Raw genomic sequence first — 54,947 nt, 5'->3', positions numbered from 1 at the left:
AACCACGAATTCAACTACGGTCTTGAGTTCCTAGAAGAATCTATCAACGACGCTGATTTCCCGTACATCAGTGCTAACGTTTACGACGCAGAAACCAAAGAACACTACTTCACGCCTTATATCATCAAGACGCACACGTTCGAAGATACTGCTGGTGTAGAGCACGAAGTAAAAGTGGGTTACATCGGTTTTGTTCCACCACAAATCATGACGTGGGATAAAAAGAACCTTGAAGGCAAAGTGATCGCTCGTGACATCATTGAGACGGCTAACGAGTTAGTGCCTCAAATGAAAGCGGAAGGCGCTGAAGTTATCGTTGCTATCCCTCACTCAGGCGTATCAACTGACCCATACAAAAATGGCGAAGAGAACTCAACGTTCTACCTATCTGAAGTAGATGGCATTGATGCGATCGCATTCGGCCACTCTCACGCAGTGTTCCCAGGTAAAGGTTTTGATGACATTCAAGGCATCGACAACGAAACGGGCACAATGAACGGCGTTGCGGCAGTAATGCCAGGTCGTTGGGGTAGCCACGTTGGTGTTATGGACCTAACACTGGCACAAAAAGACGGTAAGTGGGAAGTCGTTAAAGGCCAATCAGAAGCACGCCCTATCTACGACAAGATCGAGAAGAAATCTCTTGCTGCGGCTGATGAAGGCATCGTAACAGCACTAGAAAAAGACCACGCTGGTACTCGTGAGTTTGTTAACCAACCGATTGGTAAAGCAGACGATGTGATGTACAGCTTCTTGTCTCTAGTACAAGACGATCCAACAGTTCAAATCGTTAACCTTGCACAGAAAGATTACGTTGAACAGTTCATCCAAGGTGACCCTGACCTAGATGGTACGCCAGTACTTTCAGCGGCTGCACCATTCAAAGCCGGTGGCCGTAAGAATGATCCAGCGAACTTCACTGAAGTTGAATCTGGTCAACTGACATTCCGTAACGCAGCTGACTTGTACCTTTACCCGAACACGCTAGTTGCGATGAAGGTAACAGGTCACGAAGTAAAAGAGTGGCTTGAGTGTTCTGCAGGTCAATTCAACCAAGTTGATGTTAACTCAACAGCACCACAACAGTTGATCGAGTGGGATAACTTCCGCACTTACAACTTCGATGTTATCGACGGTGTTGATTACCAAATCGACGTAACTCAACCTGCGAAATACGATGCAAACTGTAAAGTCGTTAACCCTGACTCACAGCGTATTGTTGGCCTAACTTACCAAGGTAAGCCAATCGACATGAAGCAAGACTTCCTGATCGCAACCAACAACTACCGAGCATACAGCGCTAAGTTCCCAGGCACAGGTGAAGACTTCATCGCATTTGATGCACCAGATGAGAACCGTACTGTTCTTGCAAACTACATCTCTCGCGTAAGCAAAGAACAAGGTCAAGTGAGCCCAAGCGCAGATAACAATTGGTCATTTGCACCAATCAAAACGGATAACAAGCTAGATATCCGCTTTGAAACATCTCCAAGCGACAAAGCAGCAGAGTTCATTAAAGAGAAGGGTCAATACCCGATGAAACGTGTTGCGACTGACGATGTTGGTTTTGCTGTTTACCAGATTGACCTAACTAAATAGATTGCTCAAGTAATCCATAGTTAACGTTCTGAAAGGCTGAGTTTAACGATTCAGCCTTTTTCTTTTCTTATAAATGTTCAGTCCAAAGCCTTAGGTTTCTAACCCTTTAACACCCTCTAGTTCTGCACCGAAACCACATACCTCAAACCACTCATTTCATTCAATCAACACAAAAAAGCGGTAATTGTCTGTAAGTTTTTCTCTGCTCCTCCTGTCTATTTAATTTACTACACTCAATGAATGGTCATTAAGCCATTCATCTATAGGATAGATAAGGACATTTGATGAGCACCGTCGAGAGCATTCAAGCATGGTTACATTCAGGAGAGGAGTCGCTGCTATGGCTGATGCTTGGCATCATCGCGCTTTCTTACCTGCTTGAAGATCTTGCGATTGTTACGGCGGCTGGTATCGCGACTCAAGGTCTAATACTTCCTCAATATGCGCTGCTTGCTATTTTCATCGGTATTGCCACGGGTGATCTCGGTCTTTATTACTTAGGGAAGTCAGGACGTTACTTCCGAGGTGTTCGATATAAAGCCCTCACGAATAAATACTTTCGTTCGCTTCGTACCAAATTACGTCAGAACGCATTCAGCAGCCTTTTTGTTATCCGCTTTATTCCAGGGCTTCGCACCGTCGGGTTTACCTTAAGTGGCTTTTTCGCCATCCCACTGTCTACTTTCTTGCTTGCTGTCATCAGCGCCACCGCGATCTGGACTGGCATTGTCTTCTCTGCCATCTACTATTTAGGGACATCAGCGTGGCTGCAAGCCTCTGAATATCAATGGATCGTTATCCCGTGTGCCATCGCTTTACTGTTTATCGGTAATCGATTAATGAATAAAACCTACTCTAGAGGATTATCATGAGTTCACCGCAAGATATTCGCATCATTCCCGCACATCAAATCAATGCAGGCATGCCTTCGCTTGAAAAAGATACCGTGCGCAGTGTCTCTCCTTATGAGTTTCTTCCGACTTGGTTCTTCTACACGCCAGTGGTGATTCAAAGCCTGATGCAAGGGTTACGGCACTTTGACTGGGCACTGCCGCTCATCGCCAACCCAAGCATCAAGTTAAGCGGTATGGTAGGCGAATCAAAACACGAGATATTAAGCCTTGCCGGATCTTCAAGTCAGCGTTGGATCTCTCCGTTTATCACCCTCACCAAAACGGATCTCAGCGGTAAGAAACAAGCTGAAGATGCACGCAGCGCACTCATACAATCCGATCTTGATTTCCCGATTGTCGCTAAACCGGATCTTGGCTGTCGAGGCGTTGGCGTCAAGCTGATCAACACACAAGATCAACTTGAGCAATATGTTGAATCTTTCCCAAATAACGCTCGCTTTCTACTGCAAGAAAAGGCGCCTTATCAGGCAGAAGCTGGCGTTTTCTATGTTCGTTACCCAAACAAAAAGCAAGGCGAGATCATCTCGATCACACTCAAATATGCGCCAATGGTGATGGGTGATGGCAAGTCGACACTCAAGCAGTTAATTGAAAATAGCCCGCGTGCTGGGCAGCTCAGTCACCTGTATCTACCAAGGCATGAAGATAAATTGGATCACGTGCTCGCAGAGGGCGAAGAGTTCCAACTCGCGTTCGCAGGTAGCCATAGCCGTGGCTGCATCTTCCGCGATGGCAATCAATACATCACTCGGGCTTTAACTGAACGTTTAGACGAGATATTCGATGACTTCGATGGTTTTCATTTTGGCCGACTCGACGTCAAGTTTAAGGACATGCACAGCCTAATGAACGGCGAGGATTTCACGATCCTTGAGGTCAATGGCGCAAGCAGTGAGGCTGGGCATATCTGGGATCGCAACACACCGCTGCGAGAGATATTTTCTACGCTACTTCTGCAATACCGCATTCTTTTTGACATTGGCGCTCAGCAAAAAAAACGAGGCCATAAGACTCCTTCTTTCAAGAGCTTATTCGCTGCGTGGCAAGAAGAGCGACGTCTTGTTCAACAATATCCGACCACTGACTAACTTTGTACGAGGACCATGAATGAACCCCATAGCCCAACCGAGCGCCCTCACTTCTTTCTCTCCTAGTATCAAAGGAGCGGTAGAGATATTGAATCAGGGTCTAGAGTTTTTGTTAGCGATATCTGACAGCGACTATCTGACACGAGCAAAGCCGCACGTCACAAGCTCTATTGGTGAGCATACTCGTCACACGCTCGATCTTTTTCACGCTTTAATTTTAAAAGAGAATGCGACCGTTGATTACAACACTCGCCGTCGTGGTCATCCCGTCGAATACGACCGCTCAATTGCAGTAAAAGAGATCCATTATGTGATCAACTGGCTTGAACGACTAGACCGCAGAGATCTCGAAGCGCCTATCATGATCCAAACCGAAGTTTCAATGGATACACAAGTATTCGCCAGCCTGCCTTCTACGTTAGAAAGAGAGGTCACCTTTGCTGCTCTGCATGCCAATCATCACTATGCGATGATCAAGGTGATCACGACCTTTCTTGATGTCGAAACATGCAATACCTTTGGTTATGCCCCAACCACCAGCAGCTATCTGAGGGAGCAATAATCATGTGTTCAGTCTCTTGGCTGCTTGAAGAAAATGGTTATCAGGTCTTTTTTAACCGTGACGAACAAAAGACGCGAGCACTAGCAATGCCGCCTAAACAGTATCGAGTCAACGCTGTCGATATCATCATGCCACTCGACCCAACTGGCGGTGGTAGCTGGATCAGTATCAATGAGTTCGGGCTTTCGTTATGCCTACTCAATAACTATCAAGGCATAGTCCCTGTTGGACCTTTAGTCAGCCGTGGTTTGTTACTCAAGAATCTATCATCGAGTCGTAACATCAGTCAGCTCTCTGAAGCATTTCATCAGCTCGACCTGCACACTTTTGCTCCATTTACCTTGTTGGCTTTCGCGCCGAATTTAACTCAGAACAATGGTTTGGTTATCGCCTACATGTGGGATGGTATTCAACAGCACATCATCGACACCGATTCTCCGCTGTTCTCATCCGGTGTTGATTTAGAGCGAGTGCAAGCCTATCGACAAGCAAAATACGATCAGCTTATGACAACAGGTAAGAATCAACAGAACTTACTTCAGTTTCACTCTCACCATCATAGCGAACAACCTCATTTAGCGACCTGTATGCATCGTGAAGACGCACATACGGTGAGCTTTACACACTTACGTAATCTACATGGCCAAGCCTCGATGTTTTATGCACCCGGCTCGCCTTATGAACCCATTAAGCCATGTCAGATAAATCAACAGCGCTTTACCTTCGATTTATCACCCGTAATCAATCTATAGGAGTCCATCATGAGAAAACTATTAACCATGGTCATGCTACTTGTTAGCCCATACGTATTTGCCGCCGATGAGATCTACACAGGATTCTTTAGCAGCAAGGCGCTCGATGGCTACGATACCGTCGCTTATTTCACTTCAAGTAAGCCTATTGAAGGCAGTAAAAAATTCAGCACAGAGTACAAAGGTGCGGACTGGTATTTCTCTTCTGAAAAGAATCTGACTTTATTTGTTAATAATCCTGAAAAATATGCCCCTCAATATGGGGGTTATTGCGCTTGGGCTGTTTCAGCAAAAAGTGACTTTGCACCCGGTGACCCGAACCAATGGACGATTGTTGATAACAAGCTTTACCTCAACTATGACCAAGAGATTAAGCAACGTTGGGAACAAGATCGAGCACAGCATATTCAAAAAGCCGACACCGTTTGGCCGCAACTGATCAAATAAGGGAATAACCATGACATTCACTCCAGCTAAACATATTCCTGCGGCATTTATCGCTTTCGTATTTGTTCAGTCGCTGTTTTTTAAGTTCACAGGCTCATACGAGACTGAGCATATCTTTGGCACCTTGGCGACATGGTCTGGCTTAAGTTGGTTCGGTTCATTTGGCGGCTACTTGATTGGGTTCGCTGAATTGATTGCGGCCATTTTGTTGTTTACTCATTGGCACGGTCTGGGTGCCATCATGAGTGTGGGGATTATGAGTGGCGCGATATTTTTCCATCTGTTTACGCCGCTCGCTATTCAAATGCCTGAGTTTAATGCAGCGGGTGAAATTGTCGGTTATGACGGCGGATTACTGTTTGGTATGGCATGCCTAATATGGCTTTGCGGTGCATTTTTAAGTGTAAAAGATTTCAAGAATCAAGACGGTTTCCTAAACAACTTTAGTCAATAAGGTAGCTTCATTATGATTGATAGTCCTTTTCGTTTACCACGTTACACGCCTTTTGGTTTAGGTGAGTCTGTTGTCGAGTGGGCAACTGGGCTATCTAAGCTAGATAAACTCTATCAAGATAGACCTGATGAGTTATCTAGCTTTGAATTCATGCATCACACCCTGTCGGCATTGAATATCGACTATTCTGTTTCAGCTGGTGCCACTGATAATATCCCTGAAGAAGGACCTGTAGTCATTGTGGCTAACCACCCACTTGGCGCAATTGAAGGTGTGATCCTTGCAGATCTCGTAGGATCGGTAAGGAAAGATGTGAAGGTGTTAGCGAATGAGTTGCTCAAGCGACTGCCTGAACTGGATGATCTTTTCATTGGGGTCGATGTCTTTAACAGTAAAGAATCGAAACGCACCAATGCTAAAGCTATTCGAGATGCCAATCGTCATTTAGCAGACGGTGGACTCTTGATAGTGTTCCCAGCAGGTGAAGTATCGAGTTACCGTAAAGGGGCAAAAACACTGACAGACATAGAATGGAGCAAGTCGGTTGCCAAGTTTGTTAAGCGTCATCAAGCCACTACGGTTCCTATCTTCATCAATGGTAAAAACAGTGAGCTTTTCTATCAAGCTGGCCGTGTCCATCCGCTATTAAGAACGGCTCTACTCGGGCGTGAACTTCTTAATAAGCAAGCGACTACCATCTCTATCTCTATTGGCTCATCGATTCCGTATTCGGAGATAAAATCGTTCGAACAAGAGATGGATATCGTCAACTATCTACGACTCAATACCTATCTAATGAGTCAACAAGATAGCCCTAGCACAGCAGTCCATGCCCCCTCTTTTGACACTCAAGTGATAGCACCAATCTCACCAGAAGTATTGTCCATCGAGATTAGCTCGCTCCCTGAAGAGATGAAACTGCTCGAGCAAGGTGACTTCGAAGTCTACTGCACACCAAGCCAGTCGATCCCCAATTTAATGCGTGAGATTGGTCGAGTCAGAGAAGAGAGCTTTCGAGAAGTGGGAGAAGGCAGCGGGCTTGCCTGTGATTTGGATGAGTATGACCTTTACTACCATCAACTCTTTGTGTGGAACAAAGCCAAGGCTGAACTGGTCGGGGCGTACCGACTTGGTATGGTCGACAAGTTAATCGCAGAACATGGGCTTGACCAGCTCTACTCTCGAAGTTTGTTTAACTACAATCAAGAATTCATCGACACCCTAGATAACAGCATTGAACTTGGGCGTTCTGTAGTGAGCAAACCTTATCAAAAGAGCCTTAACTCACTGTTACTATTATGGAAAGGCATCGCAGCCTTCGTGTATCGTCACCCTCAATACACTCATCTATTCGGTCCAGTCAGTATCAGTAATGATTACAGTCACAATGCTCGCCTGTTGATCGCGACGACCTTATCGATTCACCACTACGATGAGGAAAAGGCGAATTTGGTTTCTCCTTCGTCACCACTCAATACCAGTAATCATGTGTTCTGGCAGAATCACCTGTTATCGTCATTGGCGAGTGTTCCTCTGCTCTCTAAAGTGTTAGCACGTATGGAGCAAGGAAAAGGCCTGCCAGTACTACTGCGCCAGTATCTAGGGATGAATGGGAAATTGGTGTGCTTTAACGTCGACCCATCTTTTAATGATGCCTTGGATGGCTTGATTGTGGTTAATCTTAAGAAAGTACCGTTGAAAACCCTAGGAAAATACATGGGAAGAGACCTCGCTCAAGATTATCTAGAACAACACAGTCGACGCTGATTTAGCCTGCTCTGTACCTCTCCCCAAATAAGTGCGATGATTTCGCCACTTATTTGGGTTAGGTTATTTTCATGCACACCTCTTTTATCAAACAACTACAAAGCTTTGACTTCTCTGAGAGTCAGGTTGAATCTCTATTAGCTGTCGCGAAGCCGCTTGAGCTGCCAACCCGACACATCCTGATCAATCAAGGTGAGATGGCGAGTTCAATCTACTTTGTACTTGAAGGCTTATGCCACGCTTGTTATCTCACTAATGACGGTAAGCAATACAGCAAAGAATTCTACTGGGAACAAGACTGGATCATCGGCTTTGAGAGTTTGATAAAGAACCAAGCGTCCCCTTACCTACTAGAAACGCTCACACCCATCACAATGTTAGAACTGCCAATGAATGCGGTTATTGAGTGGCGAGCATCAAATAACCCTTTGTATTTAAAGCTGTTAGAAACTCAGCTCATGCATAAGGAAAACAAAGAACGCTTTATGCTGCTCTATACTCCAGAGCAACGCTATCAGCTTTTCTGCGAACATTACCCCGACCTTGAGCAGCGCTTGAACGACAATCAAATTGCGGCTTACCTCGGTATAACCGCGATCAGCCTGAGCAGAATCAAAGGTCGAATTAACAATAGTTAATGCCAACAATCATCGCACATAGTACATTCAGAGCATCGATAATCTCTGGATGTAAACATGATCACTTGGCACTCAATTCCCTTCTCTGAACTTTCAACACAACAACTTTATCAACTACTTAAATTACGAGTCGATGTATTTGTGGTTGAGCAAAATTGCCCTTATCCAGAGCTCGATGGTAAAGATACACTCGCAGGTGTTGAACACTTGCTTGGCTATGCTGATGCAGAGCTAGTGGCGTGTGCACGTTTGTTACCCCCCGGCACCTCTTACGACAACACGAGCATCGGCCGAGTGGCGACCAAGCAATCGGCAAGAGGTGATGGCTTGGGTCATCAATTGATCAAAGAAGCGTTAACACGCTGTGAGGCTCTTTGGCCGAACAAGACCATCGATATTGGCGCGCAACAACACCTAGAAAACTTCTATGCGAGCCACGGGTTCGAAACTATCTCTGAGATGTATCTGGAAGACGATATTCCGCATGTAGACATGAGATTAGAAAAGTAATGACGAATATCACTGTCGGTATTCTATTGTTGGTTGCAGGTAACTTGTTTGCCTCGCTTTCCGACGTAGCGGTAAAACTATTGAATGGCGAAGTACCGCCCTTACAGTATATTTTTTTCCGACAGTTGATATCTCTGCTCATCATCACCCCTTTGTGGCTACAGCAGAAAAAAGAACAACGGCGCTTACAACAAGCTAAAGTGACCTTTATTCGAGGACAACTGATCCTAATCGGCAGCGGATGTATGGTCGTCGCGATCACCCACCTTTCTTTAGCTACCGCCAACGCAGTATTTTACGTCGCGCCCCTGTTGATGTTACCTCTCTCTATGTTTCTACTCAAAGAGCAACCGGCACTTGGCAAGGTTATCGCCACCACTATCGGTTTTATTGGTGCATTGATTGTCTTGAGGCCATCACAATTTCATTGGGCAGCACTGTTTGCTTTGGGTACAGCACTCACCCTCGCACTATTCAATGTATTGGTAAGAAAGCTTCCTAGTGAGCAAACGGTGGTTACTACGCTGTGGTGGACAACGTTATGCTCTATTCCAGCCTCATCAGTACTGTGCTTCTTATACTGGCAGCCGGTGTCTGTGGAGCATTTGGGGTACATAGCATTAAGTGCGACGCTCATTTTAAGCTACAACGGACTTGCGGTCGCTGCCTACCAAAAAGCACACTCTAGTCAAATTGCCTTGGCTGAATACTCAGGCTTAGTGTTTGTCGCAATAATAGGCGCGATATGGTTTGATGAGATTCCAGATACGTTAACCTTTATCGGAATTATGCTCATCATCTTACCGCTTGCACCTTTCAAGCGACCAAAAAAAAGAGCTAATCATTAGCTCTTTTCTATCGACTGTCTGTATCTGACGAAGCGCTTTAACGCAGGCTCAGTATTGAGCTATTTACTACGGCCAAAGCCACCGTCTGACAATCGAAAAAACATCACCGAAGTGTTGCCTTTTTCTAGCTGAAGAATGTCTAGTTTCCCGGTCTCGGCGAGTTTGAATCGAACTAGCTGGCCTTTACGAATCTGACTAAGTGGTTTGTCTGCCCCTTCAATACGCACTAGCGCGTTCAAGTCAGACAACGGTAAGTCGTTATTTCGAAAAACCTGCGCTAACGTATCCCCTTGCTTCACAAGATACTCTTGCCAATTATTGTTACTCGGTTCTGATGAACTGCTCTTGGCATTTTGCTGTTCGCTTAAGCCAACCGTGTTTATCTCAAGCTCGACGCGCGATGTTGCTGGGGCTGCGTCTACTTTAGGTTCTGGTAGCGGCACAAAAAGTAAGATCAATACGATCGGCGAAATCACCATCAATAATCTCTGGTGTAATTTCGGCAATGATCCCCAGGCCTGCACGGTTGAGGTTTTCATTTTCTTGATATCGATCGAGCTTAATTTCTCTTTGACCTGATTCAGTCGATCCTTGAACTCTGCTAAGTGGTCTACTTTCTGTTTTTTCTTTTGACGACGATTCATGCCACTGCGTCCTATACATTGAATAACTACAGTATAAAAACCAAAGTACCAACAGTATAGATCTTTCCGCTACAACAGAGACCAAAGCAAGAAAATTGACATAGCTGTGATTTGGACACGGTAAAGCGTAAGTGATCAGGGGCTAGCCGTTTATTCAGGCTGCTAATACTGGTATTCTTACCCTTTTCGTACTGACAAAAAGAGTGACTTTTCATGTCTGAAGTAAAATTTGAAACTGTAGAGCAAAAAGCTAGCTACGGTATCGGTCTACAAATGGGCCAACAACTTGCTGGTTCTGGTCTTGAAGGCCTAAACGTAGACGCAATCGCTGCTGGTATCGCAACAGCTCTAGTTGGTGACATGCCAGCTATCGAAGTTGACGAAATCAACAACGCACTACAAGAGCTACACACTCGTGGTGAAGCTGCACGTCAAGAACTAGCTAAAGCAGCTGCTGCTGACGGCGAAGCTTTCCTAACTGACAACGCTCTTCGTTCAGAAGTAACAGCTCTTGAGTCTGGTCTTCAGTACGAAGTACTAACTGAAGGTACTGGCGAAATCCCTACTGCAGACAAGCAAGTACGTGTTCACTACCACGGTGAACTAACTGACGGTACTGTTTTCGACAGCTCTGTATCTCGCGGTCAACCTGCTGAATTCCCAGTAACTGGCGTAATTCAAGGTTGGGTACAAGCTCTACAAATGATGCCTGTTGGCTCTAAGTGGAAGCTATACATCCCTCAAGATCTAGCATACGGTGAGCGCGGCGCAGGTGCTGCAATTCCACCATTTGCAGCTCTAGTATTTGAAGTAGAACTTCTAGCTATCCTTTAATTTTTATAAAAACCTTTAGTAAAACAAAATACTATAGGCAAATAAAATTAAAATAATCCAACGGCGATGTGACTACATCGCCGTTTTTCGTTTATAGTGAATAGGTCGATTACTTTATTACTTAAGGAAGAATAATGAAGAAAATACTCATCACTATGCTCAGCAGCCTTGCTGTAGTCTCTTGCGCTAGCACTAGCGACTCTGAACAAACCGGTTCAACATCAGATACCAACTATTCCCAATTATCACAAACTGCCCTGATGGCAGCTGTAAATATGTGGTCTCAACAAAACGAAACAACACCACTTGCTGATACCGTTGCTGACCAAGCATCTGTAACAAGCGATCAAGCGATTGGCGGTATCGGTTCAATGCTAGCACTTGCACAAAATTCGCTTGGCACTGCGGACAATAAAGAACTCGCATCACTCATTCCTGGAATGTCTTCACTTGAATCGACTGGCTTATCATCAGTTCTAAGCTCACAAGGTGCTGTTGAAAGTGCGTTTGCTGGGTTAGGTATGGATTCGTCAATGGTTACGACATTTGCACCCATCATTCTTCAGGCACTTCAATCACAAGGTGCAACGAGTGGCCTTATGGATTCACTTGCCGCTATTTGGCAGTAGGCCATCGCAATTAGCGATTAGCGATTAGCGATTAGTTGAAGAATATTATAAGGGCACTTCGGTGCTCTTTTTTGTGCGTGGAAGAAAAGATATTTGAGATACGAGATACGAGATACGAGATACGAGATACGAGATACGAGATACGAGATACGAGATACGAGATACGAGATACGAGATACGAGATACGAGATACGAGATATTTTTAAAAAATAGAGCAGAGCAGGCAAGCAAAAATGCCAAACATCGTGGTGCAATTTTTCAATTCGATAGAAACAAAAAAAGCCGAGCTAATGCTCGGCTTTTTGTATTAAGAATCTAGTATAGATTACTCAGCAGCTTCTTCAGCAGCTGGGCGGTCTACAAGCTCAATGTAAGCCATTGGAGCTTTATCACCAGTACGGAAACCACATTTAAGAATGCGAGTGTAACCACCTTGGCGAGCCGCGAAACGCGGGCCTAGTTCATTAAATAGTTTTGCCACAACTTCGTTATCACGAGTGCGAGCAAATGCAAGACGACGGTTAGCAACACTGTCTGTCTTAGCTAGGGTAATCAATGGCTCAATTACGCGACGTAGTTCTTTTGCTTTAGGCACGGTAGTTTTAATAACTTCGTGACGAACAAGAGAGCTAGCCATGTTGCTGAACATCGCTTTGCGATGACTGCTGTTGCGGTTGAGTTGACGACCACTTTTACGATGGCGCATGACCTAATCCTTCTAACTTTTCGATTAATCTTCAGCGATTGACGCTGGTGGCCAGTTTTCTAGGCGCATGCCTAGAGAAAGACCACGTGAAGCAAGCACATCTTTAATCTCTGTAAGAGATTTCTTACCAAGGTTTGGCGTTTTAAGTAGCTCAACCTCAGTGCGCTGTACAAGATCACCGATGTAGTGAATCGCTTCTGCTTTCAAACAGTTAGCAGAGCGAACTGTTAGTTCAAGATCGTCTACAGGACGTAGTAGGATAGGATCGAATTCTGGCTTCTCTTCCTTCTCCTCAGGTACACGTACATCACGAAGATCTACGAACGCATCCAGTTGTTCAGCTAAAATAGTAGCTGCACGACGGATTGCTTCCTCAGGTTCTAGAGTACCGTTCGTTTCCATATCGATAACAAGCTTGTCTAAATCAGTACGTTGTTCTACACGTGCCGCTTCTACAGCATAGGCGATTTTATCAACCGGGCTGTAAGTAGCGTCAACTAATAGACGACCGATAGGACGCTCATCTTCTTCAGTATGGATACGAGCTGAAGCTGGAACGTAACCACGACCACGTTCTACTTTGATACGCATAGCGATCTCAGCATTGTCATCCGTTAGGTGACAAATTACGTGCTCAGGGTTAGCGATCTCTACATCACCATCGTGGGTGATGTCACCTGCAACAACAGGGCCTGAGCCTGATTTGTTCAGTGTAATAAACACTTCATCTTTGCCTTCAGCAACGCGTACAGCTAAACCTTTAAGGTTTAGAAGGATTTCCAGGATATCTTCCTGAACGCCTTCTTTAGTGCTGTATTCGTGTAGCACACCTTCAATTTCAACTTCTGTTACGGCACAACCCGGCATAGAAGATAGAAGAATGCGGCGAAGAGCATTACCTAGAGTGTGGCCGAAACCGCGCTCTAATGGCTCAAGAGTTACTTTCGCGTGTGTCGTATTGATCTGTTCAATGTCAACAAGACGCGGCTTAAGAAATTCTGTTACAGAACCCTGCATTGTGTCCTCTCTTTTTTTAACCTTACTTAGAGTAAAGTTCGACGATCAAGTGTTCATTGATGTCAGCTGATAGGTCAGAACGCTCAGGCATACGCTTGAATGTACCTTCCATTTTGCTAGCATCTACTTCAATCCAAGTTGGCTTTTCACGTTGTTCAGCAACTTCTAGAGCCGCTTTAATACGAGATTGCTGTTTAGCTTTCTCGCGGATAGAAACAACGTCGTTAGCCGCTACTTTGAAAGAAGGAACGTTTACAACTTTACCGTTAACTAGAACAGACTTGTGGCTAACTAGTTGACGAGATTCAGCACGAGTAGCGCCAAAACCCATACGGTAAACTACGTTATCAAGACGACCTTCAAGAAGCTGAAGCAGGTTTGCACCTGTGTTGCCTTTAAGACGTGCAGCTTCTTTGTAGTAGTTGCGGAATTGTTTTTCTAGAACGCCGTAGATACGACGAACTTTTTGCTTCTCACGAAGCTGAACGCCATACTCAGATAGACGACCGCGACGAGCGCCGTGTACACCTGGTGCGTTATCAATTTTACACTTGGTATCGATCGCACGGACACCAGACTTAAGGAATAAGTCAGTACCTTCGCGACGGCTAAGCTTCAGCTTAGGACCCAAATATCTTGCCATGATCTTTCTCCAATATTCCTAGAAACGAAACTTAAACGCGACGTTTCTTAGGTGGACGACAACCGTTATGAGGGATTGGTGTCGCATCAACAATGTTAGTGATACGGAAACCAGCAGCGTTCAGTGCACGAACAGTAGATTCGCGACCTGGACCTGGACCCTTAACCATAACTTCCAAGTTCTTTAGGCCATATTCTTTAGCCATTTCACCACAACGCTCAGCTGCAACTTGTGCTGCGAACGGAGTAGATTTACGAGAACCACGGAAACCTGAACCACCTGCTGTAGCCCATGCAAGAGCGTTGCCTTGGCGGTCAGTGATAGTTACGATTGTGTTGTTGAAAGAAGCATGAATGTGCGCTACGCCATCAGCTACTTGCTTGCGTACGCGCTTACGCGCGCGAGTTGGTTGTTTTGCCATTGTACTCTACCTTATCCGACTATTTCTTGATCGGCTTGCGCGGACCCTTACGGGTGCGAGCGTTGGTTTTAGTACGCTGTCCACGTAGTGGTAGACTGCGACGATGACGAAGACCGCGGTAACAGCCAAGGTCCATAAGACGCTTGATGTTCATCGATACTTCACGACGTAGATCACCTTCTACAGTGTATTTAGCTACACCATCACGCAGTTGATCGATCTGCTCTTCAGTTAGTTCACTGATCTTAGCATCTTCAGCAATACCCACTTCAGCTAGAATAGCTTGAGAGCGAGTTTTACCAATACCGTAGATTGCAGTAAGTGCAATTACAGAATGCTTATGATCAGGAATGTTAATGCCGGCTATACGGGCCATTATTCACTCCTAAGGGGGTTCATAAAAGAATTATCCGCAGCAAAGCCCGTTATGGATACGCTGCGGCATACTACTTCTTTTGCACGCAAAAGGTAGGCCGAGGAATATACTCGACTCTACCTAGTATTTCAAGTAAAAATTTCTGCTGATTAGCCTTGGCGTTGCTTATGCTTTGGCTCACTGCAAATCACGCGAACGACACCGTTACGCTTGATAACTTTACAGTTACGGCAGATTTTTTTAACGGAAGCACGAACTTTCATTGCTAAACTCCGTAAATGGAATCGAAATAATTACTACCGAATTAACGGCCGTAACCTTTCAGATTCGCTTTCTTTAACACAGAATCATACTGTTGTGACATCAGATGAGTCTGTACCTGTGCCATGAAATCCATGATAACAACCACTACGATTAGTAGGGAAGTGCCGCCAAAGTAGAAACGAACGTTCCACGCGACCATCATGAACTCAGGAATCAGACATATAAAAGTAATGTATAGAGCGCCCGCAAGGGTTAGTCTAGTCATCACTTTATCGATATATTTCGCTGTCTGCTCACCTGGGCGGATACCGGGTACGAATGCACCAGACTTCTTCAAGTTATCAGCTGTTTCACGTGGGTTAAACACCAACGCTGTATAGAAGAAACAGAAGAAGATTATAGCTGCTGCATAAAGCATTACATACAATGGTTGACCTGGGCTAAGAGCTAATGACACGTCAGTTAACCAACCGAACGCGCTGCTTTCACCATTTTGACCAAACCACTGCGCTAATGTTCCTGGGAACAAAATAATACTTGATGCAAAAATCGCTGGTATAACACCTGCCATATTAATCTTAAGTGGCAAATGAGAACTTTGTGCTGCAAACACTTTACGACCTTGTTGACGCTTCGCATAGTTAACGACGATACGACGTTGACCACGCTCCATGAAAACCACGAAGTAAATTACAGCAAAAGACAATACCGCGATAAACAACAGAAGAAGCACATGCAATTCACCTTGACGCGCTTGCTCGATTGTTTGACCGATTGCAGAAGGCAATCCAGCAACAATACCTGCAAAAATCAGAATGGAAATACCATTACCGATTCCTCGCTCAGTGATTTGTTCACCTAACCACATCAAAAACATGGTACCAGTTACTAAACTCACGGTAGCAATAAGCGTAAACATGGTTTGGTTGATAACAACCAGATTATCGACCATGTTTGGTAAGCCTGTTGCGATACCAATAGCTTGGAATGTTGCAAGTACAAGCGTGCCGTAGCGTGTATATTGGCTTATCTTACGACGGCCTGCTTCACCCTCTTTCTTGAGTTCCGCTAACGCTGGATGAACTACAGTTAGCAATTGGACTACGATCGATGCCGAAATGTACGGCATGATACCCAATGCTAATATAGATGCACGCTCAAGAGCACCACCGGAGAACATGTTAAACATTTCTACGATGGTACCTTTTTGCTGATCGAACAAATCGGCAAGTACAGCTGCGTCAATACCAGGGATCGGCACAAAAGAGCCGGCTCGGAATACTAAAAGTGCACCAATTACGAATAATAAGCGCGACTTTAGTTCACTTAAGCCGCTTTGAGCACTACGAAAATCTTTTCCTGGTTTCTTAGCCATCTGTACCTCGTTCCTCGAGATTATTCCTCGATTTTACCGCCTGCAGCTTCGATTGCAGCTTTAGCGCCTTTAGTCACGCGTAGACCTTTAACAGTCACAGCTTTGCTTAGGTCACCAGAAAGAACGATCTTAACAAACTCGATGTTCTTAGTGATAACGTTAGCAGCTTTAAGGCTGTTAAGATCAACTACGTCACCTGTTACTTTCGCTAGCTCAGCTAGACGAACTTCAGCAGACACTAGGCTCTTACGAGAAGTGAAACCGAATTTAGGTAGACGTTGTTTTAGAGGCATTTGACCGCCTTCAAAACCTGGACGAACAGAGCCGCCAGAACGTGACTTTTGACCTTTGTGACCGCGGCCACCTGTTTTACCAAGGCCAGAACCGATACCACGACCTACACGCTTCTTAGAAGGTTTAGAGCCAGCAGCCGGTGATAGAGTATTCAAACGCATTCTGATTACTCCTCAATCTTAACCATGTAGTAAACCTTGTTGATCATACCGCGTACGCACGGTGTATCTTCAAGTTCTACTGTATGGTTGATGCGACGAAGACCTAGACCTTTAAGACACGCTTTGTGCTTAGGTAGGCGACCAATTGAGCTTTTAGTTTGAGTTACTTTAATAGTTGCCATCGTGTTCTTACTCCGAAATAGATTCAACAGTTAGACCACGTTTAGCAGCAACCATTTCTGGTGACTTAACGTCTACTAGAGCACCAATCGTTGCGCGAACAACGTTGATTGGGTTCGTTGAACCGTATGCTTTAGAAAGTACGTTATGTACGCCTGCAACTTCAAGTACGGCACGCATTGCACCACCGGCAATAACACCTGTACCTTCAGCAGCTGGCTGCATGTAAACTTTAGAGCCCGAATGACGACCTTTCACCGGGTGGTGAAGAGTGCCTTCGTTAAGCGCAACAGTAACCATGTTACGACGCGCTTTTTCCATTGCTTTTTGAATCGCAGCAGGTACTTCACGAGCTTTGCCGTAACCGAAACCTACACGACCATTACCGTCACCAACTACTGTTAGTGCAGTGAAGCTCATGATTCGACCACCTTTAACCGTCTTAGATACACGGTTAACAGCGATCAGCTTTTCTTGCAAATCATTAGCTTGTTGTTGTTCTTTAGCCATCTTCCAACCCTACCTTAGAATTTCAGACCAGCTTCGCGAGCAGAATCTGCTAGCGCCGCTACTCGACCGTGGTATTGGAAACCAGAACGATCAAATGCAACTGTAGCTACGCCTTTTTCAAGAGCGCGCTCAGCAACAGCTTTACCAACTGCTTTAGCTGCATCAACGTTACTAGTGTTCTTAACTTGCTCACGGATCGCTTTTTCTACAGTAGAAGCAGCTGCGATAACCTCAGAGCCGTTTGCCGAGATAACTTGAGCGTAAACATGGCGAGGAGTACGGTGTACTACCAAGCGAGTTGCGCCAAGTTCTGCAATCTTACGACGTGCACGTGTAGCACGACGGATGCGAGATGCTTTCTTATCCATAGTGATACCTTACTTCTTCTTAGCTTCTTTAGTACGCACATTTTCATCTGCGTAACGAACACCTTTACCTTTATAAGGTTCAGGAGCACGGTAAGAACGAATGTCAGCCGCAACTTGACCTACTACTTGCTTATCGCAACCAGTAATAATGATCTCAGTTTGGCTAGGGCACTCAGCTTTAATACCTTCAGGTAGAGCGTGCTCTACTGGGTGAGAAAAGCCTAGTGTTAGACCTACAGAGTTGCCTTTGATAGCAGCACGGTAACCAACACCTTTAAGAGTTAACTTCTTAACGAAGCCCTGAGTAACACCCACAACCATGTTATTAACTAGAGCGCGAGCTGTACCAGCCTGTGCCCATGCGTTAGTAACACCTTCTTTCGGACCGAAAGTTAGGTTGTTTTCTTCCTGTGCAATAACTACGGCGCTGTTAAGAACGCGAGTAAGCTCACCTTTGCTACCTTTTACAGTAACTTCTTGGCCGTTTAGTTTCACCTCTACGCCAGCTGGAATAGCGACAGGTGCTTTAGCAACACGAGACATAATCTACTCCTTAAGCTACGTAACAGATGATTTCACCGCCAAGACCTGCTTTGCGAGCAGCACGGTCAGACATCAGACCCTTGGAAGTAGAAACAACTGCAATACCAAGACCACCCATCACTGTAGGTAAAGAGTCTTTATTTTTATAAACTCTTAGACCAGGACGTGATACACGCTTGATTTGCTCGATTACAGGTTTAGCTTGGAAGTACTTAAGAGTAACTTCTAGCTCAGGTTTTACTTCGCTGTCAACAGCGAAGTCTACGATGTAACCTTCAGCTTTAAGTAATGCAGCAATTGCAACTTTAAGCTTTGAAGAAGGCATTTTTACAGCAACTTTATTTGCTGCCTGACCGTTACGAACTCGGGTCAGCATATCCGAAATCGGATCTTGCATGCTCATAAGATTTACTCCAAATGATTAAGTGGCAATTACCAGCTAGCCTTACGAAGACCCGGAATCTCGCCTTTCATGCAAGCTTCACGAACCTTAATGCGGCTTAGACCGAATTTACGTAGGTAACCGTGTGGACGACCAGTTTGGTTGCAACGGTTGCGCTGACGTGATGCACTTGAATCACGTGGAAGAGATTGCAGTTTAAGAACCGCATTCCAACGATCTTCTTCAGATGCGTTTACATCGCTAATGATAACTTTTAGCGCAGAACGCTTTTCAGCGAACTTAACTACTAGTTTTGCACGTTTAGCTTCACGTGCTTTCATTGATTGTTTAGCCATAACAGTAACCCTACCCTTACTTACGGAATGGGAAGTTAAAGGCAGCCAGCAGAGCTCGGCCTTCCTCATCGGATCCCGCAGATGTCGTGATAGTAATATCAAGACCGCGGACACGATCGACTTTATCGTAGTCGATTTCCGGAAAGATGATTTGCTCGCGAACGCCCATGCTGTAGTTACCGCGTCCGTCAAAAGACTTAGCGCTAACACCACGGAAATCACGTACACGTGGAAGTGCAATAGAGATTAAACGCTCTAAAAATTCCCACATGCGCTCACCACGCAAGGTTACTTTACAACCAATTGGGTAGCCTTCACGAATTTTGAAACCAGCTACAGATTTACGCGCTTTCGTGATAAGTGGCTTTTGACCAGAGATCGTTGCCATATCAGATGCTGCGTTTTCTAGCAGTTTCTTATCGTTGATTGCTTCACCAACGCCCATGTTTAGGGTGATTTTCTCAATCCTAGGGACTTGCATGACGCTTGTGTAGCTGAACTCTTTGGTAAGCTCAGCGACTACAGACGACTTGTAGTAATCATGCAGTTTCGCCATAGTAGAACTCCAAATTACTTCTAATTAGTTAGAAACAGTTTCGCCGTTAGATTTGAAGAAACGAACTTTCTTGCCATCTTCGATACGGAAACCGATACGGTCTGCTTTACCAGTAGCCGCGTTAAAGACTGCAACGTTAGAAGCATCAATAGCTGCTTCTTGTTCAACGATGCCACCTTGTTGACCTAGAGCCGGAACCGGCTTTTGGTGTTTTTTAACAAGATTAATGCCTTCAACAACAACTTTACCAGTTGTCAGAACCTTAGTTACTTTACCTTTCTTGCCTTTATCTTTACCAGCAAGAATGATTACTTCGTCGTTACGACGGATTTTAGCTGCCATGTTGCCGCTCCTTACAGAACTTCAGGTGCAAGTGATACAATCTTCATGAATTTCGCGTTACGAAGTTCACGAGTCACAGGACCAAAGATACGTGTGCCGACTGGTTGCTCAGTAGTGTCATTTAACAATACACAAGCATTACTGTCGAAGCGAATGACAGAACCGTCTGGGCGACGAACGCCTTTACGGGTGCGCACTACTACCGCCTTCAGAACATCACCTTTCTTTACTTTACCGCGAGGAATCGCTTCCTTCACTGTAACCTTGATGACGTCACCGATATGTGCATAACGGCGGTGAGAGCCACCCAGAACCTTAATACACATTACCTTGCGCGCGCCAGAGTTATCTGCTGCGTCAAGTGTACTTTGCATCTGGATCATTGTTAGTGCTCCGCTAAATATTAAAACTAGACCCTCTCGGGTCGGGCTGCCTCTTTAAAAGGGACGCGAATTGTACCACCCTTTTTTTAAATTGGGTAGACAAAAAACAAGCGGCTCCAAAAAATAATTTGGAGCCGCTTATAAGTTATAGAATTACAAAGATTAAATCTTCGCTTTTTCTAGAACTTTAACCAATGTCCAAGACTTAGTCTTAGACAGAGGACGACACTCAGCGATTTCAACTTTGTCGCCTAGGCCACAAGTGTTGTCTTCGTCGTGTGCGTGTACTTTAGTCGTGCGTTTGATGAACTTACCGTAAATTGGGTGTTTTACAGTACGCTCAATAGCAACAACGATAGACTTGTCCATCTTGTCACTTACTACACGGCCTTGCTGGATGCGGTTAGTTTCGCTCATTATGCGCCTGCCTTTTCAGTCAAAACAGTTTTCACACGTGCGATGTCACGGCGTACAGCTTTTAGAGTATGAGTTTGCTGAAGTTGACCAGTTGCAGCTTGCATGCGCAAGTTGAACTGTTCACGTAGCAAATTCAATAGCTCAGCGTTAAGCTCTTCAACGTTCTTTTCGCGTAGATCTTGTGCTTTCATCACATCACCTGCTTAGTTACAAAAGTAGTTTTAACAGGCAGTTTACGCGCCGCTAGGCGGAACGCTTCACGTGCCAACTCTTCAGGTACGCCATTCATCTCGTACATAACTTTGCCTGGTTGGATTTGAGCAACCCAGTACGCAACTGAACCTTTACCTTTACCTTGACGAACTTCAAGAGGCTTTTCAGTAATTGGTTTGTCTGGGAAAACACGGATCCAGATTTGACCTTGACGCTTAATGTGACGTGTCATAGCACGACGTGCCGCTTCGATTTGACGTGCAGTCAGACGACCACGGCCAACAGCTTTAAGACCGAATTCGCCGAAGCTTACTTCAGTACCTTTAGCTAGACCACGGTTACGACCAGTCATAACCTTGCGGAACTTAGTACGTTTTGGTTGTAGCATCGTTCGACTCCTTACTTACGGCCTTTACGCTGCTTCTTAGGCTTATCGCCTTTTGGCTCTACTGCGTTAGCAGCTGGCATACCGCCTAGAATCTCACCTTTGAAGATCCAAACTTTAATGCCGATCACACCGTATTGAGTGTGAGCCGAAGAAGTTGCGTAATCAATGTCTGCACGTAGAGTGTGTAGAGGCACACGGCCTTCACGGTACCACTCTGAACGTGCGATTTCAGCACCGCCAAGACGGCCGCCTACTTGTACTTTGATGCCTTTAGCGCCTAGACGCATAGCATTTTGTACCGCACGCTTCATTGCACGACGGAACATAACACGACGCTCTAGTTGAGACGCGATGCTATCAGCTACAAGCTGACCATCTAGCTCAGGCTTACGTACTTCAGCGATGTTAATTTGCGCTGGTACACCTGCGATTTTAGCTACAGCTGCGCGTAGCTTCTCTACGTCTTCACCTTTCTTACCGATAACAACGCCAGGACGAGCTGTGTGAATAGTCACACGGATGCTCTTCGCTGGACGCTCGATAACGATACGAGATAATGATGCTTTTTGTAGTTCCTTGGTAAGGAACTGACGTACCTTGAAGTCGCCGTCTAGGTTGTCAGCGAATTCGTTGGTATTAGCAAACCATGTAGCATTCCAAGGCTTGACGATGCCAAGACGAATACCATTAGGATGTACTTTCTGACCCATTGCTTACTCTCCTAGTCTTTAGCGATCTGCTACAACAATAGTGATGTGGCTTGAACGCTTCAAGATACGATCCGCACGGCCTTTAGCACGAGGCATAATACGCTTCATGATAGGGCCCTCATCTACGAAGATTTTAGCGACATTTAGATCGTCGATATCTGCACCTTCGTTATGTTCCGCGTTAGCGATAGCTGACTCAAGAACTTTCTTAACTAAAACAGCAGCTTTTTTGTTGCTGAAAGTTAGAATTTCTAGAGCCTGGTCTACCGACTTACCGCGAATTTGGTCTGCAACTAAGCGAGCTTTCTGTGGAGAAATACGAGCAAAGTTATGTTTAGCTAAAGCTTCCATCATCTACTCCTTATTTCTTCTTAGCTTTCTTATCTGCAGCATGACCGCGATAAGTACGAGTTGGTGCAAATTCGCCTAGTTTGTGACCGATCATTTCTTCGGTAACGAAAACAGGGACGTGCTGACGACCATTATGGACAGCGATGGTCAAACCAATCATTGTTGGGATGATCATTGAGCGACGGGACCAAGTCTTAATAGGCTTTTTGTCTCCGCTTTCCACCGCTTTCTCTACCTTCTTCAGCAAGTGTAGGTCAATAAAAGGACCTTTCTTGAGAGAACGTGGCATGGCGATTCCTCTTTATAAATTATTTAGTGCGACGACGTACGATGTACTTGTCAGTGCGCTTATTCTTACGAGTCTTGAAGCCCTTAGTAGGAACGCCCCAAGGAGATACTGGGTGACGACCACCAGATGTGCGGCCTTCACCACCACCATGTGGGTGATCCACCGGGTTCATTACTACACCACGTACGGTTGGACGTACGCCGCGCCAGCGTGAAGCACCAGCTTTACCAAGTTCACGTAGCATATGCTCAGAGTTACCAACTTCACCGATCGTTGCACGACCTTCAGAAAGTACTTTGCGCATTTCACCAGAACGTAGACGGATAGTTACGTATGCACCATCGCGAGCGATGATTTGAGCATAAGCACCAGCCGAACGAGCTAGTTGTGCACCTTTACCAGGCTTAAGTTCAACACAGTGTACAGTAGAACCTACTGGGATGTTGCGCATCGGCAGAGTGTTACCTGCTTTGATTGCAGCATCTACGCCAGATTGAATCTGGTCGCCTGCGTTAACACCTTTAGGTGCAATGATGTAACGACGCTCACCGTCTGCGTACAGAACTAGAGCGATGTTAGCACTACGGTTTGGATCGTATTCTAGACGCTCAACTTTCGCTGGGATGCCATCTTTAGTACGTTTGAAGTCAATCAGACGGTAATGGTGTTTATGACCACCACCGATGTGACGTACTGTAATACGACCGTTGTTGTTACGACCACCGTTCTTAGAGTTTTTCTCTAAAAGTGGTGCGTATGGCTTACCCTTGTGCAGGTCAGCGTTAACAACTTTAACGACGTGACGACGACCAGGGGAAGTCGGCTTACATTTAACAATAGCCATTTTTACTACTCCTGTTATTCCGCGCCGCCAACGAAGTCAAGATCTTGACCTTCTTTCAAAGTAACGTAGGCTTTCTTAACGTCTGAACGACGGCCTTCACGCATACCTTGACGTTTGGTCTTACCCTTTAATACAAGAGTATTTACAGACTTAACTTCAACTTCAAATAGCTTTTCTACAGCTGCTTTGATCTCTTTCTTAGTTGCATCTTTAGCTACTTTGAAAACGATAGTGTTCGCTTTCTCAGCTGCCATAGTTGCTTTTTCAGAGATGTGCGGAGCACGTAGAACTTTTAAGATACGCTCTTCAGTGATCATGCTAGCATCTCCTCAACTTGCTTAACTGCGTCAGCAGTCATCAGAACCTTGTCGAAAGCGATTAGTGATACTGGATCAACACCAGCAACATCACGTGCATCTACTTTGTATAGGTTACGAGCAGCTAAGAATAGATTTTCATCTACTTCGCCAGTCACAATCAGAACGTCGTTTAGCTCAAGCTCTTTAAGCTTAGCTACAAGTTCTTTTGTTTTTGGTGCTTCTACAGAGAAGTTATCAACAACGATTAGACGCTCTTGACGAATCAACTCAGACAGAATGCTCTTCATAGCACCGCGGTACATTTTTTTGTTTACTTTTTGGCTGTGATCTTGTGGTTTCGCAGCAAAAGTAACACCACCTGTACGCCAGATTGGGCTACGAATTGTACCAGCACGTGCACGGCCAGTACCTTTTTGGCGCCATGGCTTAGCACCGCCGCCTGATACTTCAGAACGAGTCTTTTGAGCACGAGTACCTTGACGAGCACCTGCTGCATATGCAACAACTACTTGGTGTACTAGAGCTTCGTTAAAGTCACGTCCGAAAGTAGTCTCGGAAACAGTTAGTGCATCAGCACCTTTAACCATCAATTCCATTACTTACTCCTAGACGTTATGCTTTAACAGCAGGTTTTACGATCACGTTACCGCCTGTTGAGCCTGGTACTGCACCTTTAATAAGGAGTAGATTGCGCTCAGCGTCAACACGTACGATCTCTAGGTTTTGAGTCGTTACACGCTCAGCTCCCATGTGACCTGCCATTTTCTTGCCTTTAAACACGCGGCCTGGAGTTTGACATTGGCCAATTGAACCCGGTGCGCGGTGAGACAAAGAGTTACCGTGAGTCATATCTTGAGTAGAGAAATTCCAACGCTTGATAGCGCCTTGGAAGCCTTTACCTTTAGATGTACCAGTAACGTCTACTTTTTTAATTTCGTTGAAAAGTTCTACGTTTAGCTCAGCGCCAACTTCAAACTCTTCGCCGTTTTCTAAACGGAATTCCCAAAGACCGCGACCTGCTTCTACACCCGCTTTCGCGAAGTGACCAGCTTCAGGTTTAGTTACACGGTTAGCTTTCTTAGCACCAGTAGTTACTTGGATTGCTGCGTAGCCGTCTGTCTCAAGAGTTTTAACTTGAGAAATACGGTTCGCTTCAACCTCAACAACAGTTACTGGGATAGAAACGCCTTCTTCAGTAAATACGCGGGTCATACCCACTTTACGTCCGACTAGACCAATCATTATTCTTATCTCCCTTAACCTAGGCTGATTTGAACATCAACGCCAGCTGCAAGATCAAGACGCATTAGAGCATCAACAGTTTTATCTGTTGGCTCAACGATGTCGATCAAACGCTTGTGAGTACGAATTTCGTACTGGTCACGTGCATCTTTGTTGACGTGTGGAGAGGTAAGAACAGTGAAACGCTCTTTACGAGTAGGAAGTGGAATAGGACCACGAACCTGTGCGCCAGTACGTTTTGCTGTTTCAACGATTTCCGCAGTTGAAGCATCGATTAGCTTGTAATCAAACGCTTTAAGGCGGATACGAATACGTTGGTTCTGCATGAGACAGAGCTCCAATTATTAAAAATTACACAAACAATATCGCCACTCAAGCTCGAAAGAACGAGAGAATGCCGATTGATTTATGTGAAACCGTAGCATCCAAAATCAGGACGCATTGTCAGTTAACTTTTGAAGTAAACACGAAGTTTACTATTTTTATTAACCGCGAACATAAGCTGAGTATACATTACTAGGTAAGACCTACTCCTCAGTGCTCATTGGTTCACAAACCGGCGTTAGCCAGTGCGATGCATTATACAGATCACGTTTTAGTATGCAAGTAGTGTTGGGAAAATAATCGGAATATATTGAAAAAGGAACTTGGGGAGATATGGCGTATTGCGCGGTAAAGGAATGTTTCTCTATAAATAACAAAAGGGAAGCCGAAGCTTCCCTTTTCAGATGCGTGCTCTTCTAATGAAGAGTGTGCAAAAATCTAAATGCTATTAAGCGAAGATTTTAGCTACAACACCAGCACCAACTGTACGGCCACCTTCGCGGATTGCGAAACGTAGACCTTCGTCCATTGCGATTGGAGCGATTAGCTCAACAGTCATTTGAACGTTGTCACCTGGCATTACCATTTCTACGCCTTCTGGTAGAGTGATATCGCCTGTTACGTCAGTTGTACGGAAGTAGAACTGTGGACGGTAACCCTTGAAGAAAGGAGTGTGACGGCCGCCTTCGTCTTTAGAAAGTACGTATACTTCAGACTCAAACTTAGTATGTGGGTTGATTGAACCTTTAGCAGAAAGTACTTGGCCACGTTCAACGTCATCACGCTTAGTACCACGTAGAAGTGCACCAACGTTCTCACCTGCACGACCTTCGTCAAGCAGTTTACGGAACATTTCAACACCAGTACAAGTAGTAAGAGTAGTTTCTTTGATACCAACGATTTCTACTTCGTCACCTACACGTAGGATACCGCGCTCGATACGACCAGTAACTACAGTACCACGACCTTGGATTGAGAATACATCTTCAATAGGAAGTAGGAACGGTAGATCAACAGCACGCTCTGGAAGTGGAATGTAAGAATCTAGTGCTTCTGCAAGCTCAACAATCTTGTCTTCCCACTGCTTTTCGCCGTTTAGAGCGCCAAGTGCAGAACCTTGAATTACTGGAAGGTCGTCTCCTGGGTACTCGTACTCAGAAAGAAGTTCACGTACTTCCATTTCTACTAGCTCAAGTAGCTCTTCGTCATCAACCATGTCACATTTGTTCATGAATACGATGATGTAAGGGATACCAACTTGACGACCAAGTAGGATGTGCTCACGTGTTTGTGGCATAGGGCCATCTGTAGCAGCAACAACTAGGATACCGCCGTCCATTTGAGCAGCACCAGTGATCATGTTTTTAACATAATCGGCGTGTCCAGGACAGTCTACGTGTGCGTAGTGACGTTCAGGAGTATCGTACTCAACGTGAGAAGTTGCGATTGTGATACCGCGCTCGCGCTCTTCTGGAGCGTTATCGATAGATGCGAAATCTTTAGCAACACCGCCGTACACTTTTGCAAGTGTAGTACAGATAGCAGCAGTTAGAGTTGTTTTACCGTGGTCAACGTGGCCGATAGTACCAACGTTTACGTGCGGTTTCGTACGTTCAAATTTTTCTTTAGACACAATCGTGTTCCTTCCTAGTTATGATTCGCCACGTTCATTATTGAGCGAGACGCGCCAGAAATTGCTATTTTATGCGCCAACTCTCGTTAGCGCAATATTTGGACGCATTGATCTTTCAAAAAATGAAAAAAATGCATCCCTTTTGTTTAACCACGCTCTGCAATGATTGCATTAGCAACATTTTTTGGCACTTCGGCGTACTCACTAAACTCCATAGAGTAAGAAGCACGACCTTGTGTCGCAGAACGTAAATCAGTTGCGTAACCGAACATGACAGACAACGGAACTTGTGCACGAATTATCTTCAGGCCAGCTGTCCCCTCGTCCATACCTTCGATGATGCCGCGACGACGGTTAATATCGCCAACAACGTCACCCATCCAGTCTTCTGGAGTAGTTACTTCAACTTTCATCATAGGCTCAAGCAGAACCGGTTGCGCTTCAAGTGCACCCGATCTGAAAGCCATAGAGGCAGCGATTGTAAACGCCATCTCACTTGAATCTACTTCATGGTAAGAACCATCATATAGTGTAGCTTTGATATCCAAAACTGGATAGCCAGCAAGTACACCATTGTTCATCTGCTCTTCAACGCCTTTAGCGACTGAAGCGATAAACTCTTTAGGTACGATACCGTTGGCAATTTCATCAACGAAGACAAAGCCTTCGCCAGCTTCTGATGGTTCAAGTTTTAGCCACACGTGACCGTACTGACCTTTACCACCATGCTCACGGATAAATTTGCCTTCCGCTTTCGCAGTACCGCGAATCGTTTCACGATAAGCTACTTGCGGGTTACCAACGTTGCAGTTGACGTTAAATTCACGCTTCATACGGTCAACGATGATATCTAAGTGTAGTTCGCCCATACCAGAAATCAGTGTCTGGCCAGTTTCCGCATCCATATCAACGCGGAATGATGGGTCTTCTGCTGCTAGTTTACCTAGAGCGATAGTCATTTTATCTTGATCAGCTTGAGAGCGAGGCTCTACAACGATCTGAATAACTGGATCTGGGAATTCCATACGCTCAAGAACGATTTTATGGTTCTGATCACATAGAGTTTCACCAGTAGTAACATCTTTAAGGCCGATAATGGCTGCGATGTCACCTGCTCGTACTTCTTTTACTTCTTCACGTTTGTTCGAGTGCATTTGAACAATGCGCCCTAAACGTTCACGTTGTTTCTTCACAGAGTTGTAAGCTGTTTTACCGCTTTCAACAACTCCAGAGTAAACACGGATGAAAGTTAAAGTACCAACAAATGGGTCTGTTGCAATTTTAAATGCTAGCGCTGAGAACGGTTCTTTGTCGTCTGCGTGACGCTCAATTTCATTCTCGTCTTCATCAACACCTTTAATTGCCGGTACATCGACTGGAGAAGGAAGGAAATCAACCACTGCATCTAGAACAGCTTGTACACCTTTGTTTTTGAATGCACTACCACAAGTGGCAAGTACGATTTCATTATTAAGGGTACGAATACGAAGACCTTGCTTGATTTCAGCTTCTGTTAATTCACCTTCTTCAAGGTACTTATCCATCAGCTCTTCATTTGCTTCCGCAGCAGCTTCAACAAGTTCGGTACGATATTCTTCAGCCATTTCTTGCATGTCAGCAGGAATATCTTCGTACGTGAAAGTCATGCCCTGGTCAGCGTCGTTCCAGTTGATTGCCTTCATCTTAATAAGATCGACAACACCTTGGAAGTTTTCTTCAGCACCAATGTTCAGTTGAATTGGAACAGGAGTTGCGCCTAGGCGGTCCTTAATCTGTTCAACTACGCGCAAGAAATCTGCGCCTGTACGGTCCATTTTGTTAACGAAAACCATACGTGGAACTTGGTACTTATCAGCTTGACGCCATACTGTCTCTGACTGAGGTTCAACACCAGATGAGCCACAGAACACAACAACTGCACCATCAAGTACACGCAGAGAACGCTCTACTTCGATTGTGAAGTCAACGTGTCCAGGAGTGTCGATGATGTTGATACGGTGGTCCGAGAACTGAGCTTCCATACCACGCCAAAACGTGGTCGTTGCTGCTGAAGTGATCGTAATACCGCGCTCTTGCTCTTGCTCCATCCAGTCCATGGTTGCTGCACCATCGTGAACTTCGCCGATTTTGTGAGAAAGACCGGTATAGAACAGAATACGTTCACTTGTGGTTGTTTTACCTGCATCTACGTGAGCAACGATACCGATATTACGGTATTGCTCTATAGGAGTTTTACGAGCCACGGTTGAATCCTCTTATTAGAGACTTAGGGACTATTGCTATGTCTAGATTATGCGTTAAAAGCGATGCTTCGCTAAAAAGTGCTTGCCCTAGAAATAGCAATAGTTCCTAGCATAAGCATAGGAACTAAAGAAGTGCTGCAAGGAACCTTGCAGCACTAAAAAGGTATTACCAGCGGTAATGTGCGAACGCTTTGTTTGCGTCAGCCATGCGGTGAACGTCTTCACGTTTCTTAACCGCAGTACCTTTGTTCTCAGACGCGTCTAGCATTTCAGCAGCTAGGCGTTGAGCCATAGATTTTTCACCACGCTTACGCGCAGCTTCAACTACCCAACGCATAGCAAGAGCGTTACGGCGAACCGGACGAACTTCTACAGGTACTTGGTAAGTTGAACCACCCACACGGCGAGATTTAACTTCTACCGCTGGGCGAACATTTTCAAGAGCTTCTTCAAATACAGCTAAGTGATCTTTACCAGATTTCTCAGCCATAGTTTCTAGTGCAGTGTAAACAATCTTCTCTGCAGTAGATTTTTTTCCGTCAACCATAAGGATGTTAACGAATTTTGCCAGCAGTTCAGATTTGAACTTAGGATCTGGAAGGATCTTACGCTGGCCTATTACGCGACGACGTGGCATGGAATTTCTCCGTTGTCTTCTTCAGGTTTTTTCCAAAACTTTTCAGAATAATAAATAAATAGTGTTTGGCCTTACTTAACGCTTTCTTTTTAAAAAAGACGCATTAAGACTTAGGACGTTTCACACCATACTTAGAACGACCTTTCTTACGGTCGTTAACGCCTGCACAGTCAAGTGCACCGCGAACAGTGTGGTAACGCACACCTGGTAAATCTTTAACACGACCACCACGGATAAGAACAACACTGTGTTCTTGAAGGTTATGACCTTCGCCGCCGATGTATGAAGTAACTTCAAAGCCGTTAGTTAGACGAACACGACATACTTTACGTAGTGCTGAGTTCGGTTTTTTTGGAGTAGTAGTATATACGCGAGTACATACACCACGTTTTTGTGGGCACGCTTCTAGTGCAGGCACGTTGCTTTTAACAACCTGCTTTACACGAGGAGTACGTACCAACTGGTTAATAGTTGCCATTAACTAGCTCCTGATTTACTTGAAAGTAAGCTTGATGAAAAATCTAGCCCTATTACACATAGTGTAAATAGGGACGCAAAATTCTATTCAGCAGTGGGATGTGTGTCAAGAAATATACAGATCTTTTTTAGCCGTCTAGAGCTCAGGATGGTCTTTTTTTAACCATACTGATAAAACGCAGCTACCAAGTTACTGATTTGTCGTTCAAAACCGTCAGTTTGACGAATCCGTCGAAGTCCACTTGTTCCAGAGTGCTTGAAGCAAGTTGTTGTAAACCTCGGCTATCGAGATCTGTTTTTAATACCGACACATGATCAACATTTGAGATTTGATTGAATAACTCATGATTTGGAAGGCAAACATACACCGCATCTTCAACCAAAAGGATGTGATCCTTTTGTTGCGAGTACGCCAATGCAAGCTTGAGTTTGTCTACTGATTTTACAATATGAAGCATAACGTTCCCTAGAAAGTCAGTATTTTTTGGCTCTGAGCTAACTTCTGCGTCAACTCATTCACTTCTAGCGCAGTCACATCGATCAGTAAGTTATCGGTCGAAAGACCAAACTGATTGAGGCTATGTTGACATACGTAAACCTGCTCAATGTCGTAGAGGTCCATAAGCTTGAATGCAGAAATATAGTCACGTGATAGGGATTCATCAGGCTGTTGAGCCTTGAGAAGCTGTGTAACGCCATTACCGACAAAGAACACGGTAATGTCTTCACTATAGGCTGAAGCAGCTAGCAGTGCGTCTAGCCCTTCCCTGCCCGCAGCCGTCGTATGAGGAAAAGTGTTAAATACAAAGGCCAATTTACTCAAAACTGTACAACCCTATCTTGCGTCAAAAGTGCTTCAGATAAGCTCCCTAACCCAGCTTGGGTAAACCCAGCCGCCAAGTTAGATGCTCTCAATTGATGTTGCGTTGCTTCATCCGTGCTGATCACTCCGCGTCTAAGCGCAGCAGCCACACACGTTTCAAGGCTAACATTGTGCTCATCCGCCAGTTTTTGCCAAGCGGAAGCCAAGTCGAATTCATCATTAGCAGGCACAGTAATGTCAGAGCCATTACTGACGCCATCTTGATAGAAGAATACACTGTGAAGTTTGTGGCCCTGATTAATAAGAGCCACAGCAAACTGGTAAGCACTTCTTGCCGATTGTGAACCGTAGACCGGTCCATTCACTAAAAGTGTATAGCTTAACAACCCTCTTCATCCTCTGTTTTACGTTGGCGGATGTATAGGTATACGGTGTGCTTAGAGATGTTCAATCGCTCGGCAACACGGTTAATCGCATCTTTGATATCGAAAATACCTTTGTCGTAAAGCTCCATCACGATTTGACGGTTCTTAGTATTGTTCGATACTGATTTGTCGGCATTGATTTCTTCAATGGTGCGTTCAACCGTCTGGTCGACAAGCTCTTCCACATCACTCGCAAAGTTTACTGATGATGCTGCTTCGTCCGCATCTTGGGTAGGCATGAAAGATTGCAGTACTTGTGAGAATGGCGCATCTAAGTTTACGTTAATACACAACAAACCAATCACTCGGTCTTCACCATTGCGGATAGCAACCGTGATCGACTTCATCAATACTCCGCCTTTAGCGCGAGTAAAGTATGAACGTGAGAAGTTACGCTTAGAACCTTCAATATCTTTCAGCATTTTCAATGCGAGATCGGTGATCGGCGAACCAACCTGACGACCTGTATTTTCGCCGTTGGCAATTTTAATCGCAGAAGTATTGAGGTCTTCTAAAGAGTGTAAAACGATTTCACAAAACGGACCGATAAGACTCGCAATACCGTCAACCACGGCCTCATAAGATCTTAGAATGATTTTATCGTGTTCACTGAATGGCATAACGTGGACTGATTCCATTTCAAGTAACACATCTGCATTGACTGTTTCTGTAGTAGTCACTTATTCCTTACCTTCGTGTGAAAAATCAACAAATTTATGTAAGTTTATCAGAAAATTTTAATTGCACACCTAGCTAACATTGCAACTAGTGATTTAGAACAAGTTTAAAAATCAAATACTCACCTTCAAATCATAAAAAAAGCCTAACTCAAAGTTAGGCTTTTTATTCAATCAACGTATTTTAGAATAAAACTTTTAGCTGATATTACTGAGCAGGAGCCGCTTCAGCGTTATCAATTTTAAGTAGTTCAACTTCGAATACTAGCGTTGAGTTAGCAGGGATAGTCGGTGTGTCTTGCTCACCGTATGCTAGCTCTGGCGGGATAACGAACTTGTACTTAGAACCAACTTGCATCAGTTGTACGCCTTCAGTCCAGCCTGGGATTACGCGGTTTAGTGGGAAGGTTGCTGGTTCGCCACGATCGTAAGAGCTGTCGAACTGAGTACCGTCGGTTAGCGTACCTTTGTAGTGCACTTGAACAGTATCAGTGTCTTTTGGAGAAGCACCTTCACCAGCCGTCATTACTTGGTAAAGTAGACCAGATTCAGTTTGCTTAACGCCTTCAGCTTTAGCGAACTCAGCGCGGAAATCATCACCGGCTTTCTTCACTTCTGCAGATTTTTCTGCCGCTTGTGCTTGCATTGTTTCAGCAACACGCTTGTCTAGAGCTTCAAGAGCTGCGCGAGTTTCTTCTTCGTTAAGTGCTGTTTTCTCTGCGAATACGTCTTCGATACCTTGAAGAACCATATCTTTGTCTAGGTTAATGCCTAGCTCGCTTGGCTTATCAATGCTTGTGCTTAGGTAGTTCGCGAAAGATACACCGATTGCGTATGCCGCTTTGTCATCTTCTGTTTTAAAGTTTACTGCTGCAACTTTAGCTTCTTCTACCTGTGGAGCTTCTGCCTTTGGTTCTTCTTTCTGACAACCAACTGCTAGCATAACCGTTGCGGCAAGCAGTGATACTTTTAAAACTGATTTCATTGAATTCTCCAATTAATGGCCAAGCCATTGGTTATTGTGCACAAATCTAATGATTAGATTGGTGTGAATACGTTAGTTATAACAATATACTAGTCATATGTCTTTCGACACAAACCGGATTATTAGATGTGATGCGAATATTTTTCCACTCATTGCTATGTACGATTGTCATCACCTTGTTAAATGGTTGCTTTTTCTTTCAAGATGATGAGCAACGTTGGGAAATTGAACCCAATGGCGCCACCAGCTTTGCACTAAGCAGAGATGGACGCTTCGCCCTGCTCTACTCTCAGCAAAAACAACTGTTACTCTGGGACCTCGTCCAAGATAAAGAGCTCGCTCAACTCGGCCCGCAAGATCAATCAGAAAACCAAGTATCGCGTATCCGCATCTCGGACAACGGCCGCTTCGCCATTACCGCCAGCCAGATGAATTTCGCCGTTTGGGACTTATCTTGGACTCAAGCTGAAGGGCTTTGGTCTATTTCCGATGGCCTAATTCGTGATGTCGATATATCCAGCAATGGTGAAAAAGTCTTACTTGGCCTGTCTAATGGCAAAGCTATCTATGTGGACTTAGTCACCGGACGCCGTCTTGAGTTCCTTGCTCACCGAGAAAAAGTTAATTCAGTCTCCCTCTCTTCTAATGGCCGCTACGCATTATCAGGCGGCAACGACTACAAAGCTTACCTTTGGGATACCGAATCAGGCTTGGTGTTACGTACCTTCGAGCATGAACAAAGAGTAGTACGAGTTGCGCTACAACGGGATGGAGAATTGGCTTTTACTTCCGATGGCGGCAACCAAGCGATGATCTGGAATTTGGAAACAGGTGAACCTCAAGCGCAATTGCAGAGCTGGTCTCGACAGCTGATATTCTCTAGTGCTCGCTTTTCTGACGACGGCAGTATGTTGGTGACGGGTACGCCATCCAGCCAAGTGAGTGTGTGGAATACTCAAGATGGAAAACGCATTTCTCGTCACGATGCCGAGCCATTAAAAGATGCTCGCCCTCCACGTGCGGTAGTGTATGATGCAGCCTTTGATGAAAAGAACCGTGTGATATCGGGCACCTCTGCGGGCATCGCCCAAGCTTGGAATGTGGATTAAGAACGATGACAGAAAAGCGAATTGAACAACTAGAAAGCCGCGTGAATGACCTAGAATGTCAGTTGGCTTTCCAAGAACAAACCATTGAAGAACTCAATGAAGCGCTTAGCCAACAACAGATGTTGATCACGAGAATGCAAGATCAAATGAAGTTCGTGGTGGGTAAAGTAAAAAATATGGATGGCTCAAACCTCGCTGACGCATCAGAAGAGACGCCACCTCCACACTATTAAGTGCGGTTTAAAGATAACGAATTAATTCTAGCGACGCATATCGTTAGTTTCTCGTCCTCAATGTGTAAACACATTTCAGGGCTGGACATAGAAAACTAAAAGGGCGACAGATGTTTATCTGTCGCCCTTTTGCTTGTTTAATCTGCGCTAATTCAACTTAAACCAGTTAAGCCAATACAAGCTTATTAGTCGTCGGCATAAATCTTCACTTCCACGCAGCCTTTCGTATCAACACTCGCGCGATACATTCCAGAACTGTTCATACCGAAATGAATATCACCTTGGCCATCGATAGCAATCAAGCCTCCTTCACCACCCATGGTTTTCAATTCACCTTGAATAATCGTTTCACAAGCCGTATGCACATCTTCCTTGAGATAACGCATTCTTGCCGCCACATCACTAGCGACCATCTTTCTAAGGAAGAATTCCCCCATACCCGTTGTTGAAACGGCCACGTTGCCATTTTCAGCAACAGTGCCTGCACCGAGGATTGGAGAATCTCCCACACGACCGTATTTTTTATTGGTTACGCCACCGGTACTGGTTGCTGCAGCTAAGTTACCGGCCTGGTCTAATGCTACTGCGCCAACCGTGCCGTACTTTTTATCATCTGGATATTTTTGAGCTTGTTGCTCATCGTATTTTGCTTCAGACAAAGCAAAGATGCCTTTCTCTTTCATCGACTGAAGTTGGTCATAACGACGCTCAGTAAAGAAGTAATCTTGCTCGGTGAAGATATACTCATGCTCAAACGCAAACTTCTCTGCGCCTTCACCAATCAGCAGCACATGGTCGCTTTTAAGCATCACATCACGCGCAAGTTCAATTGGATTTTTGATATGGCGGACACCTGCAATAGCACCCGCATCCATTTCGCGACCGTGCATCACAGAAGCATCCATCTCAACAAATTCGTCATGAGTTAAAACAGAGCCTTTACCGGCATTAAAATGCGGGCTGTCTTCCATCACCTTGACTGACGCAACCACTGCATCCAGCGCATCTCCACCCGATTGCAACACTTGATAGCCAGCCAAAACCGACTTCTCCAAAGCCTCGGTAATACCCGTTTTTAATTCATCGCTCATTTGCTCTCGCAAGATAGTTCCTGCACCACCATGAATAGCAATTGAAAAAGGCTGTGACATGCAAACTCTCCACTGACGTCGTCTTATAATGTTGTGCTATCAATATCACATCCATGGTTTGATGTCTGATAGGGAAAACCAAACTCTTTACGAATGCTTAGATTCGCGGATGTTTAGATTTACGGATACTGAGTTCGCTAGATTAAAAGTCAGCTCAAAAAGCGAGACTTAAACGAAAAAAACCTCCACAAGGGAGGCTTTCAATATTCTTAAACTAAACCGCTAGTTCGGTATTAGTGAGAACCACAGCTACCGCCGCCGCAGCAGCCGTCTTTTTTCTCTTCAGCGTGGTCATGGCCTTCGCCACCACAACAACCGCCTTCGTGGTCATGATCATGGTCGTGACCGTGGCTACCACAGCCGCCTTCTTGGTGTACGTGACCGTGTTGAACTTCTTCTTCAGTCGCTTCACGAACGGCTACAACTTCAACGTCAAACGTTAGAGTTTGGCCAGCTAGCATGTGGTTACCATCAACAACAACTTCGTCGCCATCTACTTCAGTCACTTCAACTGGGATTGGACCTTGGTCAGTATCCGCTAGGAAACGCATGCCAACTTCGATTTGCTCAACACCTTGGAATACGTCTGCAGGAACACGTTGAACTAAGTCATCGTTGTGCTCGCCGTAAGCGTCTTCTGGAGTAACCGTTGCTGAGAACTTGTCGCCAGCTACTTTGCCTTCAAGCTCTTTTTCAAGACCTGTAATTAGGTTGTTGTGACCGTGAAGGTAATCTAGTGGAGCTTCTGCAGTTGATTGGTCAACTACTACGCCATCTTCAAGTTTCACTTGATATGCAACACTAACTACTACGTTCTTTTCAATTTTCATGAGAGCTCCAAGGAGGTTTGGACTAAGCTCGAACAGTTGAGCTTAGGAAAAATTCTGTACCAGGATATTATGGGGATCAATTAACGAAACTCAATCATTCTGGCTTAAAAATACCGATCATTTCTTGATTCGCGTGTTCAGATTTCTCTACAGTTTTCGGTTTACGCTGCTCAGTGAAGTCACAATCGACGCATTCCACCAGCTCGATATTATTTTCAACCCACCAGCGGAGTGTGTCTTGGGTCTTGCAGCTTGGGCAACTCGCCCCTGCGATAAAGCGTTTTTTCTGTTTCACGTTCATATCCTTTACTACTCTGGATTCGCAGTTCTTCCCACATGCTCTATTCGAGACTAAGCAGAGACCGCGTTTATTATTAGATTGATTCTTTAAGTTACAGTTTTTAAGAACAACTACAGAGCTAAGCTCAAGCGATTAGCTCTAAGTTCTAAGTTCTAAGTTCTAAGTTTCTAAGTTCAGGCTATTGCCAATAGTTTCTAGATTGGTGATCATTTTCCATCTCATGTCCAAAGATCTCTTCAAGCTCTTTACGAGCTTCTTTCGCTCTCTGAGCTAACTCAGCATCTTCGCTATGCTGAGGAAGCAACTCTTTGAGCATACCATTATCCAATTTCCTAAAATGTGCTTCTGCTCGCTTCGCTTTATATGGATGCATACCAAGTTCAGTCAATGTTTGACGACCTAAATCTAGAGCCCCAAGAAAAGTTTCACGAGAATAGTTGCTTACACCATGGTTAAGTAATTGATACGCTTCAACACGGCTTCGAGCACGCGCTAAGATCTTCAACTTCGGGAAATGCTGCTTACACAAATCCACGGTTTTCATGATTTCATCGGGAGAGTCGGTACACAGCACAATGGCTTCAGCCTTATCAGCGCCTGCAGCACGTAATAGTTCAAGGTGAGTTGAGTCACCGTAGAATACCTTGTAGCCGAATTTTCTAAGTATATGGATTTGGCTGGCGTCACTTTCAAGAACGGTGATACGAATCTTGTTGGCATACATTAGACGTCCAATGATCTGACCGAAACGACCAAAGCCAGCAATGATCACTCGAGGGCTACGATCGACAACATCAGAAGACATCGCGCTTTCACTGATTTGATTGAGTTGACGAGCAAAGAAGCGATCTTGCAGCTTAAGCATCAATGGCGTGGTCACCATAGAAAGGCTCACAACCACCAGTAAGAACGACACTTGGTCACCACTTAGGATGCCTTGTGCACTCGCCGCGGTAAAAATAACGAAAGCGAATTCACCACCTTGGCTGAGAATCATCGCCATACGGCTGCGCGCTTTAGTTTGAGTACCGAAGATACGAGCCAGCGCATACAACACCAAGCCTTTCAATACGACCAGAGACGACACCGCGATCAATATTGCGAATGGACTTTCTGCCAGTAAACCTAAGTTCACCGCCATACCCACCGAAATAAAGAACAGGCCGAGCAGTAACCCTTTAAATGGGTCTATGGCGATTTCAAGCTCATGTCGATATTCACTTTCAGCCAGAAGTACGCCCGCCAAGAAAGTACCGAGTGCCATCGACAAACCAATCTGCTGCATGATGACGGCAATACCAATCACCAATAACAGCGCCGCAACTGTGAATAACTCACGCACACCGCTCATGACTACATATCGGAACAGTGGTCTCAACAAGAAGTGACCACCGACAAGCAAGCCAATCACACCACCTAGCATCCACAACATGTCAGCCCAACTGCCGCCCGTATTACCAGCGAGCAAAGGCAGCATCGCCAACATAGGGATTACTGCTATATCTTGGAAAAGTAATACAGCAAAGCCGGATTGCCCCGCTTCTTTACCGCCGAGCTCCCGCTCTTCAATAACACGTAAGGCTATGGCTGTCGAAGACAGCGCTAAACCCATACCTATTACCAGGCTGGTTTGCCATGTTAATCCGAACAAACAGGAGATAGCGGTAATAATCAAGGTGGTGATCAGCACTTGCGCACCACCGAGTCCGAGAATAGGCGCCCTCATCTGCCACAGTTTTTTAGGGTTAAGCTCTAAGCCAATCAAGAAAAGCAGCAGCACCACCCCGAATTCGGAGAAATGTAGAATCGCTTCGACATCACTGATTAAACCAAGCCCCCAAGGGCCAATCGCCACGCCAGCTAATAGATAGCCGAGTACTGAGCCTAGGCCAGCGCGCTGCGCGATAGGAACCGCGACCACAGCAGCCGCTAAAAATATAACGCTACTTTGTAGAAAATCATTAGTCAGAGCCATTATTCGCTCCTATATCTTGTAGCGGGTCTCGCAGCCAATTTCGATACGCTTCTGCGTGTTGGTAAAGCGTCATATCCGAAACATTTCTCGCCCAGTGTAAAACTAAGGGGGATATCCAGTGCATCTGACACAAAGCAGCGGTTAGCTCGAATGGTTGCAAGATCTCTTGTAATGGATATTTATTATAGCCTGCGGCACCAAACGCCTCTTCTTTACCACCGGTAGTAATAACGCTGCGCCAGTGTTTGCCTTTAAGCGCACTCTGCTCACCGAATGCAAATCCTTTTCCTAACACACGATCAAACCACTCCTTCAATAACGAAGGACAGGAATACATAAACAGAGGATGCTGGAACACAATCACATCGTACTCTAGGAGTAAGTCATGCTCATAAGGCACATCGATAAAGAAGTCTGGGTAGATGGCGTAGAGATCGTGAATTTTGACATGACCGAGCGACTCGACCTTTTTAACCATCATTTGATTAGCAATAGAGGTGTGCGGCTCTGGGTGTGCGTAGATTATTAACACCTTTGGCACGGCTTTGTCTGTCGAGGGAGTATTACTCATTCCTTTGAAACATTCCTTTGAGGGCTAAACGGTGGCAAGGCCACAAGAATTTAAGCAAAAGTTATTAATATGTTATTGGCATCATAACGCAAATTGCATTGTGATCGACTTTTATCTGGTTTCAGCCTACTATGCAGGCGTCTGTTCACCTCTAATTTCTATGCTATTTCAATTATGATTACTTTCTCTGATATTCAATTGCTCCGCGGTGGTAAGCCACTCCTCGACCAAGCATCTGCGACTTTTCATCCTGGCGACAAGATCGGTTTGGTTGGTAAAAACGGCTGTGGTAAATCTACGCTGTTCGCCCTAATCAAGGACGAACTGTCTATTGATGCAGGCTCGTTCAGTAAACCAGCTCATTGGGAAATGGCTTGGGTTGCTCAAGAAACACCAGCATTAGAAAGAACAGCCATTGAATACGTGATTGATGGCGACCGTGAATACCGTGGCCTTGAAGATCAACTAGAGAAAGCGGAACAAGCCGACAACGGCACATTAGTCGCAGAGATCCACGGCAAGATTGAAACCATTGGTGGTTACAGCATCAAAGCACGTGCTGCCGAGTTATTGGATGGCCTAGGCTTTCGCCAAGAGCAAATGACATGGAACCTAACCCAGTTCTCGGGTGGTTGGCGTATGCGTTTGAACTTAGCGCAAGCCCTTCTATGTCGCAGTGACTTACTGCTACTCGATGAGCCTACCAACCACTTGGATTTAGACGCAGTAATGTGGCTAGAGCGTTGGTTACAAAACTACCCAGGCACACTGGTTCTTATCTCGCACGATAGAGACTTCTTAGATCCTATCGTCAACCGCATCGTGCATGTTGAAAACCAGCAGCTCAATGAATACACCGGTAACTACTCATCGTTTGAAACTCAACGAGCACAAAAGTTAATCCTGCAGCAGGCAATGTTCCAAAAGCAGCAGAAACAAATGTCTCACATGCAGAGCTACATTGACCGTTTCCGCTACAAAGCATCAAAGGCTCGCCAAGCGCAAAGCCGTATTAAAGCACTAGAGAAAATGGAACAAGTGCTGCCCGCTCAGTTTGATAATCCATTCAGCTTTGAGTTTAGAGAGCCAGACGCGCTACCAAATCCAATCATGATGATGGATGAAGTATCAGCGGGCTATGATGACAATCTGATTCTAGAGAAGATTCGCCTTAATCTAGTACCCGGCAGCCGAATTGGTCTGCTTGGTCGAAATGGTGCTGGTAAATCAACGCTAATCAAGCTGCTTTCAGGTGAACTGAAACAGCAAGGCGGTGAGCTGAGCTATTCGCAAGGCGTTAAGATGGGTTACTTCGCTCAGCATCAATTGGAGACGTTGCACCCAGAAGAAACGCCACTTCAGCACATGATGCAAATTGCGCCGAAACACACCGAGCAACAACTGCGTGACTACCTAGGTAGCTTTGGCTTCCAAGGTGAAAAAGCACTCGACAAGGTGGCGCCATTCTCGGGTGGTGAAAAAGCGCGTTTAGTATTAGCGCTACTGGTATGGCAAAAGCCGAACCTGTTGTTACTCGATGAACCAACCAACCACTTGGATCTCGACATGCGTCAGGCGTTGACCTTCGCCCTACAAACGTTTGAAGGCGCGATGGTTATCGTATCGCACGACCGCTACCTACTTCGTGCGACTACTGATGATTTATACCTTGTGCACGACCGTCAGGTGGCACCGTTTGATGGTGACTTAAGCGATTACTACAAGTGGCTAACCGAACAGCAGAAAGTTGAGCGCAAAGAAGCACAAGCATTGGCACCAGCAAAAGACGGAGCCAACAGTGCAGCAGCGAAAAAAGAGCAGAAACGTAAAGAAGCCGAGTTCCGTAAACTGACGGCACCACTTCGTAAAAAGCTGACTCAATTTGAAAAGCAGATGGATAAGTTAACGCTATCTCTCGAAGAAGCTGAGCAAGAATTATCCGACACTTCACTGTATGAAGCTGAAAATAAGGCTAAACTGAATAAAGTACTCGCTCTCCAAGCGAGCAGTAAGTCGCAGCTAGAAGAAGTTGAAATGGATTGGATGTCCACTCAAGAAGAGCTTGAGCAGATGGAACAGGATATGGATAGCTTATGAGCCCAGAGCACGCACCAATATCACTAACACTGGAACGACTATGGCAATTTAGCCTTCAGTATTACAGTGTGCGCGGTGTAAAGGATGCGTGCCTAGCTTTGCAAAACCAGTTCCACGGCAACGTCAATCTACTGCTGCTTCTCAAATGGCTCGATGAGCAGCAATTGTCTTTTGCCGAAGAAGAGTGGCACAAGGTACAACAGTGCTTAAGCCGCTCTGAAACCCTGCTTCATAGCTACCGAGAGCTGCGTAAGCACCTCAAACCTCAAGTCGTCGATTCCCTCTACCGTGAAGCTCTCCAATTTGAACTGCAGTTAGAGAAGCAACAGCAATCTGATCTCGTCGACTGCATTAATTCTCTTCAGCTTACGGCTAACCAGCAATCACCACTCGCTTTTCAATACTGTCGTTTATTAGGGGCTGAAAACCTCTACGACGCTTTTTCTGAACCAGCACCTCAACCCTAACGCGTTTCCTTTCTCTAATCTTCAATCAAGATCCAAGCTTACCTTGGTAGTATCGCTCTTCGTTTCCACACGGGAGTGGCGCGCATGACTGGCAATATGTTTGAAGCTCAATCTCGACAATATTCAACCAGTTACTTACACCCTGTTTTTGTAACCCGTATCAGTGAAACCCTTGCGCTTATACCGAGAATCAACCAAGCTCAAATAAAAACGTGGGCGTTTCGCTAAAAGCTCAACACTTTATCAAAGCCCATAAAAGAAGCATGGACTGTTTTTATGACAATATTTACCGCAGCCGCTGGTTTATCTAATCCGCACTTACAAACCTTAGTGCCACGATTTATTAGAAAGCAGGCATTGTTTGACCCTCAATGGCAAACCTTAGAAACACCCGACGGTGACTTTCTCGATCTTGCTTGGAGCGAATCGCCAGAGGGTGACACCCCAAGTAATGAGGCTCGAAGTAACAAGCCGATATTCGTTCTATTCCATGGCTTAGAGGGAAGCTTTGAAAGCCCTTATGCCAACGGACTGATGAATGCCTTTGCTAAAGATGGCTGGCTATCAGTGATGATGCACTTCAGAGGCTGCAGCGGAAAGCCCAATCGCTTGGCTCGCGCTTACCATTCAGGTGAAGTCGAAGATGCACGCTTTTTCCTAAGACATCTACACGCCCAGTTTCCCAATAACCCTAAGGTAGCGGTTGGTATCTCTTTGGGCGGTAACATGCTGGCGAACTATTTGGCTGAGTACGCGGACGACCCATTGCTGTCGGCGGCGACGATTGTCTCTGCACCTTTTGATCTGGCTTGTTGCTCTAGTCGTATTGAGCGAGGTTTCTCTAAGCTCTATAAAAAGTACCTGCTCAACTCTCTCAAATCGAATGCCTTGAAAAAGATTAAGCTGCTGCAAGAAAAGCTCGGTATCACCGCCGAAACCATTAAGAAGATAGACAAGCTGTATGAGTTTGATGAACGGATTACTGCGCCTCTGCACGGGTTCAAGAATGCTCAGGACTACTATGCTCAGTGCTCAGCGCTTCCTAAACTTAATAAGATTAAGCTACCGACTCAGATCATCCATGCCAAAGACGATCCGTTTATGACAGACGACGTGATTCCAAAGTTCGTGTTGCCTGACAACATCGACTATCGCCTATTTCAAAAAGGCGGCCATGTGGGGTTCATTACCGGTAGCACGCTCAAACCAAGGTTTTGGTTAGAAGAAGCGTTGCCTGCTTACTATGAAAGTATCCAAGATTCGGCATAATGACCGAGCCTTTGTTAAGGACTGAGTAGTAGACGTCACTAGACACGGTAATCAACACATCAATAAACCTATTTATGAACATAAAAGAGAGAAGTATTTATGATCATCCCATGGCAAGACATTGCGCCAGAAACACTGGAAAACCTCATTAAAGAATTCGTGCTGCGTGAAGGCACAGACTACGGCGACGTAGAGGTTTCACTGCAAAACAAGATTGATCAAGTGAAACATCAATTAGCCTCAAAGGAAGTCAGCATCGTGTTTTCTGAGCTGCATGAAACCGTTGATATTCAAGTCACAAAACGCTTCTAAGCTGCGCTCATAAAGGAGCCGTGTTATAGTGGTAAACGATTGCTAACAAGTAAGTTACTCAAAAGACAAGGGTTGTCATGTCCGCTAAACATCCAATTATTGCGGTGACGGGTTCATCAGGAGCCGGCACCACCACTACCTCAGAAGCCTTCCGAAAAATGTTCAATATGATGGACGTGAAGGCCGCTTGGGTTGAAGGGGATAGTTTCCATCGCTTCACTCGACCAGAGATGGATGTCGAGATCCGTAAGGCTCGCGAGCAAGGTAAGCACATCAGCTACTTTGGTCCACAAGCCAACGATTTTGGCGCATTAGAAGAGTTCTTCCGTCAATACGGTAATGAAGGCACGGGTAAAGTCCGTAGTTACCTACATACCTTCGATGAAGCCGTGCCTTACAATCAAATGCCGGGCACCTTTACGCCATGGCAAGAGATCCCAGAAAATTCCGATGTGATGTTCTACGAAGGCCTTCATGGTGGCGTGGTAGATGGCGACATCAATGTCTCACAGCACGTCGACTTGCTGATCGGCATGGTGCCAATCGTCAACCTTGAGTGGATCCAAAAATTCGTTCGTGACACACGCGATCGTGGGCACTCACGCGAAGCAGTAATGGATTCTATTGTTCGCTCAATGGATGATTACCTTAATTACATCACCCCACAATTTTCGCGTACTCACATCAACTTTCAGCGTGTTCCAACCGTAGATACATCGAACCCACTGAACGCCAAAGGGATTCCAAGTTTAGACGAAAGCTTCGTGGTTATACGTTTGCGTGGCATCAAAAACGTCGATTTTCCCTACCTTCTGGCTATGATAGATGGCTCATTTATGTCACGCCACAACACGCTTGTGGTGCCAGGCGGCAAGATGAGTTTTGCTATGGAGCTCATTGTAAGGCCCATCCTACAACAGCTCATCGAAACCGGAAAAATAGGTTAACAAGACGCCATTCTGGTTGATTACTTTTCATACCGTGATCATGTGCACAATTTTGCGTAAAAATCGTAGCTTGGTCACGATTAAAATCAAGAAATAGTACCTGAAAAAGGATACTATTCTTAAACGAAACACAAGATAGCTTGCAGCGCTCAACGAGTGCTCTTATCCTACAAGTCAATCTAGGCTTAGCTAAAATACGGAAAGCGGCAAGCATACCCTGCAGAGGAAGTAAGATATTATGGTTCTAGGTAAACCCCAAACCGATCCAACATTAGAGTGGTTCCTTTCACACTGTCATATTCATAAGTACCCTTCAAAAAGTACTTTGATTCATGCTGGTGAAAAGGCAGAAACCTTGTACTACATCGTTAAAGGTTCTGTGGCAGTTCTTATCAAAGACGAAGAAGGTAAGGAAATGATTCTTTCTTACCTAAACCAAGGTGACTTCATTGGTGAACTTGGCCTCTTCGAAGAAGACCAAGAGCGTACTGCATGGGTTCGTGCAAAATCTCCTTGTGAAGTAGCTGAAATTTCTTTCAAGAAATTCCGTCAACTTATCCAAGTGAACCCAGATATCCTAATGCGCCTTTCAGCGCAAATGGCAAACCGTCTACAAGTAACTAGCCAAAAGGTTGGTGACTTAGCGTTCCTTGACGTAACAGGTCGTATCGCTCAAACGCTACTTAACCTAGCGAAACAGCCAGATGCAATGACTCACCCTGACGGCATGCAAATCAAGATCACTCGTCAAGAGATTGGCCAGATTGTTGGTTGTTCTCGTGAGACAGTAGGTCGTATCTTGAAGATGCTAGAAGAGCAGAACCTAATTTCTGCACACGGTAAAACTATCGTGGTATACGGCACTCGTTAATCTCGATTAACTGAGCCAAAAATTTGAAAGCCACCAAATGCAAATTTGGTGGCTTTTTTGTTTTCTAAAGATCTAGAGAGCAGATGCGAGATGCGAATGGAGCACCTCCCGCGTCCAAGCGCAAACACTCTCAAAGCGAAGCGTACCCGCATCTTTAGGGTAAAGCCCGTGCTCGTATCTTTCTTTAACCGTTGGTGCTCTCAAAGATCTTGTCAGCCGATGCTGCAACAAACCCTGTATAAATCTCACCATTCGCCATCGCATAACGCTTAGCGAACTCGTAGAAGCCACCAGGAATCACCTCATTGCCTTCAACAAATGAAACTGGCACTTTGTCTGCCATTGTAGATGATTGCTCTAATAAGACCTCTGGAGAGCCTTTAACCTGACCGCCAGATGCATTGATAGTGAAACCTGAATCACTCAAATGGTCATTCACAGTCTGTACTTCATCGAACTCATTAAGCTGGTTCACACTCACCGTAAAGTGGTTTGCACCGTAACCATGAGCCGCTAGCCAAGACGCGTATTCACTCTCTTTTGCTAGCACTTGGAAATCCGCGAAACTCAGATCCCAAAGGCGACCACCAAACAAGAACTCATGACCTTGAAGCTTGCTTGCGTCTACTTGCTCAACCAACTTCGCAACGATCTGTTGTAAGTCACTTGAACACTCTTCTACCTTCAACTCACTAATGAACACTTTCGGTTGGTTTGGGTCTGGGTGCTCGTAGTGCTTAGCCACTAACTTCTTGCTCTCAAACAAGTAGTCGCCACAAGCCTTGTAGCCTAATTCAAGGAAAGGCTTAGCCAGTGTTTCAATACCTAGCGGTGCAACATTGAAAGTTCGCAGTGCAATGTGATCATTAATCAGGGCTTCGTCTTCTTTCAGCAGATGATGAACTTTCTCGGCCGATGGGCAAAGCCTGTGAATGTAATCGTCCCATAGTGATTTAAAGAGTAGATCGGGCGTCATGGTGACTCCTTGTCAGAGGTTCTAGCAAGCTAGTAATTTGGATTAGAGAGGGAGAGGCTGGACACAGAGTCAGCAGCCATCAGCCTGTGACATACTTGTTCTATTATTATCTACCGCCCAATCTAGGTGTCGGACGTGATGGAAAAGGAAGCGATAACACCGCTTCCTCATTACACAATTAACCAATGAATCTGTTATTCATGAACCTAGAGCTCATAAGCTTATGATTCATGAACTTATAGCTTAAGAGCTTAAACTAAAGCTCAATACCTGGGCTAAATGTCGCTGGCAGTTGAGTTTCACCACCTTCCATTGACGCCATTGGGTAAGCACAGTAGTCCGCCGCGTAGTAAGCACTTGGGCGTAGGTTGCCTGAAGCACCCGGGCCACCAAATGGTGCATCACCACTTGCGCCTGTTAGCTGGCGGTTACGATTAACAATACCCGCACGGATATGGTCAACGAAGTATTCCCATTCAGAATCGTCTGTTGAAACTAGGCCTGCAGACAAACCAAAGCGTGTGTCATTAGCCAATTCAACCGCTTGCTCTAGCGATTGGTAACGAACTACTTGTAGCAATGGACCGAAGTACTCTTCATCTGGTAATTCAGCAATGTTGGTTGCATCAATAATACCCGGAGAAACAAACGCCGCTTCACCCGCCTTTGCTTCTACTAGGCTTACACCGCCTAGCGATTGCAGATTAGCTTGCGCGTCCAGAATGAATTTAGCCGCAGCTTCCGAAATTTGTGGCCCCATGAAGGGTGCTGGCTCAGCGAATGGCTGATCGACACGAATCTTCAAGGTCGCAGCCACGAGCTTATCGAGCAGTTGATCGCCCTTCTCTCCAACAGGCACATACAAGCGACGTGCACACGTGCAACGTTGACCCGCACTGATGAAAGCCGATTGAATGATGGTATAAACCGTCGCGTCAGCATCACCAAATTGGTCGCTGATCACCATAGGGTTGTTGCCGCCCATTTCTAGTGCCAGCATCTTGCCCGGTTGGCCCGCGAATTGACGATGCAGGATATGACCGGTATTGGCACTACCTGTGAACAGCACGCCATCAAGGCCTTTAGCATCAGCCAGTGCGATACCTGTCTCTTTGGCACCTTGTACTAGGTTAATTACGCCAGCAGGAAGGCCAGCTTCTTGCCATAGTTTCATCGCAAACTCACCCGTCCAAGGTGTCTGCTCTGACGGCTTAAATACCACGGTATTACCCGATAGCAGTGCTGGAACAATATGACCGTTAGGTAGATGACCAGGGAAGTTATAAGGACCAAATACTGCCATTACACCTAATGGACGATGACGCAGTACGATTTGGTTGCCTGCGGCTTCACGTGAAGCTTCACCCGTACGTTCGTGGTAAGCACGAATAGAGATAGCGATTTTACCCGCCATCGCACCCGCTTCAGTGCGAGTTTCCCAAATCGGTTTACCCGTCTCTTTTGCAATAATCTGTGCAATTTCTTCGCTGTTCTCTTTTACCTTCTCAGCAAAGTTCAACACGATCGCTTCACGCTCTGCAAAGCTCAATTTTTTCCAAACTAAGAAAGCGTCACGCGCCGCTGCTACTGCAGATTCAACCTGTGCTGGTGTTGCGCTATCGCCTTGCCACACGACTTCATTATTGTATGGGCTTACTGATGTCATGGCGTCACCTTGACCTGCCACCCACTGTCCTGCTATCCACTGAGTCATACTTCTATCCTTAAAATCTTCGACAGATAATCGCCGCTCTTATTGAGCCAACATGCGAACGAATTCGCCTTCTTTTACTTCAAGAGCGCTTGCTACTTCAGATGATAAAATCACTGTGTCGCTAGCTTGGTCATACGCGCCTTTCGCGGCTACTGCGCGGAAGTACTCAAACGAGGTATTACCAATGAGGAAGTCTTTAGAGCTTGAATGCTCTGCAATTGTCACTTGAGCTCGAATCGCATGACGCACTGATTCGATATTTCTTAGATCACACTCAACCGTTGGGCCCCCATCAAAGATGTCGACATAGCCACGGTTGGTGAAACCTTCACGTTCCAGCAACTTAAGTGCAGGGCGCGTATTGTCATGAACCTCTCCAATCACCGCCTGAGCTTCTTTGCTCAGTAGGTTCACGTAGATAGGTAACTTCGGCATTAGGTCAGCAATGAAGCCTTTCTTACCAATACCCGTTAGATAATCAGCGAGCGTAAAATCAATCGAGAAGAAATGCTCTTGCAGCCATTGCCAGAAAGGAGAGTTACCTTCTGCATCTGATACGCCACGCATCTCAGCAAAAATCGTTTTCGAGAAACGCTCTGGGTGCTCAGACATGATCAAGAAGCGACACTTAGACATCAAACGACCATTCAATCCACCACGGAAAGCCGGGCGTAAGAACAGTGTGCAGATCTCACTGCATCCGGTGTAGTTATTGCCGAAAGTCAGTAGCTTCACGACGTTATTCACGCCAAGCTTTTGCGATGAGTGAACCACTTTGCTGATGTGGTAAGAGTAAAACGGAACATCCCAGCCAATTGAGGCTTCGATACCTGTGGTACCTGCGACTTCTCCGGTTTCGGTATCAAAGCCAACCATTAGGTAGCCTTCATCACCAGGTTCAGTCACGTCTTGTTTAGCAAAGCTGTATTCAGAATGAGTAATTCGGTTGGTTAACAGTTCTTCGTTAACCGGAAGAGATGTGAATCCGTGACCAGACTCAACCGCGCAGGTATGCAACGCATCGTAATCAGATAATTTTATTGGGCGAACAACTAGCATCAATATTCCCTCCAGATGCAAAACAGGCCCAAAACGAGAATCTTGGGCCTTTAGCGGTACGTCATGGGATCGCTCTAATGGCGATCATTCCTATGACGCCGCTCAGGCTAAACTAGCGTAGCGATTGCTTTGTCTAGTTTTGATAAACCTTCTTCAATTTCTTGTGTAGTGATAACCAGTGATGGCGTGAAACGAACCACGTTTGCACCCGCAACCAGTACCATCAAGCCTTGTTCGCCTGCTGCTACTAATACATCGCGAGCACGACCTTGCCATGCATCATTAAGTGCTGCACCTAGCAATAGGCCTTTACCGCGAACTTCACTGAATATTTGGTATTTGTCGTTAATCTTAGCTAAACCATCACGGAACATTGCTTCACGTTCTTTCACGCCAGCTAGCGTTTCCGGCTGGCTAACGACATCAACAACCGCTTCAGCAACGGCACACGCCAGTGGGTTGCCGCCGTAAGTAGAACCGTGCGTACCGACTTTTAGGTGTGTCGCGAGTTCGGTGGTCGTTAGCATTGCGCCGATTGGGAAACCGCCACCTAGTGATTTCGCTGTACTTAGGATATCAGGTGTCACACCTAGGCCTTGGTAAGCGTAAAAGTTACCCGTACGGCCATTACCTGTTTGCACTTCATCAAAGATAAGCAGCGCATTGTGTTTGTCACACAGTTCACGAACCGTGTTCACGAACTCAGATGTTGGAGATATGATACCGCCCTCGCCTTGCAAAGGTTCCATCATGATTGCACATGTGCGATCTGAGATGTGCGCTTCTAGCGCTGCAATATCGTTGTAAGGCAGGTGAGTTACATCGCCAGGTTTAGGACCGAAGCCATCAGAGTAAGCCTCTTGACCACCCACCGTTACGGTAAAGAAAGTACGACCGTGGAAACCTTGTTTGAATGCAATGATTTCAGATTTCTCAGGACCGTGAACATCCGCTGCCCAACGACGAGCTAGCTTCAATGCTGCTTCGTTCGCTTCTGCACCAGAGTTGGCAAAGAATACTTTTTCTGCAAAACATACGTCGGTTAGCTTCTTCGCTAGACGTAATGCAGGTTCATTGGTCATGACATTACTTAAATGCCAAATCTTGTTTGCTTGCTCAGTAACTGCGTTAACCATTGCTGGGTGACAGTGACCCAAACAGCTCACAGCGATACCACCAGCAAAGTCGATATATTCTCGGCCTTGTTGGTCCCAAACGCGTGCGCCTTCCCCTTTTACCGGGATCATTTCCATTGGGTTATAACAAGGCACCATCACCTCATTAAACAGACTACGTTCTACTTTTTTTTCCACTGTCATCGTACATTCCTTTTCGATACCGCAAGCTTCGCAAATAAGCGTACTGGTTCATAAGTGAGACAAAGATATTTTCTCTCTCCATAATCCCGCTGCAGCATTATATTTACATTTAATTAACGTTTTCAATAGTAGATTATTCTTTAGCTGTCCCTAACAACCAGCTAAACGTCACTACCTATGACTATTTATGCATCAATTAATCTGTTTTATGAAGCTTTTTTTACCTAAACGCATAACCTGCAACGGCAAAGCCTTACTGGCATTGCGGTATATTGGGTTCGAGACGAAATAAGGCGAATAATTTTGCATAGGCTAAAAACTTAGCCTTAAGAGAGAGAAATGTTATAAAAAGTGATCAGCGTCAGAGGAGTAAGAGACGCGTAGCGCCCGAATTTAAACGCTTAACGAATGGACTAACAGGTTCAACTGGCTTATTTAGGCGGAGAAAGGGTCGAATTTAAACACTCAACGCGCTAAGAAGTTAGCGAGAAGCAGGTGCCCTTGCTCTGTTTTAATCGACTCAGGATGAAATTGCACCGCATCAATCGGCAAGGTTTTGTGTTGATAACCCATGATCTCATCCATGCTGCCATCTTCGAATTCCGTCCAAGACGTCAGTTCAAAGCAGTCAGGCAGCGTGCCATTTTTCACCACTAGAGAATGGTAACGTGTCACAGTCAGAGGGTTATTAAGCCCTTGAAAAACGCTCTTGCCATTGTGGCGTATTGGAGAGGTTTTACCGTGCATCACTTGTCTGGCTCGCACTACTTCACCACCAAACACTTGAGCAATGGCTTGATGACCAAGACACACACCTAAGATCGGCAGTTTACCAACGAAGTGTTCAATGACTCGCAGAGAGATTCCCGCATCATCAGGCGTACAAGGACCTGGCGAGATAACTAGATGGCTAGGATTCAGCGCTTCAATACCGACAATATCAATCTCATCGTTGCGAACAACTTTTACAGTGACCCCTAACTCACAGAAATACTGATACAAGTTATAGGTAAAAGAGTCGTAGTTATCGATGATAAGTAACATGGGTCGAAATCGTTTGCTAAATACTAAATGATTGGGAGATATAGGGGCGGTATTGTGCAATACCCATGGCGAAAGGCAAGTGGAAACTGCATTTCGCCAATAATTAAGGCCAACCTAAGTTGACCTTAATTGTTTACAGATAACTTTCAGTTACCTGAATTGGCTTGCTTGTATAGCAAGCCAATCTATTTGTGATTGAGCTACTTGCGACGACGCCACATTGCTAAACCAAATAGTGACATCAGAGCACCGAAGCCAAATGAACCGCCTACTCGCAGTTCAAGAACAGCAGGATCATGATCCGATGAACGGAAGTGATCTTGGTACTTAGGTAGGTCACCTTTGAACTCTTCGTTGTAGTCAAACAACGTCGACTCACCACCATTGATGTGCCAATCGGTCGCATCGACAACCCTATCTTTCAGGCTGTCACTGATCAACAAATGATCCAAGGCACCAACTTCATCATTGTATGAGTAGCTCCAGCTGTCTGGGTGCTTTTGAGCCACAGCATTAATGTAGCCGTAGTTCTTAGTAATCACCGCACCGTTATCACCAAACTGCTCGACGCCGTCAATGTAAGTGTTACGCGCCGCTTTGATTTGCTTACCGTATTTCTCTTCAGAGTAATCCGTAAGCACCAGCATTGGATCTTCCATGCCGTACGAGTTCATATCCCCCAGAATCACTTTATGGCCTTTGATGCCGTCTAGCGCTTCACCCAGAGCAACTGCTGCAGCCACACGGAAGTTCTCACATGAGCCTTGCTTATCGGCGTCAACGCCACCTTGACCGCCCTGCTCGACCGGTGCAGCATCTTCCCAACACTTAGAACCTTTCGATTTAAAGTGGTTAATCGCAACGGTGAGTTTCTCTTTAGTGCCTTTAACTTTAAAGGTTGGCGCCAATGAGTCACGTTGGTAGTTCTTACCGTCTTCAATCACCTTGCCAGAATCGTCTAACACTTCTGGTGCTTGTTGGCTTGGCATCGCGATAACGCGGCTGTCTTTAAGCTTAACTACTTTCTTGCGGTAGATAACGCCTGTTGTAATAACGTCGGTACCAATCGAGTCCATCTCGTCGGTCACGCCATCTTCGTTCGAATCGACAGCTACAAAGGTATAGCGGTCTTTCTTACGCTCAATGCGATCATTCAGTTGGTTAACAAGCTGGTGAATGGCTGAGCCTTCACCAAAGCCGTTGTTCTCAATTTCCATCAAACCAATGATGTCTGCATCTAAGCGAAGAATCGCGTTCACTATCTTCTCTTGCTGCATCTCAAACTCGGTGATGGTGTTCGCACCACGGTTGTTGCCGTGTTGGTTTGCGTCACCGCCAAATGGAGAGTTGAAGTAGTTCAAAACATTGAAAGTCGCGATGCGAAGGTCGCCTTCATCCATGTCTGGTTTGTCGGTACGCGGATCGTTACGAACGAAGTTTTCAGCCGAGATCTGGTTAGTTGTCACTAAGCGGTACTCACCGTAGCTGTAGGTAAGTACGCCTTCTAGACCAACAATGGTGTCATCAATACGAATGTAGTCTTCTGTTGAACCATCTTGATCAATATCGGTACGGCCGAAGTCTGGATAGAAAGGAACCTGCCCGTCACCCGCTTTTTGATCGGTTTCAACGAAAAGACGACGGTCTGCGTTATCTTCCGTTTGTTGTTTCGCGTCTTCAGAACCTGCTGCGAAAAGCTGGTTCGGCTGCATGTTAATACGCTCATGTGCCAGTATCATGTTGTTACGACGACCTGAATAGTCATAACCAAAGGTACGAGTCACACGCATATCAAGCGCTTCGGTCGTTTTCACCAACATGCCTTCGTAGCGTTCAAGCGTTGCTGCGAAGTTCTCATCACTGTCTAGCGCTTCTATCGCCGTTGCTTCAGGTGCTTGTTGTTCGCCCTGTTTTAGCCATTGGTTGTTTTCAACTTTAAGCTGAGTATGGCTGTAGTATTCTTGAACCTTACCTTTCACACACACTACGTCGCCCGCAGCCAGTTCTGAGCTCGATTGATTCGTGTGGATAAATAGACCTTCAGAAGTACTTGAATTGAAGTCATCCTCAAGTGCTTGCAGGTAGAAACCTTTGGTTATGCCCGTTGTCACCGCACTCACAACACCTTTAACGAAGTACTCATCGTCCGTGATGTACGGATAGCCATCAATGAACGGTGATGTTGCACCCTCGCCTTGGATCTCTTGAATGGTTGTGAATACTGGGTCAGAGCCATCTTGTGTACAAGTGAACGCTTCTGGCAGTTCAACACTGTCTAATGAACCTAAGCCTTCAATGCTGTCTTTTGGTAACGACACCCACTGTGAAGCATCGAATGTTGCCGAAGGAGTTTGTGTCGCTCGAACCAAAGTAACATCTTTACCCCAATCCACATCACCCATCAAACCAACAATATCGTGTACCGAGTTATCTGAATTCAAGATAGCCAGCGGGTCGTCACCGTTATGGTTAGCAATCGACGCGTTGAGAATGTCAGCGACGGCTTTAATCTCATCACTCGCACTCGTATGAGCGACAACAAGTACCTCACCAGGCGCTAAAACGTGGCCATCTAAAGGTAAAGTGGCGCCCCATGAGCCGTTGCCATTCGCAGACTTCGCCAGCGAGTAACCATCTAAATTCATGCTGCTATCGCCGTTATTAGCAATCTCAACCGCTTTGTTGTAGCTGCCGCCTTCCACATATTGTGAAATAAACAAATCAGCGTGTGCACTTGCTGTTAGCAAGCTACCAATTGCCACTGCTAGCAATGAAGGTTTGTGTAAAAGAGCCATCCGTTTCACCTGAGTTCATCGATTTATAGTTACTGCCGTCTATTGGCAGTCATGTATTTTGTGGTAACTATCAGGTTTATTTATGAAAGGAATAAGTCAGTTAGCAAGAAAATGAGGAACTTATCACTTAATGATCATCAATTGTTTGGCATGTTATGTATTTCCAACATAAATAGAAATAAGCAAGATTTTATAAACCCTAAGGAGAGGGAATAGGATCGTCTGCACAGCATTAATATTATGAATATGTTAGCGAGATAATGCTTAAATCATCAATTCAAACAAGAGATTTACTGGGGAGTAAATGAAACGGGTACTAAAAAGCCCAAAGTAAACAGCGTCTACT

70 protein-coding genes (1 of these 70 only partly in view) are annotated in these 54,947 nt (G+C 45.4%); 21 read left to right on the top strand and 49 right to left on the bottom strand.

All coding sequences use genetic code 11. From position 1 onward, the window contains the following. The 11 genes from AC3CHU_RS01645 to AC3CHU_RS01595 form a co-directional block, all read left to right on the top strand. Positions 1–1,599: the 3' portion of a bifunctional 2',3'-cyclic-nucleotide 2'-phosphodiesterase/3'-nucleotidase gene (locus AC3CHU_RS01645; protein WP_017069395.1), read on the top strand. Its footprint begins 378 nt before the window's first position; the window shows 1,599 of its 1,977 coding nt (coding positions 379–1,977); its start codon lies beyond the left edge, outside the window; it ends in the stop codon at positions 1,597–1,599. Between the two features lie 284 nt (positions 1,600–1,883). After that, the gene (locus tag AC3CHU_RS01640; RefSeq protein ID WP_065207470.1) at positions 1,884–2,471 is read left to right on the top strand and encodes a DedA family protein; all 588 of its coding nucleotides are present in this window, start codon (positions 1,884–1,886) and stop codon (positions 2,469–2,471) included. Beyond that, complete coding sequence (locus AC3CHU_RS01635) at positions 2,468–3,601, top strand: D-alanine--D-alanine ligase (protein WP_488524978.1); 1,134 nt, start codon at positions 2,468–2,470, stop codon at positions 3,599–3,601. The genes AC3CHU_RS01640 and AC3CHU_RS01635 overlap by 4 nt, the downstream gene beginning before the upstream one ends. Positions 3,602–3,620: 19 nt before the next feature. After that, positions 3,621–4,163, top strand: coding sequence for a DinB family protein (locus tag AC3CHU_RS01630; protein WP_017083769.1), 543 nt, complete (start codon positions 3,621–3,623; stop codon positions 4,161–4,163). 2 nt (positions 4,164–4,165) lie between these two features. Then, positions 4,166–4,915 carry an NRDE family protein gene (locus tag AC3CHU_RS01625; protein WP_488524977.1) on the top strand — a complete coding sequence of 250 codons (750 nt, stop codon included), beginning with the start codon at positions 4,166–4,168 and terminating at the stop codon, positions 4,913–4,915. A gap of 9 nt (positions 4,916–4,924) precedes the next feature. Then, positions 4,925–5,362, top strand: a complete 438-nt coding sequence (locus tag AC3CHU_RS01620) for a YHS domain-containing (seleno)protein (RefSeq protein ID WP_065207473.1) — start codon at positions 4,925–4,927, stop codon at positions 5,360–5,362. Positions 5,363–5,372: 10 nt separating this feature from the next. Then, positions 5,373–5,816, top strand: coding sequence for a hypothetical protein (locus tag AC3CHU_RS01615; RefSeq protein ID WP_488524976.1), 444 nt, complete (start codon positions 5,373–5,375; stop codon positions 5,814–5,816). A 12-nt stretch (positions 5,817–5,828) separates the two neighbouring features. Continuing rightward, positions 5,829–7,583, top strand: a complete 1,755-nt coding sequence (locus tag AC3CHU_RS01610; protein WP_488524975.1) for a bifunctional lysophospholipid acyltransferase family protein/GNAT family N-acetyltransferase — start codon at positions 5,829–5,831, stop codon at positions 7,581–7,583. 71 nt (positions 7,584–7,654) lie between these two features. After that, entirely contained in the window at positions 7,655–8,221 is a 567-nt protein-coding gene (locus AC3CHU_RS01605; RefSeq protein ID WP_065207476.1) for a Crp/Fnr family transcriptional regulator, read from the top strand. Between the two features lie 57 nt (positions 8,222–8,278). After that, the gene (locus AC3CHU_RS01600; RefSeq protein WP_065207477.1) at positions 8,279–8,731 is read left to right on the top strand and encodes a GNAT family N-acetyltransferase; all 453 of its coding nucleotides are present in this window, start codon (positions 8,279–8,281) and stop codon (positions 8,729–8,731) included. Next, positions 8,731–9,579: a DMT family transporter gene (locus AC3CHU_RS01595; protein WP_488524974.1), complete on the top strand. Its 849-nt coding sequence runs from the start codon at positions 8,731–8,733 to the stop codon at positions 9,577–9,579. Before AC3CHU_RS01600 ends, AC3CHU_RS01595 begins: the two co-directional genes overlap by 1 nt. Before the next feature lie 59 nt (positions 9,580–9,638). Here AC3CHU_RS01595 and AC3CHU_RS01590 read toward each other — a convergent pair whose 3' ends face one another. Further along, positions 9,639–10,223: a LysM-like peptidoglycan-binding domain-containing protein gene (locus tag AC3CHU_RS01590; RefSeq protein ID WP_026012320.1), complete on the bottom strand. Its 585-nt coding sequence runs from the start codon at positions 10,221–10,223 to the stop codon at positions 9,639–9,641. A gap of 213 nt (positions 10,224–10,436) precedes the next feature. On the opposite strand from AC3CHU_RS01590, the gene bamJ reads away from it, so the two are divergent. Together bamJ and AC3CHU_RS01580 are read left to right on the top strand one after the other, a co-directional pair. Further along, the gene (bamJ, locus tag AC3CHU_RS01585; RefSeq protein ID WP_488524973.1) at positions 10,437–11,057 is read left to right on the top strand and encodes a BamJ family beta-barrel-assembly machinery protein; all 621 of its coding nucleotides are present in this window, start codon (positions 10,437–10,439) and stop codon (positions 11,055–11,057) included. Positions 11,058–11,191: 134 nt separating this feature from the next. Next, on the top strand, positions 11,192–11,686 hold the full coding sequence (locus tag AC3CHU_RS01580; RefSeq protein ID WP_102569526.1) for a DUF2780 domain-containing protein: 495 nt from the start codon (positions 11,192–11,194) through the stop codon (positions 11,684–11,686). A 325-nt stretch (positions 11,687–12,011) separates the two neighbouring features. Here AC3CHU_RS01580 and rplQ read toward each other — a convergent pair whose 3' ends face one another. The 37 genes from rplQ to fkpA all read right to left on the bottom strand — a co-directional run bounded on the left by rplQ (position 12,012) and on the right by fkpA (position 33,561). Next, positions 12,012–12,392, bottom strand: a complete 381-nt coding sequence (gene rplQ, locus AC3CHU_RS01575) for a 50S ribosomal protein L17 (protein ID WP_004729812.1) — start codon at positions 12,390–12,392, stop codon at positions 12,012–12,014. Between the two features lie 24 nt (positions 12,393–12,416). Then, positions 12,417–13,409: a DNA-directed RNA polymerase subunit alpha gene (locus tag AC3CHU_RS01570; protein WP_004729813.1), complete on the bottom strand. Its 993-nt coding sequence runs from the start codon at positions 13,407–13,409 to the stop codon at positions 12,417–12,419. A 22-nt stretch (positions 13,410–13,431) separates the two neighbouring features. Then, on the bottom strand, positions 13,432–14,052 hold the full coding sequence (gene rpsD, locus AC3CHU_RS01565) for a 30S ribosomal protein S4 (RefSeq protein ID WP_004729814.1): 621 nt from the start codon (positions 14,050–14,052) through the stop codon (positions 13,432–13,434). Positions 14,053–14,083: 31 nt separating this feature from the next. Further along, a complete protein-coding gene (gene rpsK / locus AC3CHU_RS01560; protein ID WP_004738778.1) occupies positions 14,084–14,473 on the bottom strand; it encodes a 30S ribosomal protein S11 in 390 nt (129 codons plus the stop codon). A 19-nt stretch (positions 14,474–14,492) separates the two neighbouring features. Next, the gene (rpsM, locus tag AC3CHU_RS01555; RefSeq protein WP_004738779.1) at positions 14,493–14,849 is read right to left on the bottom strand and encodes a 30S ribosomal protein S13; all 357 of its coding nucleotides are present in this window, start codon (positions 14,847–14,849) and stop codon (positions 14,493–14,495) included. 149 nt (positions 14,850–14,998) lie between these two features. Further along, positions 14,999–15,112 (bottom strand): 50S ribosomal protein L36, encoded by a 114-nt coding sequence (rpmJ, locus tag AC3CHU_RS01550; protein WP_000868186.1) that lies wholly within the window; start codon positions 15,110–15,112, stop codon positions 14,999–15,001. A gap of 41 nt (positions 15,113–15,153) precedes the next feature. Then, a complete protein-coding gene (gene secY, locus AC3CHU_RS01545) occupies positions 15,154–16,488 on the bottom strand; it encodes a preprotein translocase subunit SecY (protein ID WP_004736759.1) in 1,335 nt (444 codons plus the stop codon). Between the two features lie 20 nt (positions 16,489–16,508). Continuing rightward, positions 16,509–16,943, bottom strand: coding sequence for a 50S ribosomal protein L15 (gene rplO, locus AC3CHU_RS01540; RefSeq protein WP_004736758.1), 435 nt, complete (start codon positions 16,941–16,943; stop codon positions 16,509–16,511). A gap of 5 nt (positions 16,944–16,948) precedes the next feature. Beyond that, complete coding sequence (rpmD, locus tag AC3CHU_RS01535; RefSeq protein WP_004736756.1) at positions 16,949–17,125, bottom strand: 50S ribosomal protein L30; 177 nt, start codon at positions 17,123–17,125, stop codon at positions 16,949–16,951. A 7-nt stretch (positions 17,126–17,132) separates the two neighbouring features. Next, a complete protein-coding gene (gene rpsE, locus AC3CHU_RS01530) occupies positions 17,133–17,633 on the bottom strand; it encodes a 30S ribosomal protein S5 (RefSeq protein ID WP_004736754.1) in 501 nt (166 codons plus the stop codon). 14 nt (positions 17,634–17,647) lie between these two features. Then, the gene (rplR, locus tag AC3CHU_RS01525) at positions 17,648–18,001 is read right to left on the bottom strand and encodes a 50S ribosomal protein L18 (protein ID WP_004736752.1); all 354 of its coding nucleotides are present in this window, start codon (positions 17,999–18,001) and stop codon (positions 17,648–17,650) included. 9 nt (positions 18,002–18,010) lie between these two features. After that, a complete protein-coding gene (gene rplF / locus AC3CHU_RS01520) occupies positions 18,011–18,544 on the bottom strand; it encodes a 50S ribosomal protein L6 (RefSeq protein WP_004736750.1) in 534 nt (177 codons plus the stop codon). A gap of 10 nt (positions 18,545–18,554) precedes the next feature. Then, positions 18,555–18,947, bottom strand: coding sequence for a 30S ribosomal protein S8 (gene rpsH, locus AC3CHU_RS01515; RefSeq protein WP_004736749.1), 393 nt, complete (start codon positions 18,945–18,947; stop codon positions 18,555–18,557). Between the two features lie 29 nt (positions 18,948–18,976). Beyond that, positions 18,977–19,282, bottom strand: coding sequence for a 30S ribosomal protein S14 (gene rpsN, locus AC3CHU_RS01510; RefSeq protein WP_004736747.1), 306 nt, complete (start codon positions 19,280–19,282; stop codon positions 18,977–18,979). A 16-nt stretch (positions 19,283–19,298) separates the two neighbouring features. After that, positions 19,299–19,838, bottom strand: coding sequence for a 50S ribosomal protein L5 (rplE, locus tag AC3CHU_RS01505; RefSeq protein ID WP_004736744.1), 540 nt, complete (start codon positions 19,836–19,838; stop codon positions 19,299–19,301). Positions 19,839–19,862: 24 nt separating this feature from the next. Continuing rightward, complete coding sequence (gene rplX, locus AC3CHU_RS01500; protein ID WP_004736742.1) at positions 19,863–20,180, bottom strand: 50S ribosomal protein L24; 318 nt, start codon at positions 20,178–20,180, stop codon at positions 19,863–19,865. An 11-nt stretch (positions 20,181–20,191) separates the two neighbouring features. Then, positions 20,192–20,563, bottom strand: a complete 372-nt coding sequence (gene rplN, locus AC3CHU_RS01495; protein WP_004736740.1) for a 50S ribosomal protein L14 — start codon at positions 20,561–20,563, stop codon at positions 20,192–20,194. Between the two features lie 162 nt (positions 20,564–20,725). Next, on the bottom strand, positions 20,726–20,980 hold the full coding sequence (rpsQ, locus tag AC3CHU_RS01490; protein WP_004736739.1) for a 30S ribosomal protein S17: 255 nt from the start codon (positions 20,978–20,980) through the stop codon (positions 20,726–20,728). Continuing rightward, positions 20,980–21,171, bottom strand: a complete 192-nt coding sequence (gene rpmC, locus AC3CHU_RS01485) for a 50S ribosomal protein L29 (protein ID WP_004736737.1) — start codon at positions 21,169–21,171, stop codon at positions 20,980–20,982. Before rpmC ends, rpsQ begins: the two co-directional genes overlap by 1 nt. After that, on the bottom strand, positions 21,171–21,581 hold the full coding sequence (rplP, locus tag AC3CHU_RS01480) for a 50S ribosomal protein L16 (RefSeq protein WP_004736736.1): 411 nt from the start codon (positions 21,579–21,581) through the stop codon (positions 21,171–21,173). Before rplP ends, rpmC begins: the two co-directional genes overlap by 1 nt. Before the next feature lie 11 nt (positions 21,582–21,592). After that, positions 21,593–22,291: a 30S ribosomal protein S3 gene (gene rpsC / locus AC3CHU_RS01475; protein WP_004736734.1), complete on the bottom strand. Its 699-nt coding sequence runs from the start codon at positions 22,289–22,291 to the stop codon at positions 21,593–21,595. Between the two features lie 18 nt (positions 22,292–22,309). After that, positions 22,310–22,642, bottom strand: a complete 333-nt coding sequence (gene rplV, locus AC3CHU_RS01470; RefSeq protein ID WP_004736732.1) for a 50S ribosomal protein L22 — start codon at positions 22,640–22,642, stop codon at positions 22,310–22,312. A 10-nt stretch (positions 22,643–22,652) separates the two neighbouring features. After that, positions 22,653–22,931: a 30S ribosomal protein S19 gene (gene rpsS, locus AC3CHU_RS01465; protein ID WP_004736729.1), complete on the bottom strand. Its 279-nt coding sequence runs from the start codon at positions 22,929–22,931 to the stop codon at positions 22,653–22,655. A 19-nt stretch (positions 22,932–22,950) separates the two neighbouring features. Then, positions 22,951–23,775, bottom strand: a complete 825-nt coding sequence (gene rplB, locus AC3CHU_RS01460; RefSeq protein ID WP_017076297.1) for a 50S ribosomal protein L2 — start codon at positions 23,773–23,775, stop codon at positions 22,951–22,953. A gap of 14 nt (positions 23,776–23,789) precedes the next feature. Further along, positions 23,790–24,092: a 50S ribosomal protein L23 gene (gene rplW / locus AC3CHU_RS01455; RefSeq protein WP_004736765.1), complete on the bottom strand. Its 303-nt coding sequence runs from the start codon at positions 24,090–24,092 to the stop codon at positions 23,790–23,792. After that, positions 24,089–24,691, bottom strand: coding sequence for a 50S ribosomal protein L4 (rplD, locus tag AC3CHU_RS01450; RefSeq protein ID WP_004736764.1), 603 nt, complete (start codon positions 24,689–24,691; stop codon positions 24,089–24,091). Before rplD ends, rplW begins: the two co-directional genes overlap by 4 nt. A 16-nt stretch (positions 24,692–24,707) precedes the next feature. Then, complete coding sequence (gene rplC, locus AC3CHU_RS01445; protein ID WP_004736763.1) at positions 24,708–25,337, bottom strand: 50S ribosomal protein L3; 630 nt, start codon at positions 25,335–25,337, stop codon at positions 24,708–24,710. Between the two features lie 14 nt (positions 25,338–25,351). Further along, entirely contained in the window at positions 25,352–25,663 is a 312-nt protein-coding gene (gene rpsJ / locus AC3CHU_RS01440; protein ID WP_004736761.1) for a 30S ribosomal protein S10, read from the bottom strand. 446 nt (positions 25,664–26,109) lie between these two features. After that, complete coding sequence (gene tuf, locus AC3CHU_RS01435) at positions 26,110–27,294, bottom strand: elongation factor Tu (RefSeq protein WP_012604914.1); 1,185 nt, start codon at positions 27,292–27,294, stop codon at positions 26,110–26,112. Positions 27,295–27,440: 146 nt separating this feature from the next. After that, on the bottom strand, positions 27,441–29,537 hold the full coding sequence (fusA, locus tag AC3CHU_RS01430) for an elongation factor G (RefSeq protein WP_488524972.1): 2,097 nt from the start codon (positions 29,535–29,537) through the stop codon (positions 27,441–27,443). A 166-nt stretch (positions 29,538–29,703) separates the two neighbouring features. Continuing rightward, the gene (rpsG, locus tag AC3CHU_RS01425) at positions 29,704–30,174 is read right to left on the bottom strand and encodes a 30S ribosomal protein S7 (RefSeq protein ID WP_017073678.1); all 471 of its coding nucleotides are present in this window, start codon (positions 30,172–30,174) and stop codon (positions 29,704–29,706) included. A 103-nt stretch (positions 30,175–30,277) separates the two neighbouring features. After that, entirely contained in the window at positions 30,278–30,652 is a 375-nt protein-coding gene (gene rpsL, locus AC3CHU_RS01420; RefSeq protein WP_012604917.1) for a 30S ribosomal protein S12, read from the bottom strand. A 181-nt stretch (positions 30,653–30,833) separates the two neighbouring features. Next, positions 30,834–31,109, bottom strand: a complete 276-nt coding sequence (tusB, locus tag AC3CHU_RS01415; RefSeq protein ID WP_114634058.1) for a sulfurtransferase complex subunit TusB — start codon at positions 31,107–31,109, stop codon at positions 30,834–30,836. An 8-nt stretch (positions 31,110–31,117) separates the two neighbouring features. After that, entirely contained in the window at positions 31,118–31,474 is a 357-nt protein-coding gene (gene tusC, locus AC3CHU_RS01410) for a sulfurtransferase complex subunit TusC (protein ID WP_017085994.1), read from the bottom strand. Further along, positions 31,471–31,860 carry a sulfurtransferase complex subunit TusD gene (gene tusD / locus AC3CHU_RS01405; RefSeq protein WP_171308870.1) on the bottom strand — a complete coding sequence of 130 codons (390 nt, stop codon included), beginning with the start codon at positions 31,858–31,860 and terminating at the stop codon, positions 31,471–31,473. The genes tusC and tusD overlap by 4 nt, the downstream gene beginning before the upstream one ends. Further along, positions 31,854–32,579 (bottom strand): helix-turn-helix transcriptional regulator, encoded by a 726-nt coding sequence (locus AC3CHU_RS01400; protein WP_004729851.1) that lies wholly within the window; start codon positions 32,577–32,579, stop codon positions 31,854–31,856. The genes tusD and AC3CHU_RS01400 overlap by 7 nt, the downstream gene beginning before the upstream one ends. Before the next feature lie 205 nt (positions 32,580–32,784). Beyond that, entirely contained in the window at positions 32,785–33,561 is a 777-nt protein-coding gene (gene fkpA / locus AC3CHU_RS01395) for an FKBP-type peptidyl-prolyl cis-trans isomerase (RefSeq protein WP_171308871.1), read from the bottom strand. A gap of 131 nt (positions 33,562–33,692) precedes the next feature. Here fkpA and AC3CHU_RS01390 point away from each other — a divergent pair, with 131 nt between their 5' ends. Next, positions 33,693–34,670, top strand: a complete 978-nt coding sequence (locus AC3CHU_RS01390; protein ID WP_026012360.1) for a WD40 repeat domain-containing protein — start codon at positions 33,693–33,695, stop codon at positions 34,668–34,670. Positions 34,671–34,675: 5 nt separating this feature from the next. Then, positions 34,676–34,903 carry a SlyX family protein gene (locus AC3CHU_RS01385; protein WP_004729640.1) on the top strand — a complete coding sequence of 76 codons (228 nt, stop codon included), beginning with the start codon at positions 34,676–34,678 and terminating at the stop codon, positions 34,901–34,903. 185 nt (positions 34,904–35,088) lie between these two features. Here the strand turns inward: AC3CHU_RS01385 and AC3CHU_RS01380 are convergent, their stop codons facing one another. The 5 genes from AC3CHU_RS01380 to kefG form a co-directional block, all read right to left on the bottom strand. Beyond that, positions 35,089–36,054 (bottom strand): isoaspartyl peptidase/L-asparaginase family protein, encoded by a 966-nt coding sequence (locus AC3CHU_RS01380; RefSeq protein WP_488524971.1) that lies wholly within the window; start codon positions 36,052–36,054, stop codon positions 35,089–35,091. Positions 36,055–36,287: 233 nt separating this feature from the next. Continuing rightward, positions 36,288–36,884, bottom strand: a complete 597-nt coding sequence (slyD, locus tag AC3CHU_RS01375; RefSeq protein ID WP_017083786.1) for a peptidylprolyl isomerase — start codon at positions 36,882–36,884, stop codon at positions 36,288–36,290. A 94-nt stretch (positions 36,885–36,978) separates the two neighbouring features. After that, positions 36,979–37,179, bottom strand: a complete 201-nt coding sequence (locus AC3CHU_RS01370) for a YheV family putative zinc ribbon protein (protein WP_086048637.1) — start codon at positions 37,177–37,179, stop codon at positions 36,979–36,981. Between the two features lie 184 nt (positions 37,180–37,363). Beyond that, the gene (gene kefB, locus AC3CHU_RS01365; RefSeq protein ID WP_488524970.1) at positions 37,364–39,160 is read right to left on the bottom strand and encodes a glutathione-regulated potassium-efflux system protein KefB; all 1,797 of its coding nucleotides are present in this window, start codon (positions 39,158–39,160) and stop codon (positions 37,364–37,366) included. After that, positions 39,147–39,731 (bottom strand): glutathione-regulated potassium-efflux system ancillary protein KefG, encoded by a 585-nt coding sequence (kefG, locus tag AC3CHU_RS01360; RefSeq protein WP_488524969.1) that lies wholly within the window; start codon positions 39,729–39,731, stop codon positions 39,147–39,149. Before kefG ends, kefB begins: the two co-directional genes overlap by 14 nt. Positions 39,732–39,905: 174 nt before the next feature. Between kefG and AC3CHU_RS01355 the strand changes: the two genes are divergently transcribed. The 6 genes from AC3CHU_RS01355 (at position 39,906) to crp (ending at position 45,694) form a co-directional block, all read left to right on the top strand. Beyond that, positions 39,906–41,828, top strand: coding sequence for an ABC transporter ATP-binding protein (locus AC3CHU_RS01355; RefSeq protein ID WP_004729646.1), 1,923 nt, complete (start codon positions 39,906–39,908; stop codon positions 41,826–41,828). Then, entirely contained in the window at positions 41,825–42,295 is a 471-nt protein-coding gene (locus AC3CHU_RS01350; RefSeq protein ID WP_004729647.1) for a TIGR02444 family protein, read from the top strand. Before AC3CHU_RS01355 ends, AC3CHU_RS01350 begins: the two co-directional genes overlap by 4 nt. 276 nt (positions 42,296–42,571) lie before the next feature. After that, a complete protein-coding gene (locus AC3CHU_RS01345; RefSeq protein ID WP_017095847.1) occupies positions 42,572–43,564 on the top strand; it encodes a hydrolase in 993 nt (330 codons plus the stop codon). Between the two features lie 99 nt (positions 43,565–43,663). Then, the gene (locus AC3CHU_RS01340) at positions 43,664–43,876 is read left to right on the top strand and encodes a YheU family protein (protein ID WP_004729649.1); all 213 of its coding nucleotides are present in this window, start codon (positions 43,664–43,666) and stop codon (positions 43,874–43,876) included. A 77-nt stretch (positions 43,877–43,953) separates the two neighbouring features. Beyond that, positions 43,954–44,823, top strand: a complete 870-nt coding sequence (locus tag AC3CHU_RS01335) for a phosphoribulokinase (RefSeq protein ID WP_004729650.1) — start codon at positions 43,954–43,956, stop codon at positions 44,821–44,823. Between the two features lie 238 nt (positions 44,824–45,061). Then, the gene (gene crp, locus AC3CHU_RS01330) at positions 45,062–45,694 is read left to right on the top strand and encodes a cAMP-activated global transcriptional regulator CRP (protein WP_004729651.1); all 633 of its coding nucleotides are present in this window, start codon (positions 45,062–45,064) and stop codon (positions 45,692–45,694) included. A 184-nt stretch (positions 45,695–45,878) separates the two neighbouring features. Here the strand turns inward: crp and AC3CHU_RS01325 are convergent, their stop codons facing one another. The 6 genes from AC3CHU_RS01325 to AC3CHU_RS01300 all read right to left on the bottom strand — a co-directional run bounded on the left by AC3CHU_RS01325 (position 45,879) and on the right by AC3CHU_RS01300 (position 54,601). Further along, the gene (locus AC3CHU_RS01325; protein WP_488524968.1) at positions 45,879–46,670 is read right to left on the bottom strand and encodes a 2-oxoadipate dioxygenase/decarboxylase family protein; all 792 of its coding nucleotides are present in this window, start codon (positions 46,668–46,670) and stop codon (positions 45,879–45,881) included. 256 nt (positions 46,671–46,926) lie between these two features. Beyond that, positions 46,927–48,384: a succinylglutamate-semialdehyde dehydrogenase gene (gene astD, locus AC3CHU_RS01320; RefSeq protein ID WP_012604932.1), complete on the bottom strand. Its 1,458-nt coding sequence runs from the start codon at positions 48,382–48,384 to the stop codon at positions 46,927–46,929. 39 nt (positions 48,385–48,423) lie between these two features. Next, entirely contained in the window at positions 48,424–49,443 is a 1,020-nt protein-coding gene (astA, locus tag AC3CHU_RS01315; protein WP_488524967.1) for an arginine N-succinyltransferase, read from the bottom strand. A 107-nt stretch (positions 49,444–49,550) separates the two neighbouring features. Beyond that, positions 49,551–50,762 carry an aspartate aminotransferase family protein gene (locus AC3CHU_RS01310; protein ID WP_102556880.1) on the bottom strand — a complete coding sequence of 404 codons (1,212 nt, stop codon included), beginning with the start codon at positions 50,760–50,762 and terminating at the stop codon, positions 49,551–49,553. A gap of 465 nt (positions 50,763–51,227) precedes the next feature. Beyond that, positions 51,228–51,806 (bottom strand): aminodeoxychorismate/anthranilate synthase component II, encoded by a 579-nt coding sequence (locus AC3CHU_RS01305; protein WP_488524966.1) that lies wholly within the window; start codon positions 51,804–51,806, stop codon positions 51,228–51,230. Between the two features lie 200 nt (positions 51,807–52,006). Further along, positions 52,007–54,601 (bottom strand): ExeM/NucH family extracellular endonuclease, encoded by a 2,595-nt coding sequence (locus AC3CHU_RS01300; protein ID WP_488524965.1) that lies wholly within the window; start codon positions 54,599–54,601, stop codon positions 52,007–52,009. Positions 54,602–54,947 lie beyond the last annotated feature (346 nt).

Source organism: Vibrio sp. QJM3NY_39, from assembly GCF_057785895.1.
This window is presented reverse-complemented; position numbering and strand designations above follow the sequence as displayed.

Bases quoted from the DNA above. Each gene is read 5' to 3' on its own strand.
- secY (WP_004736759.1), bottom strand. From the start codon at position 16,488: ATGGCTAAGAAACCAGGAAAAGATTTTCGTAGTGCTCAAAGCGGCTTA.
- AC3CHU_RS01580 (WP_102569526.1), top strand. From the start codon at position 11,192: ATGAAGAAAATACTCATCACTATGCTCAGCAGCCTTGCTGTAGTCTCT.
- AC3CHU_RS01600 (WP_065207477.1), top strand. From the start codon at position 8,279: ATGATCACTTGGCACTCAATTCCCTTCTCTGAACTTTCAACACAACAA.
- AC3CHU_RS01345 (WP_017095847.1), top strand. From the start codon at position 42,572: ATGACAATATTTACCGCAGCCGCTGGTTTATCTAATCCGCACTTACAA.
- rpsK (WP_004738778.1), bottom strand. From the start codon at position 14,473: ATGGCAAAACAACCAACTCGCGCGCGTAAGCGCGTACGCAAGCAAGTA.
- AC3CHU_RS01620 (WP_065207473.1), top strand. From the start codon at position 4,925: ATGAGAAAACTATTAACCATGGTCATGCTACTTGTTAGCCCATACGTA.
- rpsG (WP_017073678.1), bottom strand. From the start codon at position 30,174: ATGCCACGTCGTCGCGTAATAGGCCAGCGTAAGATCCTTCCAGATCCT.
- rpsD (WP_004729814.1), bottom strand. From the start codon at position 14,052: ATGGCAAGATATTTGGGTCCTAAGCTGAAGCTTAGCCGTCGCGAAGGT.
- AC3CHU_RS01605 (WP_065207476.1), top strand. From the start codon at position 7,655: ATGCACACCTCTTTTATCAAACAACTACAAAGCTTTGACTTCTCTGAG.
- AC3CHU_RS01590 (WP_026012320.1), bottom strand. From the start codon at position 10,223: ATGAATCGTCGTCAAAAGAAAAAACAGAAAGTAGACCACTTAGCAGAG.
- kefB (WP_488524970.1), bottom strand. From the start codon at position 39,160: ATGGCTCTGACTAATGATTTTCTACAAAGTAGCGTTATATTTTTAGCG.
- kefG (WP_488524969.1), bottom strand. From the start codon at position 39,731: ATGAGTAATACTCCCTCGACAGACAAAGCCGTGCCAAAGGTGTTAATA.
- rplR (WP_004736752.1), bottom strand. From the start codon at position 18,001: ATGGATAAGAAAGCATCTCGCATCCGTCGTGCTACACGTGCACGTCGT.
- bamJ (WP_488524973.1), top strand. From the start codon at position 10,437: ATGTCTGAAGTAAAATTTGAAACTGTAGAGCAAAAAGCTAGCTACGGT.
- rplC (WP_004736763.1), bottom strand. From the start codon at position 25,337: ATGATTGGTCTAGTCGGACGTAAAGTGGGTATGACCCGCGTATTTACT.
- AC3CHU_RS01305 (WP_488524966.1), bottom strand. From the start codon at position 51,806: ATGTTACTTATCATCGATAACTACGACTCTTTTACCTATAACTTGTAT.
- AC3CHU_RS01595 (WP_488524974.1), top strand. From the start codon at position 8,731: ATGACGAATATCACTGTCGGTATTCTATTGTTGGTTGCAGGTAACTTG.
- rpsN (WP_004736747.1), bottom strand. From the start codon at position 19,282: ATGGCTAAACAATCAATGAAAGCACGTGAAGCTAAACGTGCAAAACTA.
- rpsE (WP_004736754.1), bottom strand. From the start codon at position 17,633: ATGGCTAAAGAACAACAACAAGCTAATGATTTGCAAGAAAAGCTGATC.
- rpsQ (WP_004736739.1), bottom strand. From the start codon at position 20,980: ATGAGCGAAACTAACCGCATCCAGCAAGGCCGTGTAGTAAGTGACAAG.
- AC3CHU_RS01615 (WP_488524976.1), top strand. From the start codon at position 5,373: ATGACATTCACTCCAGCTAAACATATTCCTGCGGCATTTATCGCTTTC.
- rpmD (WP_004736756.1), bottom strand. From the start codon at position 17,125: ATGGCAACTATTAAAGTAACTCAAACTAAAAGCTCAATTGGTCGCCTA.
- rplQ (WP_004729812.1), bottom strand. From the start codon at position 12,392: ATGCGCCATCGTAAAAGTGGTCGTCAACTCAACCGCAACAGCAGTCAT.
- AC3CHU_RS01640 (WP_065207470.1), top strand. From the start codon at position 1,884: ATGAGCACCGTCGAGAGCATTCAAGCATGGTTACATTCAGGAGAGGAG.
- AC3CHU_RS01630 (WP_017083769.1), top strand. From the start codon at position 3,621: ATGAACCCCATAGCCCAACCGAGCGCCCTCACTTCTTTCTCTCCTAGT.
- AC3CHU_RS01335 (WP_004729650.1), top strand. From the start codon at position 43,954: ATGTCCGCTAAACATCCAATTATTGCGGTGACGGGTTCATCAGGAGCC.
- AC3CHU_RS01300 (WP_488524965.1), bottom strand. From the start codon at position 54,601: ATGGCTCTTTTACACAAACCTTCATTGCTAGCAGTGGCAATTGGTAGC.
- rpsJ (WP_004736761.1), bottom strand. From the start codon at position 25,663: ATGCAGAACCAACGTATTCGTATCCGCCTTAAAGCGTTTGATTACAAG.
- AC3CHU_RS01635 (WP_488524978.1), top strand. From the start codon at position 2,468: ATGAGTTCACCGCAAGATATTCGCATCATTCCCGCACATCAAATCAAT.
- rplX (WP_004736742.1), bottom strand. From the start codon at position 20,180: ATGGCAGCTAAAATCCGTCGTAACGACGAAGTAATCATTCTTGCTGGT.
- AC3CHU_RS01310 (WP_102556880.1), bottom strand. From the start codon at position 50,762: ATGACAGTGGAAAAAAAAGTAGAACGTAGTCTGTTTAATGAGGTGATG.
- rplE (WP_004736744.1), bottom strand. From the start codon at position 19,838: ATGGCGAAACTGCATGATTACTACAAGTCGTCTGTAGTCGCTGAGCTT.
- slyD (WP_017083786.1), bottom strand. From the start codon at position 36,884: ATGAAAATTGAAAAGAACGTAGTAGTTAGTGTTGCATATCAAGTGAAA.
- AC3CHU_RS01390 (WP_026012360.1), top strand. From the start codon at position 33,693: ATGCGAATATTTTTCCACTCATTGCTATGTACGATTGTCATCACCTTG.
- rpsL (WP_012604917.1), bottom strand. From the start codon at position 30,652: ATGGCAACTATTAACCAGTTGGTACGTACTCCTCGTGTAAAGCAGGTT.
- astA (WP_488524967.1), bottom strand. From the start codon at position 49,443: ATGCTAGTTGTTCGCCCAATAAAATTATCTGATTACGATGCGTTGCAT.
- AC3CHU_RS01625 (WP_488524977.1), top strand. From the start codon at position 4,166: ATGTGTTCAGTCTCTTGGCTGCTTGAAGAAAATGGTTATCAGGTCTTT.
- rpsM (WP_004738779.1), bottom strand. From the start codon at position 14,849: ATGGCCCGTATAGCCGGCATTAACATTCCTGATCATAAGCATTCTGTA.
- fkpA (WP_171308871.1), bottom strand. From the start codon at position 33,561: ATGAAATCAGTTTTAAAAGTATCACTGCTTGCCGCAACGGTTATGCTA.
- tusB (WP_114634058.1), bottom strand. From the start codon at position 31,109: ATGCTTCATATTGTAAAATCAGTAGACAAACTCAAGCTTGCATTGGCG.
- rpsS (WP_004736729.1), bottom strand. From the start codon at position 22,931: ATGCCACGTTCTCTCAAGAAAGGTCCTTTTATTGACCTACACTTGCTG.
- astD (WP_012604932.1), bottom strand. From the start codon at position 48,384: ATGACTCAGTGGATAGCAGGACAGTGGGTGGCAGGTCAAGGTGACGCC.
- rpmC (WP_004736737.1), bottom strand. From the start codon at position 21,171: ATGAAAGCACAAGATCTACGCGAAAAGAACGTTGAAGAGCTTAACGCT.
- rplD (WP_004736764.1), bottom strand. From the start codon at position 24,691: ATGGAATTGATGGTTAAAGGTGCTGATGCACTAACTGTTTCCGAGACT.
- AC3CHU_RS01325 (WP_488524968.1), bottom strand. From the start codon at position 46,670: ATGACGCCCGATCTACTCTTTAAATCACTATGGGACGATTACATTCAC.
- rplP (WP_004736736.1), bottom strand. From the start codon at position 21,581: ATGCTACAACCAAAACGTACTAAGTTCCGCAAGGTTATGACTGGTCGT.
- AC3CHU_RS01350 (WP_004729647.1), top strand. From the start codon at position 41,825: ATGAGCCCAGAGCACGCACCAATATCACTAACACTGGAACGACTATGG.
- rplF (WP_004736750.1), bottom strand. From the start codon at position 18,544: ATGTCTCGTGTTGCTAAAGCACCTGTCGCTATTCCAGCTGGCGTAGAG.
- rplB (WP_017076297.1), bottom strand. From the start codon at position 23,775: ATGGCTATTGTTAAATGTAAGCCGACTTCCCCTGGTCGTCGTCACGTC.
- AC3CHU_RS01380 (WP_488524971.1), bottom strand. From the start codon at position 36,054: ATGTCACAGCCTTTTTCAATTGCTATTCATGGTGGTGCAGGAACTATC.
- AC3CHU_RS01570 (WP_004729813.1), bottom strand. From the start codon at position 13,409: ATGCAGGGTTCTGTAACAGAATTTCTTAAGCCGCGTCTTGTTGACATT.
- rpsH (WP_004736749.1), bottom strand. From the start codon at position 18,947: ATGAGCATGCAAGATCCGATTTCGGATATGCTGACCCGAGTTCGTAAC.
- rpsC (WP_004736734.1), bottom strand. From the start codon at position 22,291: ATGGGTCAGAAAGTACATCCTAATGGTATTCGTCTTGGCATCGTCAAG.
- rplV (WP_004736732.1), bottom strand. From the start codon at position 22,642: ATGGAAGCTTTAGCTAAACATAACTTTGCTCGTATTTCTCCACAGAAA.
- AC3CHU_RS01385 (WP_004729640.1), top strand. From the start codon at position 34,676: ATGACAGAAAAGCGAATTGAACAACTAGAAAGCCGCGTGAATGACCTA.
- AC3CHU_RS01340 (WP_004729649.1), top strand. From the start codon at position 43,664: ATGATCATCCCATGGCAAGACATTGCGCCAGAAACACTGGAAAACCTC.
- rplN (WP_004736740.1), bottom strand. From the start codon at position 20,563: ATGATCCAGATGCAAAGTACACTTGACGCAGCAGATAACTCTGGCGCG.
- rpmJ (WP_000868186.1), bottom strand. From the start codon at position 15,112: ATGAAAGTTCGTGCTTCCGTTAAAAAAATCTGCCGTAACTGTAAAGTT.
- rplW (WP_004736765.1), bottom strand. From the start codon at position 24,092: ATGATCACTGAAGAGCGTATCTTAAAAGTTCTACGTGCTCCGCACATC.
- crp (WP_004729651.1), top strand. From the start codon at position 45,062: ATGGTTCTAGGTAAACCCCAAACCGATCCAACATTAGAGTGGTTCCTT.
- rplO (WP_004736758.1), bottom strand. From the start codon at position 16,943: ATGCGTTTGAATACTCTATCACCGGCTGCTGGCTCTAAACCTTCTAAG.
- AC3CHU_RS01355 (WP_004729646.1), top strand. From the start codon at position 39,906: ATGATTACTTTCTCTGATATTCAATTGCTCCGCGGTGGTAAGCCACTC.
- AC3CHU_RS01610 (WP_488524975.1), top strand. From the start codon at position 5,829: ATGATTGATAGTCCTTTTCGTTTACCACGTTACACGCCTTTTGGTTTA.